Source organism: Flavobacterium sp. (assembly GCF_031423415.1).
GTDB lineage: Bacteria > Bacteroidota > Bacteroidia > Flavobacteriales > Flavobacteriaceae > Flavobacterium.
Genome location: NZ_JANPFL010000016.1, coordinates 1 through 57,671 on the forward strand (window position 1 = coordinate 1; position 57,671 = coordinate 57,671).

At 34.4% G+C, this 57,671-nt stretch carries 59 protein-coding genes (1 of these 59 running past the window's edge); 22 read left to right on the forward strand and 37 right to left on the reverse strand.

Annotation, left to right across the window (positions count from 1 at the left end; translation table 11 throughout):
* Positions 1-179: 179 nt before the first annotated feature.
* Positions 180-1,541 (forward strand): T9SS type A sorting domain-containing protein, encoded by a 1,362-nt coding sequence (locus RMO83_RS01755; RefSeq protein ID WP_310557948.1) that lies wholly within the window; start codon positions 180-182, stop codon positions 1,539-1,541.
* 72 nt (positions 1,542-1,613) lie between these two features.
* Here the strand turns inward: RMO83_RS01755 and RMO83_RS01760 are convergent, their stop codons facing one another.
* The 3 genes from RMO83_RS01760 to RMO83_RS01770 form a co-directional block, all read right to left on the reverse strand.
* The gene (locus tag RMO83_RS01760) at positions 1,614-2,438 is read right to left on the reverse strand and encodes a sialate O-acetylesterase (protein ID WP_310557949.1); all 825 of its coding nucleotides are present in this window, start codon (positions 2,436-2,438) and stop codon (positions 1,614-1,616) included.
* A 290-nt stretch (positions 2,439-2,728) separates the two neighbouring features.
* The gene (locus RMO83_RS01765; protein ID WP_310557950.1) at positions 2,729-3,988 is read right to left on the reverse strand and encodes a DEAD/DEAH box helicase; all 1,260 of its coding nucleotides are present in this window, start codon (positions 3,986-3,988) and stop codon (positions 2,729-2,731) included.
* Positions 3,989-4,305: 317 nt separating this feature from the next.
* Entirely contained in the window at positions 4,306-5,349 is a 1,044-nt protein-coding gene (locus RMO83_RS01770; RefSeq protein ID WP_310557951.1) for a formimidoylglutamase, read from the reverse strand.
* Positions 5,350-5,466: 117 nt separating this feature from the next.
* Here RMO83_RS01770 and RMO83_RS01775 point away from each other — a divergent pair, with 117 nt between their 5' ends.
* The gene (locus RMO83_RS01775) at positions 5,467-6,348 is read left to right on the forward strand and encodes a hypothetical protein (RefSeq protein ID WP_310557952.1); all 882 of its coding nucleotides are present in this window, start codon (positions 5,467-5,469) and stop codon (positions 6,346-6,348) included.
* Between the two features lie 51 nt (positions 6,349-6,399).
* Here RMO83_RS01775 and hutI read toward each other — a convergent pair whose 3' ends face one another.
* Both hutI and RMO83_RS01785 read right to left on the reverse strand, forming a co-directional pair.
* Entirely contained in the window at positions 6,400-7,641 is a 1,242-nt protein-coding gene (gene hutI / locus RMO83_RS01780) for an imidazolonepropionase (RefSeq protein ID WP_310557953.1), read from the reverse strand.
* A gap of 31 nt (positions 7,642-7,672) precedes the next feature.
* Positions 7,673-9,022, reverse strand: coding sequence for a DEAD/DEAH box helicase (locus RMO83_RS01785; RefSeq protein ID WP_310557954.1), 1,350 nt, complete (start codon positions 9,020-9,022; stop codon positions 7,673-7,675).
* Positions 9,023-9,486: 464 nt separating this feature from the next.
* Between RMO83_RS01785 and RMO83_RS01790 the strand changes: the two genes are divergently transcribed.
* From RMO83_RS01790 to RMO83_RS01810, 5 genes are all read left to right on the forward strand, one after another.
* Positions 9,487-10,137, forward strand: coding sequence for a DUF6261 family protein (locus tag RMO83_RS01790; RefSeq protein ID WP_310557955.1), 651 nt, complete (start codon positions 9,487-9,489; stop codon positions 10,135-10,137).
* 252 nt (positions 10,138-10,389) lie between these two features.
* Positions 10,390-11,640, forward strand: a complete 1,251-nt coding sequence (locus RMO83_RS01795) for a hypothetical protein (RefSeq protein WP_310557956.1) — start codon at positions 10,390-10,392, stop codon at positions 11,638-11,640.
* A gap of 105 nt (positions 11,641-11,745) precedes the next feature.
* Complete coding sequence (locus RMO83_RS01800) at positions 11,746-12,498, forward strand: hypothetical protein (protein ID WP_310557957.1); 753 nt, start codon at positions 11,746-11,748, stop codon at positions 12,496-12,498.
* Between the two features lie 54 nt (positions 12,499-12,552).
* Positions 12,553-13,044, forward strand: coding sequence for a hypothetical protein (locus RMO83_RS01805; protein ID WP_310557958.1), 492 nt, complete (start codon positions 12,553-12,555; stop codon positions 13,042-13,044).
* Positions 13,045-13,247: 203 nt separating this feature from the next.
* Complete coding sequence (locus RMO83_RS01810; protein WP_310557959.1) at positions 13,248-14,171, forward strand: LysR family transcriptional regulator; 924 nt, start codon at positions 13,248-13,250, stop codon at positions 14,169-14,171.
* A gap of 80 nt (positions 14,172-14,251) precedes the next feature.
* Here the strand turns inward: RMO83_RS01810 and RMO83_RS01815 are convergent, their stop codons facing one another.
* From RMO83_RS01815 to RMO83_RS01830, 4 genes are all read right to left on the reverse strand, one after another.
* A complete protein-coding gene (locus tag RMO83_RS01815; RefSeq protein WP_310558006.1) occupies positions 14,252-15,055 on the reverse strand; it encodes a TIGR02757 family protein in 804 nt (267 codons plus the stop codon).
* A gap of 96 nt (positions 15,056-15,151) precedes the next feature.
* On the reverse strand, positions 15,152-15,811 hold the full coding sequence (locus RMO83_RS01820) for an ABC transporter ATP-binding protein (RefSeq protein ID WP_310557960.1): 660 nt from the start codon (positions 15,809-15,811) through the stop codon (positions 15,152-15,154).
* A gap of 15 nt (positions 15,812-15,826) precedes the next feature.
* Entirely contained in the window at positions 15,827-15,994 is a 168-nt protein-coding gene (locus RMO83_RS01825) for a hypothetical protein (protein ID WP_310557961.1), read from the reverse strand.
* Positions 15,970-16,113: a hypothetical protein gene (locus RMO83_RS01830; RefSeq protein WP_310557962.1), complete on the reverse strand. Its 144-nt coding sequence runs from the start codon at positions 16,111-16,113 to the stop codon at positions 15,970-15,972. The genes RMO83_RS01825 and RMO83_RS01830 overlap by 25 nt, the downstream gene beginning before the upstream one ends.
* Positions 16,114-16,241: 128 nt before the next feature.
* Here RMO83_RS01830 and RMO83_RS01835 point away from each other — a divergent pair, with 128 nt between their 5' ends.
* Complete coding sequence (locus tag RMO83_RS01835) at positions 16,242-16,535, forward strand: hypothetical protein (protein ID WP_310557963.1); 294 nt, start codon at positions 16,242-16,244, stop codon at positions 16,533-16,535.
* Between the two features lie 109 nt (positions 16,536-16,644).
* Here RMO83_RS01835 and RMO83_RS01840 read toward each other — a convergent pair whose 3' ends face one another.
* The 5 genes from RMO83_RS01840 to RMO83_RS01860 all read right to left on the reverse strand — a co-directional run bounded on the left by RMO83_RS01840 (position 16,645) and on the right by RMO83_RS01860 (position 20,967).
* Positions 16,645-16,959, reverse strand: a complete 315-nt coding sequence (locus tag RMO83_RS01840; RefSeq protein WP_310557964.1) for a DUF6787 family protein — start codon at positions 16,957-16,959, stop codon at positions 16,645-16,647.
* A gap of 33 nt (positions 16,960-16,992) precedes the next feature.
* A complete protein-coding gene (locus tag RMO83_RS01845; protein WP_310557965.1) occupies positions 16,993-17,469 on the reverse strand; it encodes a DUF6146 family protein in 477 nt (158 codons plus the stop codon).
* Positions 17,470-17,698: 229 nt separating this feature from the next.
* Complete coding sequence (locus RMO83_RS01850; protein WP_310557966.1) at positions 17,699-18,649, reverse strand: D-2-hydroxyacid dehydrogenase; 951 nt, start codon at positions 18,647-18,649, stop codon at positions 17,699-17,701.
* Between the two features lie 84 nt (positions 18,650-18,733).
* Positions 18,734-19,804 carry a 3-phosphoserine/phosphohydroxythreonine transaminase gene (gene serC / locus RMO83_RS01855; protein ID WP_310557967.1) on the reverse strand — a complete coding sequence of 357 codons (1,071 nt, stop codon included), beginning with the start codon at positions 19,802-19,804 and terminating at the stop codon, positions 18,734-18,736.
* 104 nt (positions 19,805-19,908) lie between these two features.
* Complete coding sequence (locus tag RMO83_RS01860; protein WP_310557968.1) at positions 19,909-20,967, reverse strand: acyl-CoA reductase; 1,059 nt, start codon at positions 20,965-20,967, stop codon at positions 19,909-19,911.
* 131 nt (positions 20,968-21,098) lie between these two features.
* Here RMO83_RS01860 and RMO83_RS01865 point away from each other — a divergent pair, with 131 nt between their 5' ends.
* Together RMO83_RS01865 and RMO83_RS01870 are read left to right on the forward strand one after the other, a co-directional pair.
* On the forward strand, positions 21,099-21,446 hold the full coding sequence (locus RMO83_RS01865; protein WP_310557969.1) for a 4Fe-4S dicluster domain-containing protein: 348 nt from the start codon (positions 21,099-21,101) through the stop codon (positions 21,444-21,446).
* Positions 21,447-21,757: 311 nt separating this feature from the next.
* Positions 21,758-22,930, forward strand: coding sequence for a hypothetical protein (locus RMO83_RS01870; protein WP_310557970.1), 1,173 nt, complete (start codon positions 21,758-21,760; stop codon positions 22,928-22,930).
* 79 nt (positions 22,931-23,009) lie between these two features.
* Here RMO83_RS01870 and RMO83_RS01875 read toward each other — a convergent pair whose 3' ends face one another.
* Positions 23,010-25,502, reverse strand: coding sequence for a TonB-dependent receptor domain-containing protein (locus RMO83_RS01875; RefSeq protein ID WP_310557971.1), 2,493 nt, complete (start codon positions 25,500-25,502; stop codon positions 23,010-23,012).
* Positions 25,503-25,689: 187 nt separating this feature from the next.
* Between RMO83_RS01875 and ychF the strand changes: the two genes are divergently transcribed.
* The 10 genes from ychF to RMO83_RS01925 all read left to right on the forward strand — a co-directional run bounded on the left by ychF (position 25,690) and on the right by RMO83_RS01925 (position 37,443).
* Positions 25,690-26,784 (forward strand): redox-regulated ATPase YchF, encoded by a 1,095-nt coding sequence (gene ychF / locus RMO83_RS01880; protein ID WP_310557972.1) that lies wholly within the window; start codon positions 25,690-25,692, stop codon positions 26,782-26,784.
* A 113-nt stretch (positions 26,785-26,897) separates the two neighbouring features.
* The gene (locus RMO83_RS01885; RefSeq protein ID WP_310557973.1) at positions 26,898-28,040 is read left to right on the forward strand and encodes an FIST C-terminal domain-containing protein; all 1,143 of its coding nucleotides are present in this window, start codon (positions 26,898-26,900) and stop codon (positions 28,038-28,040) included.
* Between the two features lie 5 nt (positions 28,041-28,045).
* Positions 28,046-29,563, forward strand: coding sequence for an ATP-binding protein (locus RMO83_RS01890; RefSeq protein WP_310557974.1), 1,518 nt, complete (start codon positions 28,046-28,048; stop codon positions 29,561-29,563).
* A gap of 91 nt (positions 29,564-29,654) precedes the next feature.
* Positions 29,655-30,323 carry a hypothetical protein gene (locus RMO83_RS01895; RefSeq protein WP_310557975.1) on the forward strand — a complete coding sequence of 223 codons (669 nt, stop codon included), beginning with the start codon at positions 29,655-29,657 and terminating at the stop codon, positions 30,321-30,323.
* Positions 30,324-30,343: 20 nt separating this feature from the next.
* Positions 30,344-30,865 (forward strand): NAD(P)H-dependent oxidoreductase, encoded by a 522-nt coding sequence (locus RMO83_RS01900; RefSeq protein ID WP_310557976.1) that lies wholly within the window; start codon positions 30,344-30,346, stop codon positions 30,863-30,865.
* A gap of 110 nt (positions 30,866-30,975) precedes the next feature.
* On the forward strand, positions 30,976-32,838 hold the full coding sequence (locus RMO83_RS01905) for a DNA topoisomerase IV subunit B (RefSeq protein WP_310557977.1): 1,863 nt from the start codon (positions 30,976-30,978) through the stop codon (positions 32,836-32,838).
* Positions 32,839-32,848: 10 nt separating this feature from the next.
* On the forward strand, positions 32,849-33,256 hold the full coding sequence (locus tag RMO83_RS01910) for a nucleotidyltransferase substrate binding protein (protein ID WP_310557978.1): 408 nt from the start codon (positions 32,849-32,851) through the stop codon (positions 33,254-33,256).
* A complete protein-coding gene (locus tag RMO83_RS01915) occupies positions 33,256-33,576 on the forward strand; it encodes a nucleotidyltransferase domain-containing protein (protein WP_310557979.1) in 321 nt (106 codons plus the stop codon). Before RMO83_RS01910 ends, RMO83_RS01915 begins: the two co-directional genes overlap by 1 nt.
* Positions 33,573-36,290, forward strand: coding sequence for a DNA gyrase/topoisomerase IV subunit A (locus RMO83_RS01920; RefSeq protein ID WP_310557980.1), 2,718 nt, complete (start codon positions 33,573-33,575; stop codon positions 36,288-36,290). The genes RMO83_RS01915 and RMO83_RS01920 overlap by 4 nt, the downstream gene beginning before the upstream one ends.
* Before the next feature lie 121 nt (positions 36,291-36,411).
* Positions 36,412-37,443 carry a LacI family DNA-binding transcriptional regulator gene (locus tag RMO83_RS01925; protein ID WP_310557981.1) on the forward strand — a complete coding sequence of 344 codons (1,032 nt, stop codon included), beginning with the start codon at positions 36,412-36,414 and terminating at the stop codon, positions 37,441-37,443.
* A gap of 59 nt (positions 37,444-37,502) precedes the next feature.
* On the opposite strand, the gene RMO83_RS01930 is transcribed toward RMO83_RS01925, so the two are convergent.
* From RMO83_RS01930 to RMO83_RS02020, 19 genes are all read right to left on the reverse strand, one after another.
* Positions 37,503-39,119 (reverse strand): altronate dehydratase family protein, encoded by a 1,617-nt coding sequence (locus RMO83_RS01930; protein WP_310557982.1) that lies wholly within the window; start codon positions 39,117-39,119, stop codon positions 37,503-37,505.
* Between the two features lie 25 nt (positions 39,120-39,144).
* Complete coding sequence (locus tag RMO83_RS01935; protein WP_310557983.1) at positions 39,145-40,587, reverse strand: tagaturonate reductase; 1,443 nt, start codon at positions 40,585-40,587, stop codon at positions 39,145-39,147.
* A gap of 5 nt (positions 40,588-40,592) precedes the next feature.
* Positions 40,593-41,993 carry a glucuronate isomerase gene (gene uxaC, locus RMO83_RS01940; RefSeq protein ID WP_310557984.1) on the reverse strand — a complete coding sequence of 467 codons (1,401 nt, stop codon included), beginning with the start codon at positions 41,991-41,993 and terminating at the stop codon, positions 40,593-40,595.
* Positions 41,994-42,559: 566 nt separating this feature from the next.
* Positions 42,560-43,210, reverse strand: a complete 651-nt coding sequence (locus RMO83_RS01945) for a 3'-5' exonuclease (protein ID WP_310557985.1) — start codon at positions 43,208-43,210, stop codon at positions 42,560-42,562.
* Positions 43,211-45,115, reverse strand: coding sequence for a DUF294 nucleotidyltransferase-like domain-containing protein (locus RMO83_RS01950; RefSeq protein WP_310557986.1), 1,905 nt, complete (start codon positions 45,113-45,115; stop codon positions 43,211-43,213).
* Between the two features lie 62 nt (positions 45,116-45,177).
* Entirely contained in the window at positions 45,178-45,951 is a 774-nt protein-coding gene (locus RMO83_RS01955; protein WP_310557987.1) for a TerC family protein, read from the reverse strand.
* A gap of 93 nt (positions 45,952-46,044) precedes the next feature.
* Positions 46,045-46,425: a DNA topoisomerase IV gene (locus RMO83_RS01960; protein ID WP_310557988.1), complete on the reverse strand. Its 381-nt coding sequence runs from the start codon at positions 46,423-46,425 to the stop codon at positions 46,045-46,047.
* Between the two features lie 53 nt (positions 46,426-46,478).
* A complete protein-coding gene (locus tag RMO83_RS01965; RefSeq protein ID WP_310557989.1) occupies positions 46,479-47,060 on the reverse strand; it encodes a DUF1572 family protein in 582 nt (193 codons plus the stop codon).
* A gap of 1 nt (position 47,061) precedes the next feature.
* Positions 47,062-47,634, reverse strand: coding sequence for a pentapeptide repeat-containing protein (locus RMO83_RS01970; RefSeq protein ID WP_310557990.1), 573 nt, complete (start codon positions 47,632-47,634; stop codon positions 47,062-47,064).
* Positions 47,634-47,936, reverse strand: coding sequence for a type II toxin-antitoxin system RelE/ParE family toxin (locus RMO83_RS01975; protein WP_310557991.1), 303 nt, complete (start codon positions 47,934-47,936; stop codon positions 47,634-47,636). Before RMO83_RS01975 ends, RMO83_RS01970 begins: the two co-directional genes overlap by 1 nt.
* Positions 47,921-48,151, reverse strand: coding sequence for a hypothetical protein (locus RMO83_RS01980; protein ID WP_310557992.1), 231 nt, complete (start codon positions 48,149-48,151; stop codon positions 47,921-47,923). Before RMO83_RS01980 ends, RMO83_RS01975 begins: the two co-directional genes overlap by 16 nt.
* Before the next feature lie 28 nt (positions 48,152-48,179).
* Positions 48,180-48,401, reverse strand: coding sequence for a DUF6095 family protein (locus RMO83_RS01985; RefSeq protein WP_310557993.1), 222 nt, complete (start codon positions 48,399-48,401; stop codon positions 48,180-48,182).
* Positions 48,402-48,407: 6 nt separating this feature from the next.
* Positions 48,408-49,235: an N-acetylmuramic acid 6-phosphate etherase gene (gene murQ / locus RMO83_RS01990; RefSeq protein ID WP_310557994.1), complete on the reverse strand. Its 828-nt coding sequence runs from the start codon at positions 49,233-49,235 to the stop codon at positions 48,408-48,410.
* 19 nt (positions 49,236-49,254) lie between these two features.
* Positions 49,255-50,103, reverse strand: a complete 849-nt coding sequence (locus RMO83_RS01995; RefSeq protein ID WP_310557995.1) for a hypothetical protein — start codon at positions 50,101-50,103, stop codon at positions 49,255-49,257.
* A 97-nt stretch (positions 50,104-50,200) separates the two neighbouring features.
* On the reverse strand, positions 50,201-50,545 hold the full coding sequence (locus RMO83_RS02000; protein WP_310557996.1) for a DUF5615 family PIN-like protein: 345 nt from the start codon (positions 50,543-50,545) through the stop codon (positions 50,201-50,203).
* Between the two features lie 2 nt (positions 50,546-50,547).
* Positions 50,548-50,787: a DUF433 domain-containing protein gene (locus RMO83_RS02005; RefSeq protein ID WP_310557997.1), complete on the reverse strand. Its 240-nt coding sequence runs from the start codon at positions 50,785-50,787 to the stop codon at positions 50,548-50,550.
* A 90-nt stretch (positions 50,788-50,877) separates the two neighbouring features.
* Entirely contained in the window at positions 50,878-51,960 is a 1,083-nt protein-coding gene (locus RMO83_RS02010; protein ID WP_310557998.1) for an SGNH/GDSL hydrolase family protein, read from the reverse strand.
* A 19-nt stretch (positions 51,961-51,979) separates the two neighbouring features.
* Entirely contained in the window at positions 51,980-52,648 is a 669-nt protein-coding gene (locus tag RMO83_RS02015; protein WP_310557999.1) for a ZIP family metal transporter, read from the reverse strand.
* A gap of 118 nt (positions 52,649-52,766) precedes the next feature.
* Positions 52,767-53,531, reverse strand: coding sequence for a class I SAM-dependent methyltransferase (locus RMO83_RS02020; protein ID WP_310558000.1), 765 nt, complete (start codon positions 53,529-53,531; stop codon positions 52,767-52,769).
* Positions 53,532-53,600: 69 nt separating this feature from the next.
* Here RMO83_RS02020 and RMO83_RS02025 point away from each other — a divergent pair, with 69 nt between their 5' ends.
* Entirely contained in the window at positions 53,601-54,800 is a 1,200-nt protein-coding gene (locus RMO83_RS02025) for a THUMP domain-containing protein (protein ID WP_310558001.1), read from the forward strand.
* Positions 54,801-54,892: 92 nt separating this feature from the next.
* On the forward strand, positions 54,893-55,129 hold the full coding sequence (locus RMO83_RS02030) for a hypothetical protein (RefSeq protein WP_310558002.1): 237 nt from the start codon (positions 54,893-54,895) through the stop codon (positions 55,127-55,129).
* Positions 55,130-55,191: 62 nt separating this feature from the next.
* On the opposite strand, the gene RMO83_RS02035 is transcribed toward RMO83_RS02030, so the two are convergent.
* The 3 genes from RMO83_RS02035 to rlmD form a co-directional block, all read right to left on the reverse strand.
* Positions 55,192-56,019, reverse strand: a complete 828-nt coding sequence (locus RMO83_RS02035) for a DUF6048 family protein (RefSeq protein WP_310558003.1) — start codon at positions 56,017-56,019, stop codon at positions 55,192-55,194.
* Entirely contained in the window at positions 55,991-56,530 is a 540-nt protein-coding gene (locus RMO83_RS02040; RefSeq protein ID WP_310558004.1) for a DUF6452 family protein, read from the reverse strand. The genes RMO83_RS02035 and RMO83_RS02040 overlap by 29 nt, the downstream gene beginning before the upstream one ends.
* A 197-nt stretch (positions 56,531-56,727) precedes the next feature.
* On the reverse strand, positions 56,728-57,671 hold the 3' portion of the coding sequence (gene rlmD, locus RMO83_RS02045) for a 23S rRNA (uracil(1939)-C(5))-methyltransferase RlmD (RefSeq protein WP_310558005.1). It continues 472 nt past the right edge of the window; 944 of the gene's 1,416 nt are visible here — the last part of the coding sequence; the start codon falls outside the window, past its right edge — the gene reads right to left on this strand; its stop codon occupies positions 56,728-56,730.

Below are 57,671 nucleotides of genomic sequence, written 5' to 3' on the forward strand. Positions count from 1 at the left end.
TTATTTTGCCTAACATATTGCCACTTTTTTATACCGAAATATACACTTTTTGGCGATTTAAAAGTACTGTTTTCAACTGAATTTAATCACAAGTTATTAACAATCAAATTGTTAATTCATTTTTAAGGAATGACTAATTATTATATTTGTTTATTTAAATTAATCTAAATCAATTCGTTATGAAAAACTATCTAATCATTTTTGTTTTTTTACTACCTATTGTAACTTTTCCGCAATGTTGGACCAAAGTCGTTGTTGGTGCATATCATACTATCGCAATTAAACAAGACGGTACACTTTGGGCGTGGGGTTCTAATATTTTTGGTCAAATTGGCGATGGAACTTTAGAAACCAAAACGAGTCCAACACAAATCGGGACTGATACTAATTGGGTATCAATTAGCGCCAATGCAGCTCATAATTCAGCAATAAAAAGTAACGGAACATTATGGAGCTGGGGCGAAAACGATTATGGTCAGCTTGGAGATAATAGCAGAATACATAGAAATGTGCCTACACAAGTTGGCGTAGACACTAATTGGGCAACTGTAGAATGTGGTATTTTTCATTGCGTGGCACTGAAAACGGATGGATCGTTATGGGCTTGGGGTCGAAATTATGACGGACAATTGGGAAATAATACATACACAGATTCACAATTCCCAATACGTATTGGAACTACAAATTCGTGGTTAAAAATAACAGCAGGTGTTAACTTTTCAGTTGCATTACAAGATAACGGGTCTCTTTGGGCATGGGGCGACGGATATCACGGTACAATGGGGCAAGGTGATGATCAACCAAAAAGAGTTCCAACTAGAATTGGGTCTAGCAATAGTTGGAGGGAGATTTCTGCAACTGGCTATCAAGTTTTGGCAATTAGAAATGACAATACGCTTTGGGCTTGGGGACGTAATGACAAGGGACAAATTGGTAATGGAACAACTGTAAATGTATATGCTCCACAACAAATTGGATTGGATACTGATTGGCAAACAGTTGCTGCAGGATATTTTCATAGTATTGCAATAAAGCAAAATTACTCGCTTTGGGCTTGGGGTGATAATTTTGAAGGTAAACTTGGAACGGGAAATTTTACAAGACTTACTATTCCTACCCAAGTTGGTACCGATTTAAATTGGAGAGCAGCAAAAGCTTCTTTTGGCCACACAACCGCAATAAAACTTGATAATTCGCTTTGGGCTGCAGGATTAAATGGTCAATATCAATTGGCACAACCCGATAATAACATTGATTTTAATACATTTGTAGGTGTTAGTTGTACCAGTTTATCGTTACAAAAATTTAATGGTAAAGATTTTTCAATCTACCCTAATCCAGCAACTTACAAACTAAACATTCAAGTTAAGAATAATTTAAAAGTAGATAGTATTGCAATTTTTGATGTTTTAGGAAAAAAAATAATTGAAAAAGACACCGATTTCAATACTATTGATGTTGAAAATTTCAAAACAGGTGTTTATTTCGTAAAAATTTATTCTGATCGTAAATCGTTTCAAGAAAAATTTGTAAAAGAATAATGTAAGTCTAGAATCGTTTTTTAAAAAATTATTTGCTTGCTGAGCACGTGAACTCTAACTTTAATGGGTAGGCTATTTAACTGTACTCATAAATTTAACTGCCAAACGTTCTCCCATCTTCCTTTGACTTTCAGAATCAAAATGAACTTTGTCACCTTTGTCTTTTAAATCAGATGTTGAAATAATATAGATATCACTATTTTGCTTTGCAACAGCTTGTATTTTTTCATTAATTAAGTTCCAATTTTCCTTATCATTTGAATAGGAACCAATTTTCCCCGCCAAAATTGGCAAGTTCTTATTGCCACTAATTGTTCTGAATACTTCAAATAGCGATGAAAGCTTTTCTTCATATGTAGAAATCCCTATAGGATTTGTATCACTTTCTCCTTGATGCCACAAAATCCCTTTAATATTTCCATAGTTTTTTGCAATCTCTACTTTAGATTGAAAGTTAGTTAAAAGTTTTACGTCGCGATGTGTACTGTCGCTTAGCCATTGTGAAACAGAACTGCCACCAACTGCAGTTGGTATTAATAATATGGTTATACCGTCTGGGATATTGCGTATTAAATTTTTGGCAAAAGAAAGTCCGCAGTCAAGCCCCGTATATGACGGCTCATAAAAATGCAAAGGTTCTTTGGCATAAACTAATTGTCCGGTTCTGTTTAGTGATAGAATTCGTTTATTGGAAATTGTATCCATAGGTTCGACAAATGCCCGTCCTGCCATATTAGACTGTCCTGCAAGAATAAAAACCCATACATTTTCTTTATTGGGTACTTTATTTACGAGTTCAATTGATTTCGGGAAATTAATCGTTCTGTCATCCTCATGCTGTCCAAAAGAAACAAAACTGTATATGATGAATGTGATTAAAAGTGCGATGCTTTTCATATTGTCAAATTTTAATTTTTAGTAGGCTGTCTGTTTGTCTTGCCCAAAACGTCAGCTTATCTAAAAACCTCCCTTTGTTTTAAATTGGATTGCAAAATCAAGTAAATATAGTAGATTTAAACTACAACCAACTATTTTTTTCAAAGAGTATGATTTTGGTTTTGGAAGTGTTTTTTTGCCGAAAGGTTTAATATTTGCATTCAACGGGTGCATGATACTCTTCAAATTAAAAGTAAATACGCTGTCTATTGACAGCGTTTTTTTGTAATTATTTAGAACTAAAATCAATTTTAATACCAGCGTTTTTTGTTTTGTTTAGAGGCGTCGGATTTTCTTGATTTGTGTGCACCACCACTTCGGTTGGAGTTATTTGGTTTTGTTGATCCTCCCGGAGCCGTTTCTGGACTTCCAGCGTGCCAAGGATACGGATGATCACTAATGGTTTTTACCTCGACTTTGATTAGTTTTTGAATGTCTTTCCAATATTGATGTTCGTCTTTACTGCAAAAAGAAATTGCTATACCTTCATTTCCTGCACGACCCGTTCTTCCTATTCGATGAACGTAGGTTTCTGGAATATTGGGTAAATCAAAATTGATGACAAAAGGCAATTGGTCAATATCAATACCACGAGCGGCAATATCAGTGGCTACAAGTACGCCCACTTCTTTCTTTTTGAAAGCATCTAAAACCCGTTGTCTGGCATTTTGAGATTTGTCACCGTGAATGGCTTCGGCGGCAATATTATTTTTACGCAAAGCTTTAACCACGTTATCTGCACCGTGTTTGGTTCTCGAAAAAACCAAAACATCCGATAAATTTTGATTTTTGATCAAATGATACAGCAAGTTTCTTTTTTCGGTTTTTTCGACAAAATAAACATGTTGTTCCACATTTTCGGCAGTGGAAGAAACAGGTGAAACCTCTACTTTTTCAGGATCTTTCAAAAACATTTCGGCCAATTCTCGAATAGCTATTGGCATTGTTGCAGAGAATAGCAAGGTTTGTCGGTTTTTTGGTGTAAGCTTTACAATTTTCTTGACATCGTTTATAAATCCCATGTCCAGCATTTGATCGGCTTCGTCAAGGACTAAGGTGTGCAAATGATCGAAATCGATAAAACCTTGTTTGTGCAAATCGAGTAATCTTCCTGGTGTTGCGACTAAAACATCAACGCCTTTGCGCAGCGCATCTACCTGAGGAACTTGCGAAACGCCACCAAAAATAGTGAGTTGAGTCAAGTTAGTATATTTGCCATAAGTGTCAAAACTTTGACCAATTTGTACAGCTAATTCTCTTGTGGGCGTAACGATTAAGGCCCGAATTTCTTTGGCTTTTTTAGATGAACCTACAATTCGGTGCAATTGGTGTATGATGGGAATGGCAAATGCTGCCGTTTTTCCTGTTCCTGTTTGTGCGCAGCCAATTAAGTCTCGTCCTGCTAACACTAAGGGTATGGCTTGTTCTTGAATAGGTGTTGGGTTGGTATAGCCTTCTTCAAATACGGCTTTTTGAATACTTTTGGATAACGATAAATCTTCGAATAACATATGTTTTGTATTAAATATCTAGAAATTTTTATTTAGATAATTTTTGCAAAGATAGGTTTATTATTTTTAGGGAGATTTGCTATTGATTTTTAGCAGGGCAAAACGCATTAAAATTGTTTTTTATTTATTTTTACACGAATTGCACTAATTTACACGAAATAGGTACTGCATAAATTTCACGAAACTGCCAAAGGCAGTTAAAATTTGTGTATTTTTTTAAATAATAAAAATAATTTGTGACAATTAGTGCAATTCGTGTCTAAATATTTTAATGCGTTTGCCTTGATTTTTAGTTCGTTATCCCCTAGATTCACCATTTAGTCCAAATCAATTTCATGGTTCGATTTTATAAAATCAGTCACTAAATAGCCGATGAGTTTACCAATTAAATGATTGTTTTTCTCCTCGCACAAATCGGGTGCGCCTTCGCAAATATGAAGGTAAGCCGCATTTTTATTTTTTGCAAAGAAAGTGACGAACTGACGCAATTCCTCTATTGAAAAACCGCTTAGCGTCATAGCACTACTGGCAATATTTGGAATGGCATCTAAATCTATTTCAATGCCGTAAAAATCATTTTGAATGAATTGTGCAGCTTGAATAAGTTCTTGTTGGAAGTTTTTCTCCTTTCGGATATTGATACTATCGTAGGTGTTGTACCGTACCCGATCTTCAATTTTTTTGATAATATCTAAAACACTTTTGGAGGTGTAATTTTCGTGTAAACCAAAAATAAAATACTTTTTAAGAAAACCTTCTTCAAAAGCATAAGAAAAACCATTTCCGCTATGACGTCCTTCGAGAATTCTAAAATCGGAATGGGCATCAAAATTCACGGCATTAATAGATTTTCCTTTGGCAAGCGCCGTTCCTTTTATATTTCCGTACGAATTATTATGACCACCACCAATGATAATAGGGGTTTTTCCTGCTTTTATAATATTAAAAATGATATGCGAAACATCTTTATCAATTTTTTCGACCAGCTGACTCAATTTTGAACGATCGTCGATGTCATTAAAATCTAAATGTTCTACTTCTTTCATTTCAGCACGGACGCTTAATTGTCCTAAAACTACTATTTGGCTGCCTTTACAGAAACGATTGTGTTGAATGTTTGCAATACTAGCAATGGCAGATTCCCAAGCCGATGCAGCTCCAGGTCTTCCGTAATTAGCTCTAACACCGATGTCTTCAGGAATTCCAAACAGAACATATTTTGCTTCACAGGTTTTTAAAAACTCAGTACTATCCATTCCTTTTGGAATAGTTACCATCTTCTCCCCAAATTTTATTTCGCCACTGCGGTGGTTGGTAACTTTTGCAAGATCATTTATCGTGAACGGTATCAGTTTTTCCATATCAATTTAAATCCGGTCAAATATAATATAAATGTTTATAATCCGTTGTTAAGACAAATTATATTATTAATTTTGGTTAAAATATATTTTTAATTTCTACTATAAAAAATAAACAAAATGGAAGATCAACAAAACAATTCGAACACAAGTCTCAAGATTATTATCGCTGTATTAGCTATCCTATTGATAGGCAGTTTATATTATATCTATAAGATTTCATCCGAAGCAAAAGAAGTACAAACAGTACTAACAACTACGATGACTGAAAAGGAATCCGTTATGAAAGATTTACAAGATTTAAAAACTACTTATGATGCCGCCATTGCCGAAAACACTTCAATGTCTGACGAATTAATTAAAGAGCGAGATAAAGTGGTGAATTTGATGAATGATGTGAGTAAATCAAAAGGCGATGCATCTAAATACAGAGCTCAATATCAGAAACTAGAAAGTAATTTGAAAGTTTTAATGACTGAAAATGAAACGCTGAAAAAACAAAATACAACGTTAACCACGCAACGTGATAGTACAGTTGTAGTATTAGGAGAATCCAAAAAATTCAATGAAGTATTAGTAGGGCAAAATGAAGAGTTGTCAAAAACAGTGGAAAAAGGTTCAAAACTGACTGTTTTAAATATGCAAACCGCCGCATACAAAATAAGAAGTTCTGGAAAGCAAGAAGTAACGGATCGAGCAGGAAGAGCCGATGTGCTAAAAATCAGTTTCACCATTGCCGAAAATCAAATAGCTAAATCAGGTGACAAACAATATTACGTGCAAGTAATTGATAACAAAAGTAATGTTTTAGGGGACAAGAAAACGGAAACTTTTGATGATAAAACATTAACCTATAGTTTTATCGCCAATGTAAAATATGAAAACAAAACGGTTCAAGTTACCGAAGACTTGCCAGGGAAAGACTTTGCAAAAGGAACCTATTTTGTCAATGTTTTCGACAAAAACGAATTGGTTTCTAAAACTAGTTTTACTTTGAAATAAGAATTAGTTGGGGTTAATAATGGAAAGAGAGGAGCAGATGTTCCTCTTTTTTTATGCGAAAACATTGCCTTCAATAATAACAGCATCAATCAAATTGCTGCCAAAAGCGTACGGTAGTTGGTAATAGGAAGAAATAGGTTTTGTGATAATGAGATTGGCTTTTTTGCCAATGGTGATACTTCCGTGGGTTTCTGAAATCCCCATAGCATAAGCTCCATTTATAGTGGCTGCATTTATGGCTTCTTCGGGAGACATTTTCATTTGGATACAGGCTGTAGCAACTACAAAATTCATATTGCCTGACGGAGTTGAACCCGGATTAAAATCGGTGGCGAGCGCTAATGGCAAACCCTTAGCTATCATGTCACGTGCAGGTGCATAAGGAATTCCTAAGAAAAAGGAGCAAGAAGGCAAAGCAACAGGCATGGTTGCAGTATTTTTTAAGGCTTCGATTTCTTCCGGCCTCATAATTTCCAGATGATCTACAGAAAGCGCGTTGTATTTAATTCCTGCTTGAATGCCGCCAATAGAATGGAACTGATTCACGTGAATTTTTGGTTTTAAACCAAAACGAATTCCGGCTTCCATAATTTGCTCGGTTTCTTCAACGCTGAAGTACTCCTTTTCGCAAAATACATCTATAAAGTCAGCCAATTTAGTTGTGCCAATTTCAGGAAGCATTTCATTAATGATTAAATCGATATAACCTTTTCGATTTTCCTTATATTCGAGTGGAAAAGCGTGAGCACCGAGAAAAGTAGCTTTTATAGTTATGGGATAATTTTGCGACAGCCGCTGGATTACTCGAAGCATTTTCAGTTCGCCATCAACGGTAAGCCCGTAACCTGATTTTATTTCGACCGCACCTGTTCCCAAACGCATCACTTCTTCAACACGAACTTTCGATTGATTGTAAATTTCTTCTTCGGAGGTTTCGTTTAGTGTTTTGGCCGAATTCAGTATTCCGCCACCACGCTTGGCGATTTCTTCATAGGAAAGTCCGTTGATTCTATCCACAAATTCTAGCTCGCGATGGCCAGCATACACGATATGAGTATGGGAATCACACCAACAAGGAAGCACAATTTTTCCCTCAACATCAATACATTTTTCAGGATTTAAATCTTCGGGTAAATCATCCATCGAACCAAAATCAGCAATAAAATCATTGTCAATGACCAAATAAGCATTCGTAATGGACGGAAGAATCGCCATTTCATCGCCAGAAACTTTCAATATCGAGGCATCTCGAACTTGAAGCAACTCTTTAATATTGATAATTAATGTTTTCATTTGAGCTGTGAAGGGTATTGGTGACTCTCCTTTACTTCTTATCCTTGCGTTTCTTGGCTTGGTTTTTCAGCATATTTCTATTGACAGAACCGTGCGTTTTTTTCTTGGTTACACCGGGTCCGCCGAGATTGACTTTTTTATTCTTTTTACTTTTCTCGTGGAAAGCGCCATCTCCTTCTAATTTTTGTTTTTTCATCAAAAACTTAATCGGTTGACGGTCTTTTTCAGGTTCGATTAGTTTCAGCGAAACTTCAACAGTTTCAGGAAAAGTGGCTGCTGGCAAATCCATATCCATTAATAATTCAATGGCAAATTTGAATTCTTCTTCCCGAGGCGCAATGAAACTAATGGCGGTTCCTGTAGCATCGGCACGACCAGTTCGACCAATGCGGTGCATATACAATTCCGGCAGTTCAGGCATTTCAAAATTGATGACGTGCGTGATGTTCGAAATATCCAAACCTCTCGCCATAATATCGGTAGTGATGAGTCCACGAAGATGGCCTGCTTGAAATTCAGCCATCGTGCTCAGACGATAATTTTGGGATTTGTTCGAATGGATGACACCAAATTGATCTTCAAAATCCTCCTCGATGCGTTCGTGAACCATATCCGAAATCTTCTTATTATTCACAAAAACCAAAACCCGACTCATAGCCTCATTCGTCTGCAACAAGTGTTTCAGCAAATTGATTTTGGTGTTAAAGTTGGGAACGTTATAGGTAATTTGCGTGATGTTTTCCAACGGTGTTCCCGATGCAGAAAGCGTCACTTCCTCAGGATAATCGAAAAAGTCATTCAAAATAGCATCTACGTCATCCGTCATTGTGGCGGAAAATAAGATGTTTTGACGTTTTTTAGGCATCATAGCCAAGATAGCGGTCAGTTGGGTGCGGAAACCTAAATTGAGCATTTCGTCAAACTCGTCGATGACTAATTTTTGCATATCCTCGAAACGGATGACATTGTCTAAGGTTAAATCCATGACGCGTCCCGGAGTTCCTACTAGAATGTCGCAACCCGTGTAAACCACTGTTTTTTGGGTATTAATATTGACACCACCAAAAATCCCAACAGTACGAACCGACATATATTTGGTCAGTTTTTCGACTTCCTCCACCACTTGAACGACTAATTCGCGTGTTGGCACCAGAACAACAATTTTCGGAGTATGACCCGGACTGAATTTATATAATTTTAATAAAGGCAATAAATAAGCGAAGGTTTTACCCGTTCCGGTTTGTGCAATTCCCATCATATCGCGCCCTGACATAATCACAGAAAAAGTTTTTTCCTGAATGGGAGTTGGTGTGGTAAATCCTAAATCATCGATTGCTTTTTGTACTGATTTCGGAAGATTGAATTGCTCGAAGGTGGTCATAAAACGTATATTTTGCGCAAAGGTACGTTTTTTATATCTAATAGGATTCAGCCTGTTTCCACTGCATTTATCTGATTTTTTTGTAGGTAAATAGTGTTGTTTATAAATAATTTGTATCTTCGTACTGCTGTTTTTAAAATCATAACCACTATGAAGTACAACAGTTTAAGCAAAAAGTATTCGAAACCTAGTTGTAAAGTTTGCGCTCCAGCGGAAAACTTGTTTCTGCCTCGAAATAACTTTTCCCCCTCAAGGGAAAACCTGTTGCTACCTAGAAACAACTTTTCCCCTTCAAGGGAAAACCTGTCGCTGCCTAGAAACAACCTTTCCCCCTCAGGGGAAAGCCCATTTCTACCTCGCTTTTACTTTTCCCACCGATTTTCAATTTTATGATGAATGCAATTGCCCTTTGAAACCTTCGTAATGCAGAATACCTGCAATACATCAAAAACTTTCTAGCCATTGTGCTACGAAACGACCCAACAGTACTAAATATCCTTGCCAAGTATGATGCACTCGTAGGCAAAGGCAACGAGCTGGATGCGCTCTTCAAAAAGATTTTGGCTAACGAAAAAACCGCCGACATTCTAGCTTTAGACGAGCGTCGTGACAATGCTGCCAACGGTATCTATTATGTAGCTTATGGATATGATTATTATTTTGAACCTGCATTGCAAACCGCTGCTGCCCTAATCAAAGACAGCTTTAGCGTGTATGGTGGAGGTATTGCAAAACTGAACTATCAGGCAGAAACCGCCACAATTACGAGCCTTATTATGGATTGGGAAAACAAAGCCCCACTTGTAGCGGCGTTCAACACCCTAAACCTCACCGCCTGGAAAAACGAACTGAAAGCCGCCAACATCGCCTTTGACCAAAAATTCCTAGACCGTACCCAAGAATATGGCGGCGCCACACCTGAAAATTTGAAATCGAAACGCGAAGAAACCAACGCGGTCTACTATGCCCTAAGAGACCGTATCGATGCCTTGCATTTGCTAGCAGAGACAACGCCAACGCCCTACACCACGGTCATCAACCAGCTTAACGCCCTGATAGACCAGTACAACAGCTTGCTCAACAACAGAGCTCCCGAAGTACCACCAACGGTTTAAGAATTTGGCAATATAATACGACAAAGGCAGTAGTTTTTACTGCCTTTGTTTGTTTTTAAAGGCTTTGTTCCGGTAAATATTGAATAGTTGAAGCGAATAGAAAGGCCTTTTGATGGTTTGTAAGAAAAAAATTCTATATTTGGAAAACGAAAATACGCTACTGAGTAGCTTCAATTTAGTTTATTTGGCGGTATAGACTACATCAAGTCGCGTGTACGAACAAGTTGGCAGAAATAACAAAAACCATCATTTATGGAAGAAATTATCGAAAAAATAAAAGCGAATTATAGTTTTCTGAAAATAGACAAAATTGAGGAAGAAGAAGAAATTATAGACGAGGATGGAGATACTGGCGAGATAGAAGTTTATACATATTACACCATTGCTGACTTTAAAGGAAACAAAGACATTAGTATTAATGTATTATCTGACACCAAAGCGCAACGTGTTGAAAAATTCTTAAAATTTAACTCAATCATACTAGATGAATATTTGGGAGTAAAGGTTGAAGAAAAGTATGAATTTGTTTTAACCTTAGTTTCAAGTAGATATCTTGGGAATCCAGGTCGTAAACAACACTATGAAATTCAAATGAATTACTTTAAAAATGAGCTCAAAATCACATTAGAAAGTAATGCTGAAGATATGGCTTCAATTGAGTTAAGCAACCTTTTAAGACCAACAATACGCAGGAACTGGCTTTTAACCATTCAAAACTTTAGAAGAACATCACCAGATGGATTAAATTCTGATTTAAGAAATATTCTTAATTCTGTACTATTTGATTTTGAATACAGTTTTAATTTAGCCTTTGAGCCAATCCTAATAAATAATGTAAATAAACGTATTCCGAGACTTAAAAGATCTTCGCTTGCAATACCATCACACCCAATTAATTTTACATATAAAAAATATATTCCAGAACTAATTCAATATTATCATCTTTCAGAAAAAGTAGAGTACATCCCATTTAAGTTTTTATGTTATTTCCACATCATAGAGTATTTCTCCGATAAAAGCGCATATATTGTTGTTGCAGAGCAAGTAAAACATCTTCTTTTAAAACCAGATTTCCACCTCAAAACGGATAACTATATTGAGCAAGCAATAAATATTTTTAAAAAAGAAAATGAAAAGCATCTAACAGATAAAATTAAGTTAACTAGAGTTTTGCAACAGTTTGTTAGCATGACAGATTTTCAAGAATACCTCGATGAAACAAAACTCTTAGATCATTTCAAAAAAGATCAAATTTTCCAGTGTTCAAAACCTTTAAAAATTTCTGCTCTAGATTTTACAAATGAAACAACTTTTTTCCAATCGTTAGCAAGCAGAATATATGCTATGCGCTGCTCAATAGTTCACTCAAATCCGGACTTCGATGAAACTAAAGCTGTTCCTTTTGTTCACACCACTGAAAATGTAAGCATGTTAAATCTAGAAATGGCATTAGTTTATGAGGTTTCAAGAAATATTATTGTAAAATCTAGTGACACGAGATAGTTACTTCTGCTAAAAGCTTGCAAAACTTATGGTAATTGCTAGACTGAGCAGATATGACCCGACGCTGGCAAAAGCAGAGAATCGTAAAGCTAAAGAACCAAAAAATTGGAAAACAAATATATATTTACAGTATTTTATCAGAATAGTAAATTTCTAGCACATTCAAATTTATATGGACACGATATCTGTATTGTTTGCGATGAAGAAGACGATAGACCGCCAAATTGTTTATTTACATCTCCACATTTATCAAGTTTAAATAATCCAGAAGAAATTTGGGCAAGAGCGTTGACTTTACTCTCTTTGTACAATGGTATTGCAAATTTATATTGCACAATAAACGATGATTATGATGATACTTCTAATCAGAAACTAGTCAAAATGTTTATTTGGAATAAATTTGTAGATATAACTCCACCAAATAAATTTGATATTGCGCAAAGTTACCCGTTTGATGATGCATTAGTTTTAGACACAACGTTTTTATCAATCAAAAACAGATTTGCTTATTTAATAAATTTATCAAAAACAGAAAATGATCTTTTACATATTCTTCTGCAATTAGGAAATGGATTGGAATGGACTAATTTATATTCGATATTTGATTCAATACGAACTTATTCAAAAAAAATCAACAAAGACTATTTCAAAAACATATTAGCAGATTCTGGTTATTCAGAAACAGATATTCACGCATTTACTGGAACAGTAAATAATTATGGTGTACTTGGAGTCAAAGCAAGGCACGGACAATTAGGTTTCGGAATACCTCAAAAAACACTCAATTTAAAAAAATCTCAAATTCTAATTCTCTCAATTTGTAAATCATATATTAAATTAACTTATAGTGTAGAATAAGATGCTAAATTACGGTCTAAAAACGCTTGCAATAATTTAAAAAATCGAAAATAAATGACATCTAACGAACAAAATTTTTACTCACTAATTGGTCAAATATCAATTGGTTTTTCAAATCTTGAGAGTCAAATAAAAGAACTTATTTACATATTAATAAAGTCTGAAGATGAATTTGTTAGTTCAATTATGTTAGAAGACAACTCTATTAGCCACAATTTAAAGTTATTATTGAAACTAGCTAAATATCATGAAATTGAAGAGATTAGAATTAAAACTTTACATAATTCTATCGACAAAATTAGAATAAACAGAAATCTATTTATTCATGGACTTTGGAAATTAAGTGAAACCGAAAATGGTTTGGTTTTCATTTGTGAAATCAGAAAGGTAGAATTTAAAAAAGTAACTCTTGAATTCGTAAAAATCTTAAATAAATTTCTTGAATTTACGCCAGCAGACTTTGAAGAAGAATTAAATCAAATAAGAATTTGTTCAAAAATTGCAAATGAAATTATTGCAACTTTGAAAGAAAACCGATATTGGTAAAAGAAACTACTGCCAACCCCAAGCTGGCGCAAGCAGAAATAACTGCAAAGGCTAGTGCGAGCATCATGCTCGTACCCAGCATCTAATTCAAAAAAAAAAAATAATTTATAGTATGTACGAGCGAGACGCTCGCACTAGCAAAAAAACAATGCTAAGGCATTCCTTTTTATTTATATTTGTACTACACGATATAAATATGTTTTATGAATTATACTTTAAATCAATTGCGAATATTTCTGAAAGTCGTGCAAACTCAAAGTGTAACCAAAGCTTCTGAGGAATTGCACCTGACACAGCCCGCAGTGTCTATTCAGATGAAAAACTTTCAGGATCAATTTGAAATCCCTTTAACGGAAGTGGTCGGACGAAAAATTTACATCACCGATTTTGGGTTGGAGATTGCGGAGGCGGCTGAAAACATCATTAACCAAGTCTACGCCATAAATTATAAAACATTAGCATACAAAGGGCAGTTAGCAGGACGTTTAAAGCTTTCGGTCGTGTCCACCGGAAAATATGTAATGCCATTCTTCCTTGCCAATTTTATTCAACAACATTCTGGCGTAGAATTATTGATGGATGTGACTAATAAAATTAAAGTAATTGATAGTCTAGAAAATAATGAGGTCGATTTCGCACTGGTTTCAATATTGCCTAATACTTTAAATATCGAGAAGCTAGACCTACTTCAAAATAAATTGTACTTAGTTGGCAATGCTGAAAACCCCGTTAGCAAAACGCCAAGTACCATAGAAACCATTGCTAATTTGCCGTTGATTTTTCGAGAAAAAGGCTCGGGCACCAGACAAACAATGGAAAGTTTTATTGAACGTAACAACATTACCGTTCAAAAAAAGATGGAACTAACCTCTAATGAAGCGGTCAAGCAGTCTATATTAGCAGGTTTAGGCTATTCAATGATGCCATTAATTGGTATTAAAAGTGAATTAATCAACAATGAACTACAAATTATTCCCATAAAGGGCTTGCCAATTAAAACGACTTGGAGTTTAATATGGTTGAAAGGCAAAAAACATTCTCCCGTTGCTCAATCGTTTTTACAGCATTTAAAGGAGAATAAAGCCAAAATCGTTGAAGATCAATTTAATTGGTATGAAGACTATTAGAAGCTGGGCTTTTTTGGATTGATTTGGAGTGGATGATGCAAAAGTTTAGTCACTTCATTATAAAAACTTTCTGGTTTCAATTAAAACCCTTCGAAAACACCCAATCCAAATAAAGCAAAATCGTATTTCACTGGATCAAGCGGGTCGAGTTCCCTAAGTTTTAAATCGAGTTCAGCTACCGCTTTTCCATCGTTTTGTTTCCGAATCAACAAGCCTAGTTTTCGAGCTACATTTCCGGAATGCACATCGAGCGGACAGGATAGGAGTGCAGGCGAAATACTTTTCCAAATCCCTAAATCAACGCCTTTTTTATCTTGCCGACACATCCAACGCAGGTACATATTAATTCTTTTTGCCGCAGAACCATTCATCGGGTCAGAAATATGTTTTTGAGTCCGTTTTTGATGTTCAATTTGCTTCCCCAATTCGTCCCGATAATTATCTGGACTCGTGTCAAAGAATAGTTTCTTGAATTCCGAAATGCTTTTTTGCATCGAATGCTGTTCTTGATGTCTGGCAAAAACAGCTTCAAGACCGCCGTGGTTTTTGTAAATATGTTGTAAGCCTTTAATAAAACTGGCAAAATCCTGACCATTAAAGGTTCTATGAACAAAAGATTCCAATCGTTCTAAATCATTTTCGGAATGTGACATTACAAAATCATAAGGAGAATTCCCCATCATGTCCATCATCTTATGAGAATTTTTGATAATCATTTTGCGATTGCCCCAAGCGATGGTCGCGCTCAAAAAACCAGCGATTTCAATGTCTTCTTTTAGTGAAAACAAATGCGGAATTTGAACAGGATCACTTTCGATAAAATCAAGGGTGTTGTATTGGACGACTTTTTCGTCAAGAAAAGATTTGAGTTCTTTATTATTCATCATTAGAACGCGGATAATACGGATTTGCTAAGCAAAACACTGATTGAAACGGATTTTATTTATTTCTGCAAGCTGCCACTTGAACACCGCAGCCTGCTAACTAATCAATCCATCCACCATCACTAATTTTCTATCGGCCATATTGGCTAATTCCTCGTTATGCGTTACAATGACGAAGGTTTGTCCAAATTCGTCCCGCAATTTGAAAAACAATTGGTGTAAATTTTCGGCTGAATGAGTATCCAAATTCCCCGAAGGTTCATCGGCAAATATTACGGCGGGTTTGTTGATTAAAGCTCTCGCAACAGCCACGCGTTGTTGTTCTCCACCCGAAAGTTCGTTGGGTTTGTGATTGATTCGTTGCGAAAGTCCAAGATATTCCAATAATCTTTTGGCTTCTGTTTCGGTTTCGTTTTTGGACTTATTGGCAATGTAAGCCGGAATGCAAACATTTTCCAAGGCAGTAAATTCGGGTAATAATTGATGAAATTGGAAAATAAAACCTAGGTTTAAATTTCTGAACTTAGACAAGGTTTTGTCATTCATCGTCAAAATATCTTGATCGTTAATGCGCAATTCTATTCCATTTTCGTTGGTTGGCTTATCTAATGTTCCCAGAATTTGCAAAAGTGTTGTTTTTCCTGCACCCGATGCACCAACAATAGAAACAATTTCCCCTTTTTTAATGTGTAAATCAACTCCTTTCAATACGTGAAGTTGGTCGTAATATTTATGAATGCTTTTTGCTCGTATCATTATGTGCAACTGTTTTTACAAAGAAACAAAGATTTTGGTTATCAATGAGGAAATTTTTATAGTTTCATTTCCTTCCCACGTCCAACTTCTAACTCCCCACCTCCAACTTCTAACTTCTAACTTCCCACTTCCCACTTCCCACTTCCCACTTCCAACTTTTAACTTCCCACTTCCCACTTCCAATTTCTAACTTCTAACTTCCAACTTCCCACTTCCCACTTCCCACTTCCCACTTCCCACTTCCAACTTCCCACTTCTAACTTCCCACTTCCCACTTCCCACTTCCAATTTCTAACTTCCAACTTCCCACTTCCAACTTCCCACTTCCCACTTCCAATTTCTAACTTCCCACTTTTAACTTCTAACTTCTAACTTCCAACTTCCCACTTCCAACTTCTCTTCGTATCTTTGTTTTGAAAATTTTTATAAAATGGAGAAAGATCTCAAAATTGAGCAAGCAAGTTTTAAAAATAGAAATCTCATTCTAGGAATTCTATTCGACGCCATTGGGATGCTATCGTTTACTATTCCTTTTTTGGGCGAATTCTCCGATGTCGTTTGGGCTCCAATGGCTGGATTTCTAATGACGTGGATGTACAAAGGAACCGTTGGGAAAGTGGGTGGGATTTTTGCTTTTCTGGAAGAAATAATACCTTTTACAGATTTTATACCTTCTTTTACATTGACGTGGATGTATAACTATTGGATTAAAAAAGAAAAATAATACCGATTATGTACTCAATATAGTCCAGTTTTTCATTGGACTATTTTCATACTATATCGGCATTTCACCCTTAATCAGTTCACTTTTTAATAAATAGTACTGGTGCAATTCACTTTTTTTCTTCTTTGAAAAAAAATCCCAATCCCATACTTTTAAGCATTTTTTTTGAAAAAGGAAAGAAGAATTTGGATTGCCCAAAAAGGTAACCGAAGGCCATTAATAAAAAAGGATATAAGGGTAAAACGAGAAGAACTAAAAGCAAATAATAAAAAATCCAATGCGTATTTTCATTATTGATGCCAAAATAATGCATTGCAAAACGAGAAATTCTGGCTGACAAGGTTCCATTTATTCCAAAGACAATAAAAATAATAACAAATTGATAATTAGATGTTATTCCCCAACGTTTCTTTAAATCCTCCATCTTTTAGTAATAGATAGTACAAATATACTGATATTATCTTGGTGGAACATTACCATAAAGTCGTTGATTATAGGTATTTTGAAAATAAATCATATAGTTATAAATCAAATAATTCACTTCATAACCATAGTTTATATTTCTGTCATAATTTATAGACATTTCATATAAATTAGGATTGAACCGTTGCGGTTGCAACACACGATTATTCCACTCTACAATATAAAAAATATTTTTGTTTTCCATGTAAGATTGTGAGAGATATCCACGAGGAAAAGATCTGCTTGCGAGCCAAGTACTGAAACCAGGGTCAATAATAATTACTTCGTATTCAAGAGAATCATTGGCGATTCTAATAATGTCATTCGTAGCTTTTAATGCTTTATTTTTAATTTGTATCGTATCATTTTTTGCAGTCAAGTTTGTTTCAGGATTTGCCACAACTGATTTTTTGCTAGTGCAACTAATGCCTATAGCAAAAAGTACAGCGACTATATAAAGATGATTTTTCATATGTAGATATTTATTGTTTTTTATCGGTCATATGTAATTGCTTCGCCCGTTCACTGCGTTCGGGTCGTACAAATCTTCAACGGTGTTTGCATCACATTTCCGTTATGCTCATTTCATAAAAGAATTGATGGATAAAATTACAAAAACAAATGCTTGATTAATTGTTTTTTGAAAAAAAATAGGCTGTCTTTGTGAGACAGCCTATTAATGATATTTCAAATCTATATTTTTAGCTCAATATACTAATAATTTGCGAAGCTAATTCAGTTCCAATTCTATCTTGAGCTTCTCCAGTTGCAGCCCCAATGTGTGGAGTCAACGAGATTTTTGGGTGCATCAAAATGGTCATTTCTGGTTTTGGTTCACTTTCGAAAACGTCTAAACCTGCAAAAGAAACTTTTCCAGAATCCAATGCTTTTATTAAAGCTACTTCATCCACAACGCCACCACGAGCACAGTTTACGATGCCAACTCCATCTTTCATTGTGGCTAATGCTGCTTCGTCAACAATGTAACCGTCTTGAGCAGGAACGTGTAAGGTAATAAAATCGGCTTCTTTAAATAAAGATTCCAATGATTGAGAAACAATCGTTGTTGTAATAGATTGTCCGTCGAAAAATTCTACTTTTACATCTACAGTTGGAATAAAACTATCGGCAGCAATCACTTTCATACCAAGACCTAAAGCCATTTTTGCAGTAGCTTGGCCAATACGACCAATTCCAACAATCCCAAGAGTTTTTCCCCTTAATTCAATTCCGTTGGCATAGGCTTTTTTCAAGCCGTCAAAGTTAGAATCGCCTTCAAGCGGCATATTTCTGTTTGAATCATGCAAGAAACGAACTCCCGAAAACAAGTGTGCAAAAACTAATTCTGCCACCGATTCTGATGAAGACGCAGGTGTGTTTATTACTTGAATTCCTTTACTTTTAGCATAATCAACATCGATATTGTCCATACCAACGCCACCACGCCCAATGATTTTTAAACCTGGACAAGCATCAATAATATCTTTACGAACCTTGGTTGCACTTCGAACTAAAACTACGCTTACGTTGTTGTCGTTTACAAAATTAGCCACTTGTTCTTGCGCTACTTTTGTAGTTATAACTTCAAAACCTCCTTTTTCTAAAGCTAGAATTCCACTTTTTGAAATTCCGTCATTGGCTAATACTTTCATTTTTTATGTCATTACGAAGAACGAAGCAATCTCGTTCTCAAATTGTTTTATTTCTTATCTTTTATGCTAAAAAAGATCTAATTACTAAATTTTATTTTCTAAATCTTTCATTACATCTACTAAAACTTGCACACTTTCTAATGGCAAAGCGTTGTACATTGATGCTCTGTAACCTCCTACAGAACGGTGACCAGGTAATCCAACAATTCCAGCTTCCTTCAACATGGCATTGAAAGTGTCAGTGTGCAAAGGCGTGTCTAATAAGAAACAGGCGTTCATAGTAGAACGATCTTCTACAACTGCGGTACCTTTAAACAAAGGGTTTCTGTCAATTTCTGTATAAAGCAAATCTGCTTTTGCATTGTTTATTTTTTCGATCGCAGGAATTCCTCCTAGATTTTTCAACCATTGCAAAGTCAATAATGAAGCATAAACAGGGAAGACAGGAGGCGTATTGTACATACTTTCTGCTTTGATATGTTTTGCATAATCTAGCATACTTGGAATATGACGGCCATTTTTGCCCAGAATTTCTTCTTTAACAATTACCAAAGCGGTTCCAGCTGGCCCCATATTTTTTTGAGCTCCGGCGTAAATAATTCCAAACTTAGAAAAATCTATATTTCTAGAAAACATATCCGAACTCATATCGCAAACCATTGGGATGTCCAAATCTGGAAATTCCTTCATTTGAGTCCCAAAAATGGTATTGTTACTGGTGCAGTGAAAATAATCTGCATCGGCAGGAATACTGTATCCTTTTGGAACGTGATTGTAATTTTCGTTTTTCGAAGAACCAACGATAACCGTTTCTCCAAAAAATTTGGCTTCTTTGATCGCTGCGCTCGCCCAAGTTCCTGAATCAAGATACGCGGCTTTTCCGTTTTCTTTCATTAAATTGTATGGAGCCATCAAAAATTCCATACTCGCTCCGCCTGCAAGAAATAGGGCTTGGTAACCTTTGCCTTCTAATCCTAAAAGGTCTAAGGCTAATGCACGAGCTTCTTCCATTACGGCAACGAAATCTTTGCTTCGGTGCGAAATTTCCAATATGGATAGGTCCGAATTATTGAAATTTAATATGGCTTGTGCTGATTTTTCAAAAACTTCTTGTGGTAAAATACAAGGTCCTGCGCTATAGTTGTGTTTTTTCATTGTATAACTTATGTCCAAAAAATTAAGTTGCAAATTTCGGAAATCAGAGTGGAATAATCACTAAACAACCGTTAAATAATTCGAAATAATTTGCTTATTTTTTTCTATATTGTTAGTAAAAATGACAAAGTATCAACATTATCTGCATAATCCCATAAATTTGGCTTTTGGGTTTGTCCAAAATCAATGCTGTTTTTCACAAGATTATCACTTACAATACATTGAATTTGTTCGTTTTCTGACTGTAGCCGAATTTGTAAATCTTCAATAGCATCGTAATATTCGTAAAAAATGCTCGAAATTGGCGAAGCATAGCTATTGTCTTCTTTAATGGTCAAAAAACCATTGTCCAATAACTTGAAATTGCTCATCAAGAAAACCGCCTTGTTGTAATCATAATTATTGGCATATTTCTCATAATGAATGATATCTTGATATTCAAAAATAGCTTCGAAAAAAGCATTGAACGAATAGCCTTTTGGTACAAAAAGTTTAGAAACATTCCGACATCCTAAACCAAAATACCTAAAAATATCTTCACCTAAAGCGACAAGTTGTTCTTTAGTTTCGTCTCCGTTCAAAACCGCAACAGAATTTCTATTTTTTCGAATAATGCTGGGTTTGTCTTTGAAATAATAGTCAAAATAACGAGCAGTATTATTGCTTCCTGTAGCGATTACGGCATCAAAATTTTCTAATTTTCCTTCTACAAAAGTAATTTTATTGGCAAATTCAGGTGCAACGGCAATAAGATATTTGGCCAAAAAAGGTAATAGAAATTGATCATTCGATGATGTTTTTATCAAAACTTTATGTCCCGAAATCAAAACGGAAAGAAAATCATGAAAACCTACAAGAGGAATGTTTCCAGCCAATATTAAACCCACATTTTTTGGTCTTATCTCATTAAAATTATAGCGTGAAAGCCATGCATTAATATTGTCCTCTGTCAAGGCTGTAGCCCAAGATTGAATCGAAAAACAAACGTTTTCCGGAGTGTACCAACCGTTGTGGGATTGCGAAAGCTGTATTAAATTCTCAAAATCTGCAAAAAATAGATCGTTGTGCAAAACGGATGGACTTTGGATGGATTCTTTCTGTGAAAACTGGCTTAAAAATTTGCCTAATGCTATAAATCCTCTTTTTTTATCGTTTTCGAACATAACTAATTTGTATATGAAAAGTTTTGATTGTAATTTTGTACAAAAATATGCTTTAATTAGTTAAAAGTCAAAAGTGAAAACACTTAGTGAAAAACTTCCGACTTCTAACCACTAACTTCAAACTTAAAAAAATGGCAATTATAATAACAGACGAATGCATCAATTGTGGTGCTTGTGAACCGGAATGTCCAAATACTGCAATTTACGAAGGAGCAGATGATTGGCGGTATAAAGACGGAACTAAAATCAAAGGGAAAGTGGTTTTGGCTTCTGGCGAAGAAGTAGATGCTGATGCTGCCCAAACTCCAATTTCAGACGATATATATTATATCGTTCCAGGAAAATGTACGGAATGTAAAGGATTTCACGATGAACCACAATGCGCTGCGGTTTGCCCAGTAGATTGTTGCGTTCCTGATGAAAATCATGTGGAAAGCGAAGAAACATTGCTAGCAAGACAAGCATTTCTGCATAATTAATCCTTCGAAAGTTCTAAAAAACTTTCTAAATGCAAGGAAATAAAATAAAGCGATTAAGTTAAAAGTATTTTTTCTTAATCGCTTTTTTTGTACATATAAATTTTGATTTTGGGAAAATAACCTTGATTGACTCATTTGAAAAATAGAATATTTTATATGTTTATGTATAATTTAAAAATATAAAATCAATATTAACAGCAGTTTGTGATAGTAAACATAACAATGTAAAAGGCAATAGAATATTTACCGCTGAAAAATAAAAATGTACATATCTGAAAAAGTTTTGTTAGATTTGTTAAAATTGCATTGGTATGAAGCACTATTTACTGCTATTATTTTTGTCTTTATTTTGCTCTTTCGCAGTTTATTCGCAAAGCAGCGAAAAATTAATTCTACTAAAAGATGTAGATACAAATCTTCCTATTGAAGATGCTACTGTGTTTATTGTTAAAACAAAACAGACTTTATTGAGTAATTCTGAGGGCAAAATCACTTTTATTTTAACCGGTTCTTCTAACATACAAGTTTCGCATTCTTCATACAAATCCGTCGTAGTTCGTTCGAATACTCTAGCTAAAACAGATAATGTTATTTATTTAAAAAACAATGTTAGCGATTTAGACGAGATTATAATAACCAAACAACATCCACAAATCATCCTCAAATCGTTGATTGAAAATTCAATAAAAAAGTTAACAGTTCCTGCTAGATTGAAAGTGTATTCGCGAGAATTTTTTAAAACGGATGGAAATTGCACTAGTTTTAACGATGGTTTAATTAATTTTCAATTGTTTATTAAAAATAAGAATTTTAACAACATAATTTTAGTCGAACAAAATAGGTCTTATGGCTTACCCAATGATCGATTTAGCCCCGACGTGTTAGGTTATAACCTTAATAATATAATGGAAAATTATTACAACTTCAAATATTTAATTCCAATATTAAATTCTGATTCCAAAAAAAAGTATGATTATATTATCAAGGGATATTCGGCAAATGGAGATTTCAACGTAATGTTGGTTTCGCCTGTAGAAAATTCGGATGAATTGCGTGATAATTATAAAATCATTTACGATTACAAGAAAAAAATAATTCTTGAAGTTAGTTCTTCATTATCTCCATCGATATTGATCAATGTTAAACAAAAAACGTCTATTGGTTCCAAAAACATTTACAAATCTTCTTATAAGAACATCTATAGGTTTGACAATTCAAATTATTATTTAGTGGCATCTAAGGAAGAAATTGGATTTGAACGCATTGAAAAGAATAAAAGTATTGACGTTGAAATAAGCAATTATTTAGTAACCACTAATTTTAGCACTAATAATTTTACTTACAATGATAGCAATGTCTTTAAAAATCAAACCCTTTTTAATAAAAAAAATACAATTTTAAGTCCATACTGGTATATTTCGGGCTTAACAACTACTGAAGAAGAGCAAGAAATTGTTAGTAAACTTGAACTTAAAGTGGATTAATATTCAGCATTAGTACTATATTACCATAAAAAAAAGGGCTTCTTACAAAGCCCTTTTTTAATAATTTTAAACATTGAATTTAGAAGGTAAACCCTAATCTTGTATAATAATAGGCACCGCTAAAACCCATTTGTACGGCATCCCAGTATCCACCAGCTTCAACCCAGTCATCTTGTTGGTCAGGGTAAATATTGAAAATGTTATTCCCACCAACGTTTAGTTTTAGTGATTTTGAAAGTTTGAATCCGAAGGTCAAATCAGTGACTCTTTTCGCAGTATATGTATCTGTTGCTGCAACAATTTGGTTAGCAAAACTACCATAATCGGCTACATCTTCAAGCATTTGGTAATCTAATAATTTTACTTCACTGAATCGAGTATATGATAAACCGGCACTAAACCATTTTTTATCATAGGTGAAATTTAAACCAAATTTGCTTGAAGGGGCTGAAGCCAATAAAAAGGCTTTATCACGTTCTCCAAAGAAAGTTTGTTCATCTAGATTTCCATTTTTAACCTTTGCAATTTCCATATGATTGATATTTCCAGTAAGTGTAAAACCAAAAGAGCCGCCGTCAAATTTCTCTTTCCAGGCAAATACAAGATCTAAACCTTTTGTTTTAGTGTCTGCACCATTTACAAAAAACTGAGCTGCATCTACATTCAATCCTAAAGCTGTTGCATCAAAATAGCCAGTTAGTACAATTCTATCTTTTACATTAATCATATAGCCATCAATTGTAGCGGTAAAATTTCCTTCGGTTACTGTAAAACCTAATGATGCGTTCAGTGCTTTCTCTTCATTTAATGATTTTATTCCAAAAGCTTTTGTAACAGGGCTATCATTAGCAGAAAGTAACACTTCGGTTGCACCCGCACTGCTAAAATTTGTAAAATTAGTGTTGTAGTAAATTTGAGCTAAAGATGGTGCTCTAAATCCAGTACTTATAGAACCTCTCAAATTAATAAGATCTGAAATTTTAAATCTCGATGAAATTTTTCCATTCAAAGTGCTTCCAAAATCACTATAATTTTCAAAACGAACTGCTCCGCTTACAAGAAATTGATTTGTAATATCAAATTCAGCATCAACATAAGCAGAAAAATTAGAGCGGGATTCATCAACAACGTTTTTTGGACTGTAACCAGGGAAACCTTGGGATCCTCCTGGTCTTGGTTCGCCAGAAATAGGGTCAATTGGTGCAGACTGTGTTAGTGGGTTTGTAATTGGCTTTCCAGTAGTGTCATAGGTTGCATAAGAGCCAATTTCACCAGCAAAAATGTTAAAGTTTTCCACTCTATATTCCGCTCCAAAGGCAAGATTCATTCCTTCAAGTATTGCATCATAGTTTTTAGAAAAATCTAAATTTAGAGTGTTTTGGCTAAGACTGTGTCCACCTGCATCAAATTCAGTTGGTGAAGCACTTTGTAGCGAGGCATTTAATGTACCTTTTATGGTATAATCAAAAATGTTTTTACCATAAGTATTGCTTAAATCAATATTCCATCCACTAGTAGTTTTGGTTTTAAAACCTGCAACAATAGAATTGTCAACAATTATTGAAGTAATTCGAGGCGTGAAACCTCCTGGATAAATAGATTCAACAACTCTTTCTCCATCATTTCGAGTAAAAGCGTACGCATCTGTATCTCTGTAGTTCCTGCCTCCAAAAGCATAAAAGTCAATCTTTTCGGTAATAGGAAGTGATAAATTACCCATAAAATTAACTCCTGTAATACTGGCTTCTCCAAATCCTTTTCTAAAATCAAATCCTGGTCTTAATGTTTTTTCTTTATTTAAAAATTCACCAGTAAAGTTTGCATATCCTCCTTTTTTTCCTAATCCAATTCCATAATTTGCTGTAATTTTTGTAGAAGCACCATCAAATTGTCTGTTTTTTCCAAAACTGTTTCCATTTCCATTTTGATCTAATCTAAAATCTTTTGTGTTTGCAGTTCCTGGAGGAAAATCACCCCGTGCATCAGTATTATAGGCTCCAAAAGACACAGCTCCTGTTAATTCATTGATATTGTCATTCAAAACAATATTGATTACACCAGCGATAGCGTCAGAACCATATTGCGCTGCGGCACCGTCTCTCAATATTTCAATTCTTTTTATGGAAGATGCTGGAATAGCATTCAAATCGGTGCCTGTATTTCCTCTTCCACGAGTTCCAAAAAGGTTTATCAGTGAGGACTGATGTCTTCTTTTTCCGTTGATTAAAACGAGTGTTTGGTCAGGTCCCATACCTCTTAATGAGGCAGGATCAACGTGATCGGCACCGTCAGATCCCGATTGTTTGTTGGCGTTGAAAGATGGTGCCACATATTGCAATAGTTCGTTAATTTCAATTTTTCCACTTTGTGTGGTTACGTCTTTGACACTAATTATGTCAATTGGAACAGCAGAGTTTACGACAGTTCGTTTGGTGTTTCTGGAACCAACTATTTGTACTTCTTGCAATTGCTCTCCTTCTTTTGGTACCTCATCGGTTTTGGTTGGTTTAGCTTCTTGAGAAAATGCAATCGAGACATTTAGTATGCAAATCAATAATGTAATTTTTTTCATAATAATTTGGTTTTGGTTGAACTTTAATTTTGTAATAGTTCGCAATTTAAATTTTTTTAACAAAACATTTACAAATTGCTTTGTTTTTTATAAAAAAATTATTGGCTAAGCATTAATCTGTAGGTTTTAAGACGGTAAACATTTTTTTAAGTCTTATATTTGCACATTTTTAATTAAAGAACATATAATGAAAGCAGGAATCGTAGGATTACCAAATGTTGGAAAATCAACATTATTCAATTGTTTATCTAATGCAAAAGCGCAAAGTGCCAACTTTCCGTTTTGTACCATAGAACCCAATATCGGAGTTGTAAACGTGCCCGATTCGAGAATGGCTAAACTGGAAGAATTAGTAAAACCACAACGCGTTCAAATGGCAACTGTTGATATTGTTGATATTGCAGGATTGGTAAAAGGAGCTAGCAAAGGCGAGGGTTTAGGAAATCAATTTTTGGGAAATATCAGAGAATGTAATGCAATTATTCACGTTTTGCGTTGCTTTGATAATGATAATATCGTCCACGTTGATGGAAATGTAGATCCTATTCGCGACAAAGAAACCATCGACATCGAATTGCAATTGAAAGATTTAGAAAACGTTGAAAAACGTCTCGAAAAAGTAAATCGTGCGGCCAAAACCGGAAATAAAGAAGCGCAAACTGAGAAAGCGCTATTGGACAGAATTAGAGAAACTTTGCTTCAAGCAAAATCTGCAAGAACCATAAAACCCCAAAATAACGACGAAGAAGTTTTGATGGAAGGTTTTCAATTAATTACCGCAAAACCTGTTTTATACGTTTGTAATGTGGATGAAAATTCGGCAGTAAACGGAAACGCTTATGTGGATCAAGTTCGCGAATTAGTAAAAGATGAGGATGCCGAAGTGATTATCCTTTCAGTAGGAGCGGAGGCTGATATTACGGAACTGGAAAGCTACGAAGAAAGGCAAATTTTCTTGGAAGATATGGGACTGACCGAGCCAGGCGCATCGGTTTTGATTCGTGCCGCTTATAAATTATTAAAACAACAAACGTATTTTACAGCCGGTGTCAAAGAAGTTCGTGCTTGGACCATCAATATTGGAGCAACAGCGCCGCAAGCTGCAGGAGTGATTCATACCGATTTCGAAAAAGGCTTCATCCGTGCCGAAGTAATTGCGTATGAAGATTTCGTTCATTATGGTTCAGAAGCCAAATGTAAAGAAGCCGGAAAATTCAAAGTCGAAGGAAAAGAATACATTGTAAAAGATGGTGATGTGATGCACTTTAGATTCAATGTGTAAATAATCATACCATTTAAAATTATTGAAAAACCTATAAAATTTATTTTTATAGGTTTTTTTTTGTTTTTATAAATTCATTTTAGTTTCTTTATAGAACATTAAGGAACAAGTGTATGAAACTGCAGCAAATTAAATTGAATGAAAATAACGATGAAAAAGTAATTTTTTCAAGCGAACATTTTTATCCTCAAAAAGCGAGTTTACTACTTGCTTTCGGAGAAAGAACGTTTTTAGAGAAAACGCTTCCTTTTCAAAAATTAAAAACCCTTTACCCTAATGCTCAAATAGTAATTTGCTCCACTTCGGGACAAATTTCCAATACTCAATTAGTAGAAAATGAAGTAGTGGCAACAGCCATTGAATTCGAAAAAACAAAAATAAAAGTTTCGGAAATTGACATCGTATTAAATTCTGATATTCAGGCTCTAGGAAAAACGATAAAAGAAACCCTTATGTCAGCGGATTTAAAATCTATTCTGATAATTTCAGAAGGTAGTTTTGTCAATGGGACAGAGCTGATTAACGAATTGATGATACAAACTAAAGAATCAATTCCAATATTTGGTGGATTAGCGGGTGATGAATATAATTTCGAGAAAACAATTGTTGGATTAAATCAAGATGCTGCTGCAGGAAAAATTGTAGCAATAGGATTTTATGGAGAAGCAATACATTTTGGTTTTGGTTCCGATGGTGGTTGGAGCCATTTTGGTCCAGAACGTGAAGTTACCCATTCCGAAAAAAATGTGCTTTATAAAATTGGAGATCGGTTTGCTTTGGATTTATACAAAGAATACCTTGGAAAATATGCTGACCAATTACCTGCATCTTCCCTTTATTTTCCGCTATCGATGAAAGAAAATAATAATGCGGAACCTGTAGTGAGAACCATCTTGTCAATTGATGAAGAAAATAAATCGATGACTTTTGCCGGTAATATCCCGCAAGGTTCTTCCGTTAGATTGATGACAGGTAATTTTGATAAGCTAATAGATGCATCTTATAATGCAGCGGAGCGTATTTATTCAAAGCAGAAATACGAACCTGAATTAGCTTTATTGGTAAGTTGCGTAGGTAGGAAAATAGTATTGGGAAATCGAATAGAGGAAGAAATTGAAGTTGTTAGAGAAGTTTTTGGAGAAAAAATACTTATTTGTGGGTTTTATTCATACGGTGAAATTTCTCCAACTCTAAAAAAAGTTGCTTGTGAATTACATAATCAGACCATGACTATTACCACGATCTATGAATCATAATTATAATGAATAAGGAAAATTTACATAGACAACTAAAACGACAGATCAATAAATTCCTGTCGGATGACCTCGTTACAGATAATGAGGCCATTAGTAAGTTTATAGAAGCGGTAAATTTATCCTATATGAGTTATGAACGTGATGCTGAATTATTTGAACAGTCAACCTGTTTAAATGATATTGAATACTTTCAAATGAATTTGAAATTAAAAGAGGAATTAAAAGAAAAAGAAGATTTACAAAACAAGCTAATTTATGCGATTAAGCAATTAAATAACGATGAAATTAAGTTGTATAATGAGGATAACTTGATTGATTTATTAAATATTTTGAACAAAGAAATTGATTCCAAAAAAGAATTTGAGAATGAATTATTTGTTGCTAAATTATATGCTGAAAAGGCAAATGATGCGAAATCGGATTTTCTTTCTATTATGAGTCACGAGCTTCGAACACCATTGAACGCTATTATTGGTTTGATTTATATCATGGAAAAAGAAAATTCTTTTACTAGTTTTCAGGAAAACCTTGGAGTTTTAAAATATTCAGCTCAAAATTTATTCTCTCTAATAAATGATATTTTGGATTTTAGCAAAATAGAAGCTGGTAAAATAGATATTGAAAAAATCCCCTTTGATTTTAAGGAATTAGTATTGGATATCGCAAAATCTTTTGAAGCTAAGGCATCAGAAAATTCAAATAAAATTGAAATTATAATCGATAAAGATTTTACTGCAAACGTAATAAGCGATCCTCTAAGAATAGGACAAATTATTACTAATTTAGTTTCAAATGGCCTTAAGTTTACCAATAATGGTTTGGTTCAAATTAAAATTGATCAATTAGAAAAAAGAGGGCATGACTCAGTCTTTAAAATTCAAGTTATCGATGATGGTATTGGTATAGAAAGTGCTAAATTTGAACAAATTTTTCATCAATTTGAACAAGCAGAAAAAAGCACTACAAGACAATATGGTGGCACAGGTTTGGGATTAGTGATTTCAAAAAAGCTACTGCAATTACTAGATTCTGATATTGTTTTGCAAAGTGAAATTGGCAAGGGATCTAACTTTAGTTTTGTTTTAAAAGTTCCATATTTTACGGATAGTTCCGATTTAAAAAACGACCATTTATACTACGATTATAAAGAAGAAAATCTCGAAGGAATGCGAGTGCTTCTCGTAGAAGACAATCTAATTAACGTTAAAGTTGCCGAGAAAATATTGTCACATTGGAATATTTCGTTGGATATTGCATTAAACGGATTAATTGCTACTCAGAAATACAAAAAAGGGAAGTATGATGTTGTTTTGATGGATTTAGCTATGCCAATAATGGATGGATACGAGGCTTCATCCATTATACGAAAGAAGGATTCTTCAATAGCGATCATTTCTTTAACAGCATCTGCATCTTATGGCTATCTGGAAAAAGCGATGCTTATAGGTATCGATGAATATATAATAAAGCCCTTTAATCCTAAGGAACTAAATCTCAAATTGAGAAAGTATTATAAGAAGTGATATTTAGTCTATAACACAATTTTAGTTTCCTTTTAAAGTTTCTTTATAGGCTCAAATCGCTTTTTATATTTTTAACTTAAACTCTAATTACATGAGATTTTATTTATTGGTTCTCATTTCAATTTTTTTGTTTTCTTGCAAAAGAGCTGAAGAAGCACCAAGCGGACTCAGGTTCTATTTTGAAAATCCCCAACCCATAAATGATGCCGAATTGTCAAAAATCCCCAATAAATTTCAAGGGTTGTTTATGAATTCTGATTCAATATATTTAAGTATTAAGGACGGTATAATTTTAAAGGAGTCCTACGACAAATTTCGATTCCCTAAAAGAGAGTTTGATTCTTTAAAACTGAATTTTGATAAAGTAGGCAACAAGTATATTTCAAAATTTAACGAAGATGTTTTTGACTGTAAATACTTCAAAGATTCAATCGAATTTTCAAACAAAAGAATTGACACTTTTTTTATCTTTTCTGATAGAAACAAAGCCAAACGATTCGATGGAAAATTAATTCTTAATTACAAAGATTCTATTTATTGGATTGTCAATTCAATTAGTGTTGAAAAAAATAGTCTCAAAATCAAGTATATTTATTCAGAAGAAGATTTAATAAGGATAGATTCATTGACAAAAGTTAAATCGACAATGATTGATTCTTCTTCCTTTATTATTAAACCTTCCAGAAATGAGTTTAAACGAATTTTGAATTTAAAAAGACTTGGTGGGGAATTTGAATATAAGAAAGTACAAAATAATTAATATTAATAAAACAAAATAATATGAAAATCATCGCCTTTGCCGGAAGTAACAGTCAACAGTCTATCAACAAAAAATTAGCCACTTATGCAGCCAGTCATTTCGAAAAAGCCGAGGTTGAGGTATTGGATTTAAACGATTTTCAAATGCCTTTATTCAGCGTGGACATTGAGAAAGAAATCGGGCAACATCCTCAAGCGAAAGCATTTTTAGAAAAAATTGCAACTGCCGACATTTTGGTGGTTTCTCTTGCAGAACACAACGGGAATTATTCGGCAGCTTTCAAAAATGTTTACGACTGGTGTTCTAGAATTGGTGGCAAAGTATTTCAAGATAAACCAATGTTGCTGATGGCAACTTCGCCAGGAGCAAGAGGTGGAGCTTCAGTTCTTGAAATTGCCAAAAATGCTTTTCCAAGATTTGGCGCAATCCTTAAAGGAACTTTTTCTTTGCCGAGTTTCAATGACAATTTTGATTTAGAAAAAGAAAGAATTTCGAATGAAAAATTAGATAACAAGTTGAAGGAAATTATTGAGAATTTCTAAATCCAAAATGAAAAATCCACTGTCAAAAACATTCTTAATAACTTTGACATTTCCTTCTTTTAAATTGCATCAAATTGCACTATATTAGCGAAAATTCGATACAATTTAAAATGTCAGATCAAACCCAATATAACGAAGATAACATACGTTCACTCGACTGGAAAGAACACATCAGAATGCGTCCCGGAATGTACATAGGGAAACTTGGAGACGGCTCTTCATCCGATGATGGTATTTATATTTTGCTCAAAGAAGTGCTGGACAACTGTATAGATGAATTCGTTATGGGCGCAGGCAAAACCATCGAGGTAAGCATCAAAGAAAAAACGGTTTCGGTTCGCGATTACGGTCGTGGAATTCCCCTTGGCAAAGTGATTGATGTTGTTTCTAAGATGAATACGGGTGGAAAATACGATTCTTTGGCCTTCAAAAAATCCGTTGGTTTGAATGGCGTTGGAACAAAAGCCGTGAATGCATTGTCTAGTTATTTTCGTGTGGAATCGGTTCGGGATGAAAAGCAAAAAGGAGCTGAATTCTCAGGAGGAAATTTGGTTTTGGACGAAGAAATTATCGAAAACACCAAACGAAAAGGAACCAAAGTTACTTTTATTCCGGATGAAACGATTTTCAAAAATTACAAATTCCGTTATGAATACATAATAAAAATGCTCAAAAACTATTGTTATCTGAACAATGGTTTGACTATTTTATTCAACGGCGAAAAATATTTTTCCGAAAATGGATTGAAAGATTTATTGGAAGAAACCATCCATAACGATGATCTTGAATATCCAATCATACATTTGAAAGGCGACGACATCGAAATTGCCTTGACACACAGCAAAACCCAATACAGCGAGGAATACCATTCGTTTGTAAACGGACAAAACACTACGCAAGGAGGAACACATTTGGCGGCTTATCGCGAAGCCATAGTGAAAACCATTCGGGAATATTACAACAAAAGTTTCGAAGCTTCGGATGTTCGTAAATCTATTGTTACTGCGATTAGTATAAAAGTAATGGAACCCGTTTTCGAATCGCAAACTAAAACCAAATTAGGTTCGACTGATATGGGTTCAGATCCGGGAATGCCTTCAGTTCGTACTTTCGTCAATGATTTCGTAAAAAACAAACTCGACAGTTATTTGCATAAAAATCCAGCAACTGCGGATGCTTTGTTACGAAAGATTTTGCAAGCGGAACGGGAACGCAAGGAACTTTCTGGTATCCGAAAATTAGCCACAGATCGGGCCAAAAAAGCCAACTTGCACAACAAGAAATTAAGAGATTGTCGCGCCCATCTTCCCGATACCAAGAATCCAAAAAATTTAGATAGCACACTTTTTATTACCGAGGGTGATTCGGCTTCCGGTTCCATCACGAAATCTCGTGATGTGAATACGCAAGCGGTTTTCAGTTTGCGAGGAAAGCCATTGAATTGCTACGGAATGAGCAAGAAAATTGTGTATGAAAACGAAGAATTTAATCTTTTGCAAGCCGCTTTGGATATCGAAGATGGATTGGAAAAATTGCGGTACAACAACATTGTAATTGCCACCGATGCCGATGTCGATGGAATGCACATACGTTTGTTGTTGATTACGTTTTTCTTGCAATTCTTCCCAGAATTAATCAAGGAAGGACATTTGTATATTTTGCAAACGCCACTTTTCAGGGTTCGAAATAAGAAGGAAACCATTTATTGCTATTCTGATGACGAACGAAAAGCAGCCATAGAAAAATTAAAACCAAAACCGGAAATCACGCGATTTAAGGGATTGGGAGAAATATCGCCAGACGAATTCAAGAATTTTATTGGCGAAACCATCCGATTGGATCCCATTATGATGGATAAAAACACCTCGGTAGAGCAGTTGTTGTCTTTCTATATGGGAAAAAACACGCCAGACCGACAAGAGTTTATCATCAATAATTTGAAGGTAGAATTAGATACGATTGAAGTAAGTTAAATTGAAAGTTATGGAAAATCAAGATATTCGTTGGAAACAAAGGTTTGAACATTATAGTAATGCTTTAAAACTTTTGAACATTGCTGTCGCAATGGATTTTGAAAAAATGGATGATTTGCAGAAAGAAGGTTTTGTTCAAAGATTTGAATTTACTCACGAATTATCGTGGAAATTGATGAAAGATTATTTGAATTATCAGGGAAATTTTGAAATAAATGGTAGTAGAGATGCGATTCGTGAAGCCTTTAAAGTAGGCTTGATTCAAGATGGTGAAGTTTGGATGGAAATGATTAAAAGTAGAAATTTGTCATCACACACCTATGAGGAAGCAACATTGAGACAAATTTTAGAAAACGTTTCGCAAAAATACATACAAGAATTTAATTTGTTTTTTACTAAAATGACTGGCTTACTGTAATGTTTGGAATTTATCCTAAAAGCTTCAAAGAAATTCAATTAATAATTGATGATTGCTCGTCTATCGATGAGGTTATTATTTATGGGTCTAGAGCTAAGGGTAATTATAAAGAAGGGTCAGATATTGATATTACATTAAAAGGGAATATTACGAAATCAGATGTAAGTAAGTTATGGTATAAATTGGATGATAGTTTTATTCCATACAAATTCGATATTTCTGTTTTTGAAGATTTAAAATCGGAATCCCTCATTGAGCATATAAATAGAGTTGGAAAGACATTATATAAAAGAAATACTGAAACAGTTCAGCATAAATGAAAGACGAAGACGAAGATAACATCAACCCAAACGAAGACGAAAATAGCGAAGAAGTATTCGAATCCTCAAATGAAGAAGGTTTTGAAGATATAAAAACTTCAAGCAGCGTTGGGCATTTTTACGAGAACGACGAAAACAGCGAAGACACCATTACCAAAGTTACAGGAATGTATAAAGACTGGTTTTTGGATTATGCGTCCTATGTAATTCTCGAGCGTGCTGTACCGGCAATTGAGGACGGTTTTAAACCCGTTCAGCGTAGAATTATGCATTCGCTTAAAGAGTTGGATGACGGTCGTTACAACAAGGTAGCGAATGTTGTTGGGCATACAATGCAATACCATCCGCACGGTGACCAGAGTATTGGTGATGCGATGGTGCAAATTGGACAAAAAGAATTGCTAATCGATTGTCAAGGAAACTGGGGAAATATCCTCACAGGCGATAGCGCTGCGGCTTCTCGTTACATCGAAGCGCGTTTGTCTAAATTTGCCTTGGAAGTTTTGTATTCTCCGAAAATTACCGATTGGGGTGTTTCCTATGATGGCCGTCGTGCCGAACCGAATAATCTTCCTGTAAAATTTCCGTTGCTTTTGGCTCAAGGTGCAGAGGGTATTGCTGTTGGACTTTCCACAAAAGTGTTGCCACACAATTTCAATGAATTGATTGATGCTTCCATAAAAATATTAAAAGGAAAATCCTTTACCCTTTTTCCGGATTTTCAAACAGCAGGAATTGCGGATGTGTCTAATTATAATGATGGAATGCGTGGCGGACGAGTTCGTGTTCGTGCAAAAATTGCGCAGTTCGACAAAAATACTTTGGTCATTACCCAAATTCCATTTTCGACCAATACGACGACTTTGATTGACAGTATTTTGAAAGCCAATGAAAAAGGCAAAATCAAGATCAAGAAAATCGAGGACAATACAGCTGCTGAGGTTGAAATTTTAATCCATCTTTTTCCGGGAGTTTCTCCAGACAAAACCATCGACGCCTTGTTTGCTTTCACGGCTTGCGAAACTTCGGTAGCGCCATTGGGTTGTGTGATTGAAGACAACAAACCTTTGTTTGTTGGGGTTTCTCATATGTTGAAAATTTCTACCGAAAGAACAGTTCAATTGCTGAAAGCAGAACTTGAAATCCAATTAGAAGAACTTAAAAACAAATGGCATTTTTCGACTTTAGAAAAAATATTTATTCGGGAAGAAATGTACATCGATTTCAAATTGTATTCGGACAGAGAATCTTTGTACGTCTATATGTACGACCGATTTGAGCCTTTCGCAACATCATTCGTCAGGGAAATTAATGATGACGATTTGCAAAAATTAACGCAAATTCCGATGATTCGCATTACGCGTTTCGATTCGGATAAAGCCGATGATTTTATTGCAAAACTGGAAGACGAAATGAAGGAAGTGCAACATCATTTAAATAATCTAATCGATTTTGCAATCACTTATTTCACGCGTTTAAAAGACAAATACGGAAAAGGTCGCGAACGCCAAACAGAATTGCGTAGTTTCGATAATATCGAAGCAACCAAAGTGGCTTTGAGGAACACGAAATTATACGTGAATCGGGAAGAAGGCTTCGTTGGTACCGGATTGAAGAAAGACGAATATGTTACCGATTGCTCCGATATTGATGATGTGATTGTTTTTCTTCGTGATGGAAATATGATGATTTGCAAAGTCGATGACAAAAAATTTGTTGGAAAAGACATTATTCACGTGGCTATTTTTGATAAAAGCGATAAAAGAACGATTTACAATATGATTTACCGTGATGGAAAATCAGGACCATCGTATATAAAGCGTTTCAATGTTTCGGGAGTTACAAGAGATAAATTATATGATTTGACCAATGAAACGAAAGGATCACAAGTTTTATATTTTACTCATAATCCAAATGGTGAAGCTGAGGTAATTACGATTTTATTGCGACAAATAGGAAGTGTCAAAAAACTAAAATGGGATTTGGACTTTGCCGAAATGGCTATCAAAGGTCGCGCTTCAAAAGGGAATTTGGTTACTAAATACCCAATCAAAAAAATCGAAATTAAGGAAAAAGGAATTTCGACATTACTACCCAGAAAAATTTGGTTTGACGACACTGTTCAGAGACTAAATGTAGATGCTAGAGGAGAACTACTGGGAGAATTTAGACCGAATGATAAGATTTTGATCATTTCCCAAAAGGGAAAATTAAAAGTCGTTATTCCAGAATTGGCAACGCATTTCGATGAAGATATGGTCGTTTTGGAAAAATGGCATCCTAAAAAACCAATTTCTGCCATTTATTATGATGGCGAAAAAGAACGCTATTATGTAAAACGCTTTTTTGTAGAAACAGAGGGAAAAGAAGAAAGCTTTATCACTGAACATCCGAAATCGCAATTAGAAATAGTCTCGACTGATCATCGACCGATGGCCGAATTAGTTTTCACGAAAATAAAAGGGGTACAAAAAGAAAATCAAAAGGTAGACATTGAAAATTTTATTGCTGTGAAAGGTTTTAAAGCACAAGGAAATCAATTGACTACCGATAAATTAAAACAAGTTAATCTTTTAGAACCTTTGCCTTACGAAGAACCGGCAGAAGTAGTTCCGGAAGAACTGGAAGTAGAAGGAGAAACTGAAGTAGGTCCTGCAGATCAAGATTTCGACGATATTCAACCCAATGAAGACGGACAAATTACTTTGTTTTAATTTAGTTTTTTCAAAAATGTGGTTTGAGCTATCCTTTAGAATAATATTAAATCGGTACAGAATTAATTCTGCTCCGATTTTTTTTAGTTAAATTCACAAAAATATTTTATTAAAATACTGTATGAGCCTCAGAACCACGATTTATGATATTGCAAAAGAACTTGATATTACTGCTGCTACAGTTTCGAGAGCTTTGAATAACAATCCTAAAATAAGTGAAAGTACTCGAAAATTGGTGTTGGAGACCGCAGCTAAAATGAATTACAAGCAGAATCGTTTGGCTTTGGCTCTTCGTAGTGGAAAAAGTAACAATGTTGGTGTTATTGTACCTCGTATTGATAGTAATTTTTTTGCATCTGTAATTCGCGGCATCGAGGAAGAATTATATCCAGAGGGATATCACGTTATTATATGCCAAACCCGCGAAGATGAAACTAGGGAATTGGAAAATATTAATACGCTTTTAAATACTCAAGTTGACGGAATTTTAATGTCTATTTCTAATGTCATTGAAGAAAATAATCGAGCCTTTAAGCGCATTGTAGATAAAAACGTCCCACTAGTATTTTTTGACAGAAAAAAAAATATCGATGGAGTTAGTTCAGTAACCATTAATGATTTTGAAGGCGGTTACTTAGCCACAAAACAACTTATTGAGCAAGGGTGCACTCGTATATCGCATTTTACAGGAGATCAAACTTTAGAAATTTTCCAAAATAGAACCAAAGGATTTAAAAAGGCTTTGATAGATAATAAAATGGAATTTAATGAAAATTATATGTTTCAGATAAAAAGTAGTGTTGAAGCAGGAAGACAAGTAATGGAAAAATTACTGAATATGGAAAACCCACCTGATGCATTATTTTCTACCAGTGATTTTGCCGCGTTGGGCGCTATTCAAGTATTAAAAGAAAAGGGTATAAAAATACCGGAAGAATTTTGTGTTTTTGGCTTTGGTAACGAGCCTTTTACAAAGTTTATGGAACTTTCAATTTCATCGGTTGACCAATCACCTTTAGAAATGGGTAAAATGGCAGCCAAAGTATTTTTGGAACAAATTAATAATACCGAAAATCTAAAAACAGAAAAAAATGTGGTCTTAAAACCTGAATTGCACATTAGAAAATCATCATCAAGAGATACTGTTCTATAAAAAAAGGTGTAAGAATTTTAAATTCCGACACCTTTATTAACCAAACAAATTAAAATATTCTACAAAGAAACCCCTCTTTTCCAGGGGATAAAATCATTTTGGTTTAGAATTGCCGCCTTAGTTTTGATAGTACCACTGGCAACATTGATTATGAATTCCAGCATTTCATCAGCCATTTCATCGATAGTTTTTTCACCAGTAATAATTCCACCAGTATCAATATCGATAATATCAGACATTTTTCTAGCCAATTCAGAATTAGAAGAAACTTTTACAACGGGTGCAATAGGATTTCCAGTTGGAGTTCCCAAACCTGTTGTAAATAAAACCATATTGGCTCCTGAACCCACCATTGCTGTAGTACATTCTACATCATTTCCTGGCGTACACAATAAATTTAAACCTGGTTTGGAAATGTATTCTCCATAATCTGAAACACCTACAATTGGAGAGGTTCCTCCTTTTTTGGCAGCTCCAGCTGATTTCATTGCATCCGTAATTAATCCGTCTTTAATGTTTCCTGGTGAAGGATTCATATCAAAACCTGAACCCGCATCAACAACTGTTTTTTCGTACCATTTCATTAATTCCAAAAAGCGCTTTCCATCTTTCTCTTCATTGCAACGGTTTACCAATTCTTGTTCCACACCACACAATTCAGGAAACTCTGAAAGAATAGTTGTTCCTCCTAAAGCAGTAAGCAAGTCAGAAGTGACGCCCAATGTTGGATTTGCAGAAATTCCCGAGAATCCGTCAGAACCGCCACATTCTAAGCCAATTTTTAATTTTGATAATGGGGCAGGAGTTCTTTCGAGTTTATTCGCTTCTTTTATAGCGGCGAAAGTATCTTTTACAACGCTACTCAGCATAGCTTCAATGGTTCCAATGGATTGTTGGTCGTAAATCAATACGGGTTTTGTGCTATTAGGATTTATTTCATTTAATGCCTCTTTGAAAATGGAGATTTGCAAGTTTTGGCAACCCAAACTCAAAACAGTTGCTCCAGCCACGTTCGGATTGTTTACATAACCCGCCAAAAGTTTAGCCAAACTATGCGAATCTTGACGAATTCCACCACAACCACCTTGATGGGTTATGAATTTTACTTCAATATTTTTGAATAAATTAGCCTCAGCCGATTTGCCCGCAGCTTCAGCTAAACCATTTTTTGAACTTACAAGAGAACGAAGTAATAATTGATAATCGTTTTCTTTAGGTTTCATTACTTCTTTTTCGAAAATATCTTTTAAGATTTCGATATTTCTATTTTCACAAAAAACCAATGGAAAAAACAACCAAACATTTTCAGTTCCTACTTGACCATCTTCTCTTTGATACCCTTGAAAAGTTCTGTTTTTCCATTTGTCAACATTAGGAACGGTCCAACCAATAGTCTCTGTTTTTGCAGTTACTTTGGCACTTTCGTGTTTTACATTTGCAGTAGAAAGGAGTCCGCCTTTTGCAATAGGAGTACTTGCTTTTCCAACCAAAACCCCATACATAATAATTCTTTCTCCTATTTCAAAAGGATACATTGCAATTTTATGCTTCATTTTTACATCAGTCTCTATTGTTATTGCCTCTCCTTCAAAATGGATAAGCTCGCCAGCAACTAGATTTACTAACGCTACCGCGACATTGTCAGAAGGATTTACTTTTAGTATTTTCTTTTGCATAATATAAATAGTAAGTTTGAATTTTTTAGATGTTTTTGCTAAAATTAGCAAAACCTTGCTCGATACCGTTGGCTTCAATTTCGTTTAAAGCAAATACTGTAGCTTCTGATAAACCTTCGATTTTTGTTAAATCTTCACCCCAGAATTCGATATTAGCTAAAACTTTAGCAACAACCAATTTTAAAGTTTCTAATTGCCAAGCAACTTTAAATGCTTCAACTATTTCTTGAGAATCTTTAACAGGCAACACTTCGTTATTCCAGGTTCCTTTGTAGAATTGGATTAAACAAGCTAAGGAAAAAGTCAAATTAGTGGGCAGTTTTTTATTCGCATTATAATATCCTACTAAACTAGGCAAGACTCTTACTTTGAATTTTGAGATAGAATTTAAAGCAATATCAGCCAATGCATGTTTGATAAATGGATTTTTAAATCGATCCATTACTTCTTCAGTATAGGCAAGGATTTCATTTTTGTCCATATCAAGGGTTTCGCTAATTTCACTAATAACGTTGTTGACGAATGTTCCAGTAAAACTTCCGTTAACGGTTTCCATTACTAATTTGTTACCATACAAAAGTGAAAAAGGAACCATTGCGGTATGTGCACCGTTTAAAATACGAACTTTTATCATTTTAAAAGGTCGAATATCGTCAACAATTTTTACATTCAAATTCGTTTGATGAAAAGGCAATTTTGCTTTTAAAGCATCACCGCCTTCAATTGCCCAAAGGAAGAAAGGTTCAGCAGCAACAATTAAATTGTCTTGATACGCTAATTTGTTATTGTATTCTTCAATTTCAGCTCTTGGATATCCCGGAACAATTCGGTCCACCAAAGTACTATGATAGGTGCAAGCATCCGATGCCCAAGTTTTGAAATCAGCTCCTAATTTCCATAAATCGCAATATTGCAAAATATATTTCTTTAAAGTCTCCGAGTTGTAATCAATCAATTCACAAGGAATAATAGTCAACCCTTTGGCAGCATCTCCATTATAATGTTGGAATCTTTCGTGTAATAAAACAGTCAATTTTGCAGGAAATGATACCGGTGGTTGCATATTTTGCGTATCAGTTTCGATAAATTCAATTCCAGCTTCAGTAGTATTGGATATAATAAATTGAAGTTGCTCTTCTTTGGCTAAGGATATATAATCTGCAAAATCAGAATATGGATTAATCCCTTTTACAATATTGTTAATTAACTCAATATCCTGAATTTTATCTCCTTTTTTGATTCCATTCATAAACAAAGTGTACAAACCATCTTGGTCGTTAATCATGTTTATCATACCGTCTTTCAATGGTTGAACCACGGCAATTCCAGCATTGAAACCAACTTCTTTATTCAATCTTTGAAAAGCATAATCGACAAATGCTCTCAAAAAATTACCTTCTCCAAATTGAACTACTTTGATAGGTTGTAACTTTTCTAAACCTGTATTTATTCTATTTAATTTTATCATTTTTTTTAAATTTTGAAGTATTCTTTGGCATTATTATAACTAATATCCGAAACCATTTTTCCAATCCATTCCATATCATTAGGCAATTCGCCTCTTTTAATTTCGTCACCCAATAGATTGCAAAGAATTCGTCGGAAATATTCGTGTCTTGGGAACGATAAAAAGCTTCGTGAGTCAGTCAACATTCCGATAAAACAGCTAATCAATCCCATATTGGAAAGGGCGTTTAGTTGCTTGGTCATTCCGTCTTTTTGATCTAAAAACCACCAGCCTGAACCAAATTGTACTTTTCCTTTAACACTTCCGTCATTGAAATTCCCAATCATAGTCGCCATAACTTCGTTATCAGCTGGGTTTAAATTGTAAATAATTGTTTTAGCCAATTTATCTTTACTGTCTAATGCGTTTAAGAAAGCAGAGAGTTTTTGTGCTTGAGGATTGTCTCCAATAGAATCCCAACCTGTGTCAGCACCCAAAATGCGGTGCATACGAGCATTATTATTTCTCAAGGCACCTAAGTGGAGTTGTTGCACCCATCCAAATTCGTGATAGGTTTCGAATAAATAGAATAAAATGGCACTTTGGAATTTCAATGCTTCGTCAGTAGTCAATCCAGCATTTTCTCTTTTCTTTTTGAAGATGGCTTTGACTTCGGTTTCGGTATAATTTTCGAAATACACTTGATCTAAACCGTGGTCACATATTTTGCAATCATTCTTATCAAAGTAATCAATTCTATTTCGCAAAGCCAAACATAAATCAGCATAAGTGTTGATCGCAATTCCTGCAGCTTGACCTAATGCATCAACATAATCGTTGTATCCATCGTTTGAAATCAAGATAGCTTTGTCAGGTCTGAAAGCGGTTCCAACCTTTACTTCGAAGTCGCTTTTCGCAATTTGTTGATGAAATTCTAAAGTGTCAATTGGATCTTCGGTCGTACAAACATAAGAAGCGTTTACTTTGCGAAGCAAGTTTCGAGTGCTGTATTCAGGAGAATTTATTTTGGCGGAAGCTTCTTCGTAAATTCTTTCAGCCGATTTCTCGTTTAGCAAATCGTAAATATCAAAATAGCGAGCCAATTCTAAATGTGTCCAATGGTACAATGGATTACGCATAGTGTACGGAACCGTTTTTGCCCAATTCAAGAATTTATCCTTATCAGAACCGTTTCCTGTGATAAATTGTTCGTTGATTCCTAAAGTTCGCATGGCACGCCATTTGTAATGATCTCCGTTGATCCAAACTTTGGACACATTGTCAAAGATTTTATCTTCGGCGATCGCTTGCGGCGGTAAATGATTGTGATAATCGATAATAGGCTGATTTTTAGCATAATTATGATACAATTCTTCAGCGTATTTATTTTCTAATAAAAAGTTGTCGTTTATAAATTGTTTGCTCATTATAAATTTCTTAAAGTATTAATCTTCATTATATAGTTTGCCAATTCACTCCTTATAGAACAGATATTGACTATTTCACTTTTCATCATATCCATTATAAATAGATCTATTACATTCGTTTAATAATTTTTACATCAATTAGAATTCAAAGTGTTTTTAAGAGAATGATTTGTCCTATTGAATAAAAATGTAATCGATTACACAAAAGTAAGTTTTATTTTTTTATTTCCTATTTTTCGAACATTTTTTTTGTGTGTAGACACAAATTATAGCGTCATCATTAATTAAATCGATAGTTGAGATACTCAACAATTTGATGATAAATGGTATCAATTTAGACTAATTTTACTAGGGTTAGCGTTATAGATGATCAATTTAATCCTTGCGAAGTTTCGGGATTATTTGCTTTTTATTCATTTCTAATTTTGTATTTGAAATTAGAGTTAAAACCAAAGTTGATAGTGCCTTTGGTGGCATTAAAATAATTTTGTCTGCACAGACTGTTTTGAAGTATATTATAAAATTTTGAAGGAAAGAATTCAGAGGTCTTGAATTTGTAATTTTCCTTATTTGAATAATTGCTTCAGGCTAAAACTCTTTTTTTCTTTCAATTTATTCAATATTTTCAAAAAAGCAATTGCCGTAATATAAGCATCGCCCATAGCTGTATGACGGTCTTTTTTGGAAATATCAAATTTATCGGCAAGATCATCTAAAGTATAACTGTCTTTTCTAATGAGAAGCGGAGAATACAGCAACGTTTTTTTGTAAAGATGGGCAGTGTCAATGGTTTTGTTTTTTAGTTTTGACAAACCATTTCTTTCCAAAGCTTTATTGATCATGGTAATGTCAAAAAGAGTATGATGTGCCACGATAATGGAGTCGCCCAAGAAATCAAGAAATTGTTGCAAACTCTCTAACTCGTTGGGACGATTTAAAACGGATGCTCTTAAAATTCCGTGAATTTGAGCGGTTGCTTTGTTGTAATGTTCTTGCTGAATGTAAACCTCCAAACTTTCCTGAAGTGGGATCCGATAATTCTGCAAAACCACCGCTCCGATGCACAATATTCGGTCCTTTTCATAATTAAAACCGGTAGTTTCGGTGTCCAAAACGATAAAACGTGTCGATTCAATATCTCCTTCTAGGTCATCAAATTTATCAGAATTGCCAATGAGGTTTCTAATAAATTTTTTGATGTTGGTCATGAAATCCATCTATAAAATGTTTGAAGCATTAAAACGAATACGAATGAGTTCTTGCAATTCTTTGATGGTTTTAAAAGTGCTTTTTAATTTCAATTTTTCGGTTTTGGACAATGTTTCCAAAGAAATAAACTGCCCCGAATCATTATGCAATAGCCCTTGATTGGTTCTGAATCGTAACAAAATCTTATAGGAAGATGCACAAGACAGATACAACTCCGCATTTTGAGGTTCTAACTCTGCTAATTTTTCAAATCGCTCTACTGTATTGCTGATGGATTTTACGGAATGAGATAGGATTAAAACTCTCGCAGCATCGGCAAGTGGCATTAACGCTCGGTTTTTGATATTAAAAAAGTCCTTGTTAGCACCATCTTGTTCTAATAAAAATTCTCTAAAAAATCCTGTCGGCGATGGACTTTGTAAAGCACCACTAACCAAATGGATGTAAAATGTTGGATTGGCTTTTACGTCTTCAAAAATAAAATCAGACAAATTATTAACAAGGTCCTTATTTCCATAAACCGAACTATAATCAAAAAATATAAAGGATAATAGTACTTCATTTTTTCCAGTATTGGTAATCCAATGGTGTACTTTGTTTTTGCATTCGCTAAGACTCAAGCACCAATTGGGATTAGAAGCCATCATTTCGGCGGGACAATATTCGTAACCTATTTCAAAAAGTCCTTTATTGATGCGAGTTGCCAAATCTAGAAAATAGTTTTTTGTTGATTCCGCTGATACTTCTGAAACATCTTCATAAACTAAAGCATTATCTTGGTCAGTTTGTAATAATTGCTCACTTCGTCCTTGACTCCCCATAGCTAACCAAGAAAATTGCACTGGTGGTGGAGTGTCCATTTTTTTCAACACAATTTCAATTACTTGTTTGGTACAAGCATCATTCAATTCAGAAATTATTTTTGACGTCAGCATCATCGGTATGTTTTGATCCAAATAGCCCTTTAATAATTGTAAAATAGCCCCGCGAATTAACTTGATTTTCTTGTATTTTTTTGCACGTTTTATGGCTCTCATCAATACTGCTGGATTATTTCCAATCGACACCATAACATCGTGTTTGGATAACATGCCAACCGCTTTAGTATTCGTAGTTCCATCTTCTGTGATGCATAAATGACTAATGTCAGTCTTCATCATTGCCATTTGAGCTTGAGTGATTGTCATTTTAGTGGGATAGGTAATCACTGGAGTCGTCATTATTGCAGAAGCAATAGTTGTGATTGGATATTCTCCCGTTACAATTTTGTTTCTCAAATCTTTGTCTGTAATGATACCAATTGGGAGATTTTGCTCGACCACAAGAATGGCGCCCACATTTTTATCAATCATAATTTTAGCCACGTCTTGGGCCGTGGTTGATGGCCAACAACTTATTATCTTTTTGGAATATTTTACTTCTTGAAGGTCCAATAATTTGGTGTCGGCTTCAATTTCCTCTCCGTATAGTTTCCCTCTATGACTTTTAGAAAAGGGGTTTAATGTATTAGATGCAAAGCTTTCTATCAAAAAATTACCAACAGTTTTGTTTTCAAGAGCATAAGGCCTAAAAACACTAATAGGAATGGCATAAAGTATGGTTTCTTCATAGGTTCGAGCTTCCATTTTGTAGTTTTCGTGGGCGATGAGAGGTCTTAAACCAAAAATATCCCCTTCGTCACACATATCCAAAATATCACTTTGTTCATCTGCTATAAGCGCTACAGCTCCCTTGTGAACAACATAAAAACTGTCGTGCGTTTCTTCGTTTAAGGCAAAAACAACACTATCTTTTTCTTTATAAATGATTGTTATCTGTTCCGAAATGATTTCGATGTCTTTTTGTTTTAAAAAACTAAAAGGAGGGAAGTTCTTTAAAAAGTCGGCAACTCTTTGTGAGATGGTGTTTTTCATAGTGCTAAATTAATCACTTCAATATAAAAAAAGCCCCGAAAAGGAGCTTTGATTTAATTATTTTATTTCTTTTTTTTATCGACTTTCATATTCAAAAACTCCACAAAAAGCGAGAAGGAAATCGCAAAATACAAATATCCTTTCTGCACTGGTGTAACGTGTCCGCCAAAGATTAAGGCATTCGATAAATGAGCACTTTCTGTTATTAACATAAATCCAATTAAGATTAAAAATGATAATCCCAGAATTTGAATAGAAGGGTGATTGTTGACAAAATTTCCAACCGGAACCGCAAATTGCATCATAATCAATACTGAAATTATTACGGCCATAATCATAATATAAAGTGCTCCTTCAACTCCATTTGTCATCCCAACAGCCGTTAAAATACTATCGAAAGAAAATACCAAATCAATCATAATAATTTGCAATAGCACGTCTTGAAAGGATTTGGAAGCTGCTTTACCAATTTGTTTCTCTTCTTCACCTTTTTCTTCCACTTTTTCGTGAATTTCTTTCGTGCTTTTATAAATCAGGAATAATCCTCCGAATAATAGGATAAGACTTTGTCCAGTAACTCCAGCTGAAAACCAGCTAAAATCAATATAAAACCACGGCTTCTTCATTTGAATCAAAAAACTGATGCCAAATAATAATGCAATTCTCATAAACATAGCCAAAAACATTCCCACTTTAGTAGCTTTTTTTCTTTTTTCTGGCGGCAATTTTCCGGTAACAATCGATATAAAAATAATATTGTCGATTCCGAGAATAATTTCCAGAAAAGTCAATGTTAATAAGGCAATCCAAGCATCAGGATTTAAAAATACTTCCATTTTTTTTGTTATGAGTTAAGAGTTATGGGTTTAGAGTTAGAAGTTTAAAATTGCTTAAAGTTATTTAAACTGCACTCTGAAATCTGCAACCTGCTATCTGCTATCTGAAATCTTCTCCACCGTTCCGCGTTGTTTTTGATCACTTCCTACAATTCCAAATTCAAAGGTATAGGAATTCTTTGAAGTGGTCAAGATTTTCATGTTAATTGCGTTTTTTTCAGCCCTATTCTTTGGGTGAATTTTTTGCAAAATATATTCGCAATCATTTACCCATCGAATACTGGAAGTGTCTGTTTTTCCTTCGAAGGTTTCAATTTCGATGCTGTCTTTGCGTTCAAAAACAGTGGTTTTATTTACACCTTCAACCTTGTATTCAAATTTGAATTTGCCTGTTTTGAAATCCTTGCAATTGTGTTCTGTATTATAACAAGACATTAATAATAGTATCGGAAGTAGTAAGATTATTTTTTTCATTGCCTATCTTTATTGAACCTCGTAGGTTTTTTAAACCTGTAATGTTCGTTGGTTTATTTCAATTTGTTTAACTCATCATCCGTAAAATTCCGAATGCTTTTCTCTTTGGAGAATTTGTCTGAATTGTAATTATTGGACTTGTTTTTTGGAATTGACAAACTAGTCCATTCACTTTTTTTCAACATTTTGGCATAGAAAACAATTTGTCCAATATGATACGGATAATGTGCCAATTGTCTATTTATCGCTTCAATTACAGTATGCCCTTCGTTTCGGATATAAATAATGGTCGAAAGTTGTTCATTATGCAATCTATTCAAAGCATCTAAAAAACAATCCCAGCCTTTATTCCAAACGTTTAATAATTCTTCCTTGTCATTCCCGAGAAAACGGGAATCAAATTCCAAATCGCGATTTCGCCATTCTTTCTCACCATCCGAACTTAGAAAATCCGTCCAACGCGAAAGCATATTTCCCGAAAGATGCTTCACAATCGTTGCAATACTATTAGTATCTTCATTTATGGAAACAAAAAGTTGTTCAGGTTCGAGCTGATCCATCGCTTTTTCTCCCAAGGTTTTATAATAAAGAAATTGTTTTTTTACGCTTTCTAAATAGGAATTTGTCGTTTCCATTTTACTCGATTTTTATATCATATTTATCCAATAGTCCCACAATTCCTTGTGTCGAAAACTTCGCTTTTCGCATCGGATTAAATTCAGGATCTATTTTATAGTTGTAAGCCGTTTTGAAATCAACTCCAGCCAATTGCGTATCATTGAAAATAGCATTTTCTAAATTACAATTTTCAAAACTAGAATTTATTAGATTCGTTCCAATAAATGAAACTTCTTTCATCGAACAGGAAGCAAACTTTGTTTTCGGCATTTTCTTATTGGCAAACGACGAATAATCTAAAACACAATCCTGGAAACTGACGCTGAATAGAAAATCAGCACACAAATGGAAGAGTATTCCTAACAATTTACAATCTTTGAAATGTAACGTTTTCAGACTTGTACCAGTTAATTGAGTCATCGACAGATTGCAATCAATGAACTCGCAATCCATAAAAGTGTTGTTGCAAAAATCGCTATTCGAAAAATCACAATTCTTAAAAATACAATCTTCAAACTCCCTATTATTGACTTTTTTGTCAATAAAAGAAACTTTTTCGAACGTTTTATGGGTGTGTATCAGGTTTTCCATTAGAATTTTTTTGGTTTCCTTGCCGTGGGTCTAACTCTAAGAATCTGAATGAAATCTGTGGTAATTTGGTATGAAATCATATAGTCATAAACATAATACACTCTGAAACTACCATCGTTATTTGTTCTTTTAGGGTCAAGTTTGTATATTTCTGGATTGGTTTTTAGAATTTCGGTGCTTTCAAAAATCGTATCAACCGCTTTGTCGGCAATTCGAATAGATTTACTTTCAAAAAGAATATAAAAATGAATATCTTCTAATTGTTCTAAAGCATCGGAAGCCCAAATTATTTTCTTCCCCATTTTTTTGAAATTTCCCTTGCTTCATCCTCAGAATGAAAATTACCATTCTTAATGCTTTCTAATGCTTTTTCAATATCGATGTTGTAATCAACATCTGTCGCTTCAGTGGTTGAGTTTACTGACAGTAATAAATGTTTTAGTTTGTCAACAAAAGATGGGTCTTTCACTTTGTCAATTTCTTGATGTATCCAATTTATTTCTGCTTGAATATCCATAAGTTGTAATTTTTAGTAAATGTATGAATTAATCATTAAATAAACTTTGTACCATAGTTTTCAACCCCAAAAAAAGTAAATAAACAGCTCCGACACAAGTCGCAATTCCGATTCCTAAAACCAAATAGTGCCATACATTTTGCTTGTTCATAAATGCATTATAAATCAAAGACGGACCAATAAAAAGTAAAGGCAAAGCCCAAGCTAAATATTTTATAGATTTGGACAGAAGTTCTTTGTTTGTTGACATTTGAAGTTAGAAATTAGAAGTTGGAGGTTGGAAGTTATTAACAGCTTTTCGAACACTGCCATATTTTGCTAATAATTCGGATGCTTCTTCATATGAAACTGGAATTTCTCCCATAATCATTTTCACGCCGCGATCCACGAGTTTGTTGTTGCTCAATTGCATATCGACCATCTTGTTGCCTTTTACTTTCCCGAGTTGAATCATTGTCGCAGTCGAAATCATATTCAATACTAATTTCTGTGCCGTTCCCGCTTTCATCCTGGAACTTCCTGTTACAAATTCGGGACCTACAACAACATCTATAGGAAATTTTGCTGTTTGCGAAAGTGGACTTCCTGCGTTACAAGAAATACTACCTGTGGTTATTTTATTTTCGTTGCAAGATTGCAAACCACCAATGACATAAGGCGTTGTTCCCGACGCCGCAATTCCAATTACTACATCATTTTCGTTGATGTTTTGTTCTTGCAAATCGATCCAAGCCTTATTGGCATCGTCTTCGGCATTTTCTACCGCACGGCGAATGGCTTTGTCACCACCAGCAATGATGCCGTTGACTAAATCAAAAGGAACACCAAATGTAGGTGGACATTCCGACGCATCCACAACGCCTAACCGTCCGGATGTTCCTGCGCCGATGTAAAACAATCGTCCGCCGAGTTTCATTTTGGCAACAATTTCATCAACCAAAATCTCAATTTGAGGCAAAGCTTTTTCAACAGCAAAAGGTACGGTTTTGTCTTCCTGATTTATATTAGATAATAATTCTGAAACCGACATTTTTTCTAAATGTTCGTATTTCGAGGATTGTTCGGTGGTTTTTGTGAAGGTCATTTTTGATTCTTATTTATTTTCAAATAATAGACTCATTTCTAACAATGATATTTTTATTTTCCAATTCTTTTTTCATTTCCAGCCAAGTTTTATCAGTTAGGCTTCCTGCAAGATAAAACTTTGTTTTAAAATTTTTTGTTATTATTCTTATCTTATTAGCTTGTTTTGGCTGACTTTCAAAAACAATTTCTTTTATGTTTTGAATTGCATAAATGTCTTTCTTCCAAAAAAAGTAATGGTTTTTCACAACAAAATATTTTTTTGATATTTCAAAGAAATGTAGCATACAAGAGTTGATAATAAACCAAAACAAACATAAAGGCATAAATAGCAAGAAAGAATTAGTGTTTATGGGTTTGTTTGAAAATATTGGAATCATATTTATGAAAACAATAAACCCCCACATTAAGACTCCTCTAAATGAAAATATTGGATTCCCTTTATATGTCACAAATAATTCTCGGTCTATACCTATTGGATTTATTTCTTGTTCTTTAATTTCAATTTCTTCTTTTTTATCAATGACAACATCTTGAATTAAGCATTTAATTTCAGAAATATTGGAATAAAAATCATCAAATATTTGAATTTTTGTGGTGTCTTTAAAAGTCAAGGCGGCGCATTCACCAGAAGTAAATATCATATCTCCTTTGCCTGTGAGTTTTACTAATGATAATTCTTCCCAAGAATAAAAAGTATTCTTATGCAATAAACCTTTATTACTTAATTTGAAAATTGGAGCATTTTTGAAATAGCCAAAACTCAAAGAGAACGCTATTGCGATAACAATAAAAAAAATGTAATAACCAATATTACTGTTATCTCTAATGCTAGCTGAAAGAAAAATTGCCCCAATTCCAATAAGCAATATATTATAAAACAATAAACTTAAGTAAAATTTATAAGGATGTCTTTTTGAGGTTATTTCCATGTCATCTAATTAAATATTAAATACGTAATTGTTTTCATTTGATACATTCAATATGATTTTCTTTAGCGATAATAATTCTTGAATTTTCAATCTCGGCTAGAATTTTGTCCCAATTGTCGTTGAAATATTGGTGTAACTGTTTCAACGAGCAATTGCCTAATTGAAAATAAATTATTTTTGGAGCGGTCGAAGAAACCAAAAAACGGTTATAAAAGTCAGTGTCTTTTGTGAGAATGACTAATTTGTTATATAAAGCATAATTCCATATATCGGTATCGCTCATTTGCAAATCAATATCAGATACAAAAATAAAATGATTGTCATTAAAAAAACTGAAATATTTTGGAAGATTTACATCAACTAAAAATGAAAAACCCATAGTTAACTGGCTAGCTGAACGTCATTTTTATAAGACGATAGATTTTTTAGAGCAAAAGCAATACAAGCCTGAATGTCTTCTTTTTCAAGAAATGGATAAGCTTCTATAACAGTTTCTACAGTATCTCCAGCGGATAAAAACTGTAAAATGGTTTCTACCGTAATTCTCATTCCTCTGACTGTTGGTTTGCCATTGCAAACATCTGGTTTTATTGTAATTCGTTCTAAAAGAGTTGCTTCCATTTTAATCTTTTTACAAATTTACTAAATAAATTTCGAGGAAATGAATTTAAAATTGAATTAAAAAAGATCTAGCTTCAACTATAATTTGTTTTACCATTTAATATTTTGGTTTATAAAAGCAATCAAGCTATCGGCCATTGCTTTCTGTTCATTCACTTTTGGATGACCAGGCGTATTTTTATAAGTAAAGAAATGAGAATATATTTTTTTGTCTTGAAGGTTTTCCAACGCTTTCACAATATAATTTGGCCATTTTGAACCTTCTTTGGTAGCGTCCATATTTCCTAAAGCACAAATAATGGTGGTGTTTGGGTATTTCTGTCTTATTGATTTTACGAAGTTTTCATACGATTTGATTATAAAATCCTCATTGGGTTTTTGACTTCCGAATTTCCTTTTGAATTCTTCATGAGTAGGTTTATTTACAAGCCAAGAATCATTTTGAAATAAATTTATGACCACAACATCAGGGGTGTAATTATTGAAATTCCATTTGGTGTTTATATCGTGAGGATCCGTTAAATCGTAAATATCGGGCATTGTGGTTGGAAACCAACTTACCGTAATTCCGATGCCGCTATTAGCAATGCAGGAAAATTGAGCGTCAAAATGTCGGGCAGTTATCGCACCATAAGTTAAATAATTGTTTTCGAAATGTCCCGTTCCAGAATCTTTCCCGTTGATAACTTCGTTGCCGTAACCACAAGTAATCGAATCACCATAGAACTCTATTTTCTTTTTTTTAGGTTTTGATTTTGGTAAAATAGTAGCATTTTCATTGGTTTCAAATCCATAAAAAAAAGTTTGCCCTTTTCCCCATTCTGTACGTTTGAAAAGTTGAATTTTGTGTGTTCCATTACTCAAATTTGAGGCAAGAACATAGCTTTTTTTGATGGTGTCTAGCTGAATTTTTGAAATTACCTTTTCGTCTAAAATTACATTGTAGTAATTAGACGTATCTGCATCTTTTAAAATGGCCGAAATTTCAGAACCTTTGAAATTCAAGCTTATCGAAGAACCCGACCAATTGACACAAGCCGCACTATCACTAAATGCAATTCTCCCCTCATACTGGATATTAGGGTTGTTAAATCGAATCAGCTTTTTTTGAGCTGAAATAATTTTGGGTGCAAAAAAAAGTATCGAAATCAATAAAAAAACATTAATTTTCATAAAACAAATTTTTTAAAAATTAGATAAAATTTGCAGCCAATATACCAATAATTATCATTGAAATCTTGGCAATATTGAACTTATGTCCTTCGCTACTTTCGAAAATAATGGTGGACGAAATATGGAATAATATCCCAATAACAACAGCGGTAATTTCGGTGTAATATTTATTTAAAACGGGTAAATAGTCTGAAATAATGGTTCCCAAAGGAGTCATAATGGCAAAGGTAAACATAAAGACAAAAATTGCTTTTTTGTCCAATTGCGCATTAATAAAAAATAGCGTCAATATGATGGCAATCGGCAAATGATGAATGGCAATTCCCAAAGCTAAACTATGATGATGACTTACGGGAAATCCTTCCAAAAAAGCGTGAATACAAAGGCTGATAAACAGCAACCAAGGCATTTGTTCCATTTTTTCGTGACCGTGAACGTGACCGTGTTCAGCACCTTTGGAAAAAAATTCTAAAATGATTTGGAATAAAATTCCCGCCATTATAAAAAGTCCAGCATTAGAATTGTGACTTTCGTAAACCTCAGGCAATAAGTGCATCACGGTTAAAGACAGTAAAAACGAACCGCTAAAAGCCAACAATAATTTAAGATTGTTTTTGCTTTTTGGTTTTAAAAACAAAGCAATACCATATCCTAAGAGGACCGAAAATAAGGGTAAAAGGTAGTTCATTTATTTTTTAAAAGTTTAAGATTGTTTAAAGGTTTAAGGTTGTTTTAAAGTGGTTTAAGAGTTTAGGTTGCTGAAAACATTGCAAACTTCCCACTCCTAACTTCCATCTTCTAACTTCTTATTTAAATATCATTATTAACCGTTCGCTATCGGTTTTGTGAAATTTTTTCAGTTTGTAATCTCCAAAAATATCCAACAAAAATATTCCAGCTTGTTCCATCATTTCTTCAAAGTCTTGAAGCGTTAACGCTTTAACTTTTTCGGTAAAATGGAATTTCTCGTCTTGATCTTCAAAATCAATTTCTTTGTAAATATGTCCGTCATTTACATAGCGTTTGATATGAAAGTGAATGTTTTCGACGATTTTTATTTCTTCTGGAACCAGATTGCCAATGACTTGGTTTACATTCATAAAATCGATTACGGCAAAACCGTGTTCAGTTAAGCTGTCTTTCATCGCCTTCAAAGTGGTCAAATTGTCTTCGTCATTTTCGAAATACCCAAAGCTGGTAAACAAATTAAATATAGCATCAAATTTATCTTCGAAAGTCTCTCGCATATCGTGAACCTGAAAATGCAAGTTTTTATTTTGGTTTTTATTGGCTTCGGCAATGCTGTTTTCAGACAAATCAGCACCCACAACTTCGTAACCCAATTGATTCAAATAGATCGAATGGCGCCCTTTTCCACAAGCTAAATCCAGCACTTTTGCCTTTTCTGGAAGGTTGAGGTAATGCGTAAGATTATCCATAAAAAGCTGGGCTTCTCTATAGTTTCGCTCTTTGTAAAGGATGTGATAATAGGGAGTGTCAAACCAAGAGGCAAACCAAGTATTGGTAGTAGGTTTTGCGTCTGGGGTGTTTGGTTTTAGTGAATTCGGCATTTATTCTTTTTCTTATAATTCAAGTCCTGCAAATTTAGTGTATTTTTGCACCGAATACTTGATTTTACAATGGAAAATAATTTTAGAATGATTGCCAAAACCTTTTTTGGTTTTGAAGAAATACTAGCAAATGAACTGAAAATGCTTGGCGCACAAGATGTGGAGCAAGGTGTGAGAATGGTAAGTTTCAAAGGGGACAAGGGTTTTATGTACAAAGCTAATTTGTCTTTGAGAACGGCTTTGAAAATCCTGAAACCTATTTATTTCTTCAAGGCAAGAGATGAAAACGGTTTGTACAAAGGAATCTCGGGTGTAAACTGGTCGAAATTTATTAGTGCCAATCAGACTTTTGTGATTGATGCCACAGTACATTCGGAGTATTTTAATCATTCGGAATTTGTTTCTCAAAAATGTAAAGACGCTATTGTTGATCAGTTTCGCGAAAGAACAGGACAACGTCCGAGTATTGAGAAAATCCATCCAGACTTGAGAATTAATATCCATATCGACAAAGACCAAGTTTCTGTGGCTTTGGATACTTCTGGTAATTCTTTGCACCAACGGGGTTATAGAACCGCCACGAATATTGCTCCTATCAACGAAGTATTGGCAGCCGGAATTCTTATGCTTTCCGGTTGGAATGGTCAAGGCGATTTCTTAGATCCAATGTGTGGTTCGGGAACATTTTTGGCGGAAGCTGCAATGATTGCTTGTAATATTCCGGCAAATATCAACCGTAAGGAATTTGCTTTCGAAAAATGGAACGATTGGGACAATGATTTGTTTGACCAAATTATGGATTCCTTGATGAAGAAAATTTGGGAATTTCATTACACCATAAAAGGCTACGACAAAGCGCCATCGGCAGTTTTGAAAGCAAAAGACAATATTAAAAATGCTAATTTGGACGAGTACATTTCTATCGAGGAACGTAACTTTTTCGATACGGAGAAAACTTCGCAAGGGAAATTACATATGGTTTTTAATCCGCCTTATGATGAGCGACTAGACATTCATATGGAAGAATTCTACAAAAACATTGGTGATACTTTGAAGAAAAATTATCCAGGAACCAACGCTTGGTTCATCACCGGAAATCTCGAAGCTTTGAAATATGTAGGACTAAAACCATCTCGAAAAATCAAACTTTTCAATGCCAGCATCGAAGCGAGATTGGTCAAATACGAAATGTATGAAGGAAGCAAGAGAACAAAGTTTGCTTTGCCAGTTCGCCTTGATGGCTCGGGTCAAATTCCAGAAGAAAGTTAGTAAATTCAGTTTCAATAGCTATCAGGAACAAATAGTGGTATTCAGAATTGTTAAACTCTTAACCCATAACTAATAACTTATAACCCAAAAAAATGACCAAATTACAATTACGTGCTTTTCTATACCAACTAGGATGTTTTGGAATACTATTTATTTTGTTCCGATTTCTGATTGGAAATTACACCAATGTAGAAGGACTATGGATTTCGATGTCCGCATTTGTCGCCGGAACTCTTTTGGCACCAAAATTTTATGCTACTAAAACCAAAGACGGAGAGAAATTATTTATGTCGTGGCTTTTTGTAAAAGGAATTAAGGAAATAGGATAAAAAGAATTTTGAATTTTAAATTACGAATTACGGCTCTTCTGGAAATTCGTAATTCGTAATTCCTAATTTGTAATTTCTTTTTTAGCTTTTACCGTCTTTTTATATAACGGAACAAAATAAGTAACGGTATAGTTTAATCCAGCCCCAAAATTTCCAGCATACGTTCTGTTGAAGCCCGGAATGTATAGGTTTTCGAAGTTATCACTGGGTTTTTTGTCAAAAACTAAGGTGTTCATTCGAAGGCTGAAACCTACAAATATATTGTTATACACTTTTACTTTTATTCCGGCCACTACCTCAATCCAGCCAGCGGTCAATCCGTTAAACGTTTTTCCAGAAACTTGCCAAGGCATTTCTCCCCAATACGGATTTGAATTGTAGATTTTGTAACTGTTTAATTCCTGATTAAAAGTGCTAAAACCACCACGCAAACCAATGGAAATGATATTTTCCATATCCAACCAGTTTTTGTATGCATTGTAATCAAATCCCACTTTTATGTATGTTCCTTTAGTGGTGGAATTCAATCGGTCATCTTCGGTAGTTTTGTCTTCGCTTCCCAGTTCTGCGGCTGCATAATAATTTTTCGTTAAACGGTAATCACCCACGAATTCGATTCCTTTATAATTAGAATCATACAAGCCACGGGTCAATTTATACAAATCTAGTCCCACTCGAACTCCATAGCGGTCTTTTTTTACAGGTGCAATAGTGTCAGTTTTTTTTGTTGTCGCTGTTTTAGCATTCGCCTGTTTTGGCGATTCTGGAACTTTGGCTTCAGAATTCTTTTTTTCTGAAAGGGTTTTGGTCGGATTAGTTTCTTGTGCCTGAGTTAATAGCGTTAACAGCAGAAAACAAAAACTAAAAATATACTTTGATATGTGTTTCATTTTCGTTGTCTATGTTGCTTTTTTGGATAAAAATAGCTTTCATCCATTTTTCTTTGGTATCCGGCACTGAGGTATGAACAAATGGATTGCTTGTTTCAAAAGTAAAAACTGTTTTAAAACCGCAAGCTCGCGATACAAAAACATTATTTCTACTGTAATTGAACGTTATTGCGTCGATGTCTATCAATGTAGGATTTGAATTGCCTGAATTGAGAATAAAATTGTATTTAGTTGCATTTGCATCTGTCTTTAATGGAATTGAAATGGTACTTCCATTGGCTAAATATTGTGCTTCTCCCGTTGCGCCAGCAGTAAAGACGATACCGTTGGTCATTCCTTCACCTATAACTTTCAAATTCGTTACATCCTTTCTTACCGTTGGATTACTAACGTTGTAAAAGTCAATAATCAAACGCGGCGTAGTGGGCGTATCGCCGTCGCAAATATCGTCTTTCTCACAGCTGGAAGAGGTGAATATTATAAGTATTAAAAGAGCAAATATTTTTTTCATATGTTTCTTTAAACTTCAATAGCAATGGCAAAAATCAATTTCAATGTCAAAAATCAATTTCAATGTCAAAAATCAATTTCAATGTCAAAAATCAATTTCAATGTTAAATATCAAACTAGCAACTGCTTACTTTTAAGTCACTACAATTTAAAATCTGATCACTAAATTTCTGAACACTGAACACCGCACACTGAACACTAATTCCTTCTTTCCAAAAGTACAACATTTTCTACGTGATGCGTTTGTGGAAACATATCTACAGGTCGAACACGTGTGACTTTGTATTTTTCGTCCATTAAAGCCAAATCTCTAGCTTGCGTTGCCGAGTTGCAACTTACATAGACAATTTTTGAGGGTTCAATTTTCATAATTTGTTCAATGACAGCTGCGTGCATTCCATCTCTCGGTGGATCGGTAATAATTACATCTGGTTTGCCGTGTTGTGCAATAAAACTTTCGTTGAAAACCACTTTCATATCGCCTACATAAAACTCGCAATTCGTAATTTTGTTGCGTTCTGCATTGGCTTTGGCATCAATGATAGCTTCTGGAACGCTTTCTACACCAATTACTTTTTTAGCATTTTTCGATACAAATTGTGCAATCGTTCCAGTTCCTGTGTATAGATCATATACGATTTCTGTACCAGTCAATCCAGCGAAATCTCGGGTGATTTTATACAATTCGAATGCTTGGTCGGAATTGGTTTGGTAAAAAGATTTGGCATTAATGCTAAATTTCAAGCCTTCCATTTCTTCCAAAATATAATCTCTTCCTTTGTAAAGTTTGATGTTTTGGTCGTATAAAGTGTCGTTTGCCTTATTATTTACAACATATTGAAGTGAAGTAATTTGCGGGAATTGCTTATAAATATGGTCTAAAAGTAATTCTCTATTTGCTTTGTCATTTTCGAAAAACTGAAGTAAAACCATAATTTCACCTGTCGAAGCAGTCCGCATCATCAAGGTTCTAAGTAAACCTTCGTGATTTCTTGGATTGAAGAATGTTAAATTATTTTCATTGGCGAAAGCCCTGATTTCATTCCGAATAGCATTCGATGGGTCTTCCTGCAAATGGCATTTATTGATGTCCAAAATTTTATCCCACATTTTCGGAATATGAAAACCCAACGCATTTCTAT

Excerpts from the sequence above, each read along its gene's own strand:
- RMO83_RS01755 (WP_310557948.1), top strand. The coding sequence starts at position 180 with ATGAAAAACTATCTAATCATTTTTGTTTTTTTACTACCTATTGTAACT.
- RMO83_RS01760 (WP_310557949.1), bottom strand. The coding sequence starts at position 2,438 with ATGAAAAGCATCGCACTTTTAATCACATTCATCATATACAGTTTTGTT.
- RMO83_RS01765 (WP_310557950.1), bottom strand. The coding sequence starts at position 3,988 with ATGTTATTCGAAGATTTATCGTTATCCAAAAGTATTCAAAAAGCCGTA.
- RMO83_RS01770 (WP_310557951.1), bottom strand. The coding sequence starts at position 5,349 with ATGGAAAAACTGATACCGTTCACGATAAATGATCTTGCAAAAGTTACC.
- RMO83_RS01775 (WP_310557952.1), top strand. The coding sequence starts at position 5,467 with ATGGAAGATCAACAAAACAATTCGAACACAAGTCTCAAGATTATTATC.
- hutI (WP_310557953.1), bottom strand. The coding sequence starts at position 7,641 with ATGAAAACATTAATTATCAATATTAAAGAGTTGCTTCAAGTTCGAGAT.
- RMO83_RS01785 (WP_310557954.1), bottom strand. The coding sequence starts at position 9,022 with ATGACCACCTTCGAGCAATTCAATCTTCCGAAATCAGTACAAAAAGCA.
- RMO83_RS01795 (WP_310557956.1), top strand. The coding sequence starts at position 10,390 with ATGGAAGAAATTATCGAAAAAATAAAAGCGAATTATAGTTTTCTGAAA.
- RMO83_RS01805 (WP_310557958.1), top strand. The coding sequence starts at position 12,553 with ATGACATCTAACGAACAAAATTTTTACTCACTAATTGGTCAAATATCA.
- RMO83_RS01810 (WP_310557959.1), top strand. The coding sequence starts at position 13,248 with ATGAATTATACTTTAAATCAATTGCGAATATTTCTGAAAGTCGTGCAA.
- RMO83_RS01815 (WP_310558006.1), bottom strand. The coding sequence starts at position 15,055 with ATGAATAATAAAGAACTCAAATCTTTTCTTGACGAAAAAGTCGTCCAA.
- RMO83_RS01820 (WP_310557960.1), bottom strand. The coding sequence starts at position 15,811 with ATGATACGAGCAAAAAGCATTCATAAATATTACGACCAACTTCACGTA.
- RMO83_RS01835 (WP_310557963.1), top strand. The coding sequence starts at position 16,242 with ATGGAGAAAGATCTCAAAATTGAGCAAGCAAGTTTTAAAAATAGAAAT.
- RMO83_RS01840 (WP_310557964.1), bottom strand. The coding sequence starts at position 16,959 with ATGGAGGATTTAAAGAAACGTTGGGGAATAACATCTAATTATCAATTT.
- RMO83_RS01845 (WP_310557965.1), bottom strand. The coding sequence starts at position 17,469 with ATGAAAAATCATCTTTATATAGTCGCTGTACTTTTTGCTATAGGCATT.
- RMO83_RS01850 (WP_310557966.1), bottom strand. The coding sequence starts at position 18,649 with ATGAAAGTATTAGCCAATGACGGAATTTCAAAAAGTGGAATTCTAGCT.
- serC (WP_310557967.1), bottom strand. The coding sequence starts at position 19,804 with ATGAAAAAACACAACTATAGCGCAGGACCTTGTATTTTACCACAAGAA.
- RMO83_RS01860 (WP_310557968.1), bottom strand. The coding sequence starts at position 20,967 with ATGTTCGAAAACGATAAAAAAAGAGGATTTATAGCATTAGGCAAATTT.
- RMO83_RS01865 (WP_310557969.1), top strand. The coding sequence starts at position 21,099 with ATGGCAATTATAATAACAGACGAATGCATCAATTGTGGTGCTTGTGAA.
- RMO83_RS01870 (WP_310557970.1), top strand. The coding sequence starts at position 21,758 with ATGAAGCACTATTTACTGCTATTATTTTTGTCTTTATTTTGCTCTTTC.
- RMO83_RS01875 (WP_310557971.1), bottom strand. The coding sequence starts at position 25,502 with ATGAAAAAAATTACATTATTGATTTGCATACTAAATGTCTCGATTGCA.
- ychF (WP_310557972.1), top strand. The coding sequence starts at position 25,690 with ATGAAAGCAGGAATCGTAGGATTACCAAATGTTGGAAAATCAACATTA.
- RMO83_RS01885 (WP_310557973.1), top strand. The coding sequence starts at position 26,898 with ATGAAACTGCAGCAAATTAAATTGAATGAAAATAACGATGAAAAAGTA.
- RMO83_RS01890 (WP_310557974.1), top strand. The coding sequence starts at position 28,046 with ATGAATAAGGAAAATTTACATAGACAACTAAAACGACAGATCAATAAA.
- RMO83_RS01895 (WP_310557975.1), top strand. The coding sequence starts at position 29,655 with ATGAGATTTTATTTATTGGTTCTCATTTCAATTTTTTTGTTTTCTTGC.
- RMO83_RS01900 (WP_310557976.1), top strand. The coding sequence starts at position 30,344 with ATGAAAATCATCGCCTTTGCCGGAAGTAACAGTCAACAGTCTATCAAC.
- RMO83_RS01905 (WP_310557977.1), top strand. The coding sequence starts at position 30,976 with ATGTCAGATCAAACCCAATATAACGAAGATAACATACGTTCACTCGAC.
- RMO83_RS01910 (WP_310557978.1), top strand. The coding sequence starts at position 32,849 with ATGGAAAATCAAGATATTCGTTGGAAACAAAGGTTTGAACATTATAGT.
- RMO83_RS01915 (WP_310557979.1), top strand. The coding sequence starts at position 33,256 with ATGTTTGGAATTTATCCTAAAAGCTTCAAAGAAATTCAATTAATAATT.
- RMO83_RS01920 (WP_310557980.1), top strand. The coding sequence starts at position 33,573 with ATGAAAGACGAAGACGAAGATAACATCAACCCAAACGAAGACGAAAAT.
- RMO83_RS01925 (WP_310557981.1), top strand. The coding sequence starts at position 36,412 with ATGAGCCTCAGAACCACGATTTATGATATTGCAAAAGAACTTGATATT.
- RMO83_RS01930 (WP_310557982.1), bottom strand. The coding sequence starts at position 39,119 with ATGCAAAAGAAAATACTAAAAGTAAATCCTTCTGACAATGTCGCGGTA.
- RMO83_RS01935 (WP_310557983.1), bottom strand. The coding sequence starts at position 40,587 with ATGATAAAATTAAATAGAATAAATACAGGTTTAGAAAAGTTACAACCT.
- uxaC (WP_310557984.1), bottom strand. The coding sequence starts at position 41,993 with ATGAGCAAACAATTTATAAACGACAACTTTTTATTAGAAAATAAATAC.
- RMO83_RS01945 (WP_310557985.1), bottom strand. The coding sequence starts at position 43,210 with ATGGATTTCATGACCAACATCAAAAAATTTATTAGAAACCTCATTGGC.
- RMO83_RS01950 (WP_310557986.1), bottom strand. The coding sequence starts at position 45,115 with ATGAAAAACACCATCTCACAAAGAGTTGCCGACTTTTTAAAGAACTTC.
- RMO83_RS01955 (WP_310557987.1), bottom strand. The coding sequence starts at position 45,951 with ATGGAAGTATTTTTAAATCCTGATGCTTGGATTGCCTTATTAACATTG.
- RMO83_RS01960 (WP_310557988.1), bottom strand. The coding sequence starts at position 46,425 with ATGAAAAAAATAATCTTACTACTTCCGATACTATTATTAATGTCTTGT.
- RMO83_RS01965 (WP_310557989.1), bottom strand. The coding sequence starts at position 47,060 with ATGGAAACGACAAATTCCTATTTAGAAAGCGTAAAAAAACAATTTCTT.
- RMO83_RS01970 (WP_310557990.1), bottom strand. The coding sequence starts at position 47,634 with ATGGAAAACCTGATACACACCCATAAAACGTTCGAAAAAGTTTCTTTT.
- RMO83_RS01975 (WP_310557991.1), bottom strand. The coding sequence starts at position 47,936 with ATGGGGAAGAAAATAATTTGGGCTTCCGATGCTTTAGAACAATTAGAA.
- RMO83_RS01980 (WP_310557992.1), bottom strand. The coding sequence starts at position 48,151 with ATGGATATTCAAGCAGAAATAAATTGGATACATCAAGAAATTGACAAA.
- RMO83_RS01985 (WP_310557993.1), bottom strand. The coding sequence starts at position 48,401 with ATGTCAACAAACAAAGAACTTCTGTCCAAATCTATAAAATATTTAGCT.
- murQ (WP_310557994.1), bottom strand. The coding sequence starts at position 49,235 with ATGACCTTCACAAAAACCACCGAACAATCCTCGAAATACGAACATTTA.
- RMO83_RS02000 (WP_310557996.1), bottom strand. The coding sequence starts at position 50,545 with ATGGGTTTTTCATTTTTAGTTGATGTAAATCTTCCAAAATATTTCAGT.
- RMO83_RS02005 (WP_310557997.1), bottom strand. The coding sequence starts at position 50,787 with ATGGAAGCAACTCTTTTAGAACGAATTACAATAAAACCAGATGTTTGC.
- RMO83_RS02010 (WP_310557998.1), bottom strand. The coding sequence starts at position 51,960 with ATGAAAATTAATGTTTTTTTATTGATTTCGATACTTTTTTTTGCACCC.
- RMO83_RS02015 (WP_310557999.1), bottom strand. The coding sequence starts at position 52,648 with ATGAACTACCTTTTACCCTTATTTTCGGTCCTCTTAGGATATGGTATT.
- RMO83_RS02020 (WP_310558000.1), bottom strand. The coding sequence starts at position 53,531 with ATGCCGAATTCACTAAAACCAAACACCCCAGACGCAAAACCTACTACC.
- RMO83_RS02025 (WP_310558001.1), top strand. The coding sequence starts at position 53,601 with ATGGAAAATAATTTTAGAATGATTGCCAAAACCTTTTTTGGTTTTGAA.
- RMO83_RS02030 (WP_310558002.1), top strand. The coding sequence starts at position 54,893 with ATGACCAAATTACAATTACGTGCTTTTCTATACCAACTAGGATGTTTT.
- RMO83_RS02035 (WP_310558003.1), bottom strand. The coding sequence starts at position 56,019 with ATGAAACACATATCAAAGTATATTTTTAGTTTTTGTTTTCTGCTGTTA.
- RMO83_RS02040 (WP_310558004.1), bottom strand. The coding sequence starts at position 56,530 with ATGAAAAAAATATTTGCTCTTTTAATACTTATAATATTCACCTCTTCC.